We start from the raw sequence: 44,333 nt of genomic DNA on the forward strand, positions 1-44,333 counted from the left end.
GAGACAGGGCCCCCACCGGCCCGTCCCCCGTGCCACTCCGCGGTGGACGGGCCGGCGGCACTTCGGCCCGTTCGTCGGGCCTGTTCCCGGCACATGATCAGCCGGTGGGTTCGCGGAGCGTATGGGTCGGGCGGGCCCGCCGCCGGCGCCCGGGGCCGGGGCTCACCGCAGCACATAGAAGTCGGGAGAGTCGGGGTCCCCGTACTCGTAGTTCAGCTTCGGCCGCTCCCTGGTGCCGGACACCGCCCACTCGCCGAGCCGGCACCCGCTGATGGCCAGGCGCACCCGTTGCCCCCAGGGCCCTTCCCCCTCCAGATTCCAGGTCCCGTACCCGGTGCACCGCTCCTCGCCGAAATCCCGGTCGGAGTCCTCAGCCCCCAGGTTCTCGGCGACGGCCCCGCCGTCCGAGGTCAGGAACAGCGAACCGCCCTCGCCGTCGGTCCAGGTGCGGGGCAGGCTGAGGCTGGTGAACCGCGGCGGGCGGTACTCGTCGACCAGGCCGGTCGCGAACGCCGCGCTCCCCAGGCCGAAGACACAGCACACCGCCAGGGCCCCGTACGCCCACACCCTGCCGATCAGGGCGGGGCGCCGGCCCTCGGCGACACGCCGCCGGGCGACACCGGCCAGCACGGCCGCCAGGACGAGGGCGGCCCACGGGACCGCCCACACCAGGGCGATGTCCACGCCGCCGATGTCGAGGACCCGGGCGAACACCGCGGCGGGAAGCACCGCCGCGACCGCCGCGACGAGGGGTGTCCACCACCCTCTGCGCTCCAGTCGCCGCGTCACCGTCCAGGGAATCCGCTGGATCCCCCGCAGCACCCCCGTGGCGACCAGCATCACCGGCAGCACGAGGAAGATCCCCAAGAGGGGCGCCACCAGCAGGAACAGGCCGGGCTCTGTCCTGAGGGGCCAGTCCTGGGTCCTGGCGACGAATTCGTGGACCTCCCCCGCCAGCAGGCACCCGATGAAGTACACCGTGAGTGCGAGCCGTGTCGTCTTCGGCTTGACGCGCCCGGTTCTGCCCCAGGCGTTCACGGGCCGGTGCCCGGTCCGCTGCCGCGTCGTCATCCAGCAGCACCCCCCTCGTCACACCGGATCATCCTCCGTACCGCGCTCCGCGGCGCCATCGGGGTCGCGACGCTCCTGTCCGGGCCGAGAAGCGGTCCGGCGCGTGATCAACCGGTGGGTTCGCGGAGCGAATGGGGCGGGCGGGCCCAGGGCTGCGGTGCTCGTTGCGCCATCTGAGAGCATGGGAGGGTGATGGAGAATCCGCGCGGCACGCTTCCCGAGCAGTCGTTCTACGAGCAGGTGGGTGGCGAGGACACCTTCCGACGCCTGGTGCACCGCTTCTACCAGGGAGTAGCCCAGGATCCGCTGCTGCGGCCGATGTACCCCGAAGAGGACCTGGGACCGGCCGAGGAGCGGCTCGTCCTGTTCCTGATGCAGTACTGGGGCGGCCCGCGTACCTACAGCGACCTGCGCGGCCACCCTCGGCTGCGCATGCGCCACACGCCCTTCGCGGTGGACCAGGCCGCACACGATGCCTGGTTGCGGCACATGCGGGACGCGGTGGACGAGCTCGAGCTGGCCCCGGAGCACGAGAAGGAGCTCTGGGACTACCTCACCTACGCCGCCGCGGCCATGGTCAACAGGCCCGGCTGAGCACGCCCGGGCCCCGTACCGCGGCCGCCTTCCGGCGGTGCGGTGCGGGGCCACATCACTTCACCGCGGCACACGTCACCACGGCGCCCGGGCCGTTGAGGCCGAGTGCGGTCAGTGGCAGTGCGCGGTGGCTGCTCAGACGGGGCTGACGTTCAGGCCGACCGGCCCGCCGGTACGGACCGCGATGGAGCCGTACGGGGTGCGCAGCCGCAGCCAGCCGCCCGCCGCGAACAGCACCAGCCGCTCCTCGGCGACGGCCGGATCCGCGAGCGCGGTGGCGCTCGCCCGACGCCCCGGCGCGGCGGCCGAGGCCGGTTCCGCGCCCCGATGCGCCGGCGCCGGGGCCGGGGCCGGCCGCAGGAAGCCCAGCGACTGCGCCGCGTGCACCGCGCGCAGCGGGAGCCCGGTGTCGCCCAGGGTGCGCGACCAGATCTGGCGCCCGATCCGGTCCCGCTCGGTGCGGTTGCGGCGCTCCTCGGGCAGTGCCGCGTCCCGCTGCCGGAACTCGGCGACCGCGGCGCCGACCGCCATGACCAGCTCCCGCTCGCCGGGGAGGCCGGTCACCCGCCGCCAACCGCCGCGCGGCGGCAGCACCCCGGCCCAGGGCGGCCCGGTGACACTGTCCGGAAGCCGGACCGCCAGGGGGTCCGGGACGCGGGCGGAGGGTGCGGCGGGCACCGGGCGGGAGGCCCGGGCCGCGTCCAACGCGTCCGCGAGCTGCCCCGCGGACACCGTGACATCCAGCTCCAGGCCGGCATCGGCCAGCGGGGCGGTACGGATGCCGAGCACCTCGAACGACGGCGGGCGGCCGAACACCGCCAGCACGCCGCCGCCCGCCTGCAGCCGCACCACGGCGGCCCGGTCGTAGTGGATCAGCCGGGCCAGGAACGCGGCGAGGTCCGCCGCGTCCCGGTGGTCGGCGAAGGGGAGCCGCGGGGCCGTCATCCGACGACGGCCTCCTCGGGCTCCCGGTCCTGCCGGGCCACGGTGGCGCCGTTCCCGGCGGCCTTGGCCTCGGACGGGCCGGTCTCCAGGTACTGCTCGAGGAAGGCCTCCTCCTCGCGCGTCACCCGCCGCGGGCGGCCCAGGGCCAGGTCGTACGGGACCAGGACGGTGGAGGCGCGCGCGTACACGGCCTCCTCGTCCTTGATCTCGTACGACAGGGTCAGGTAGGCGGCACTGATCTTCGTCACCCAGGTCTCGATGGTCACCGGCGCGTGCCGGTGGACCAGCGGCTTGAGGTAGTCGATCTCGTGCCGGGCCACCACGACGGCGCCGGTGAATGCCTCCGAGCCGTCACCGGGCGCCAGCCGCCAGATGAAGTCGACCCGCGCCTCCTCCAGGTAGCGGAGGTACTCCACGTTGTTCACATGGCCGAAGGCGTCCATGTCGCCCCAACGCAGGGGGCACTGGTAGATGTGGCGGGCCATGCTCAGCCCCGGGTGAGCTTCTTGTAGGTGGCACGGTGCGGGCGGGCCGCGTCCGCACCGAGACGCTCGATCTTGTTCTTCTCGTAGGACTCGAAGTTGCCCTCGAACCAGAACCACTTGGAGTCACCCTCGTAGGCGAGGATGTGGGTGGCCACGCGGTCCAGGAACCAGCGGTCGTGGGAGACGACCACGGCGCAGCCGGGGAACTCCAGCAGCGCGTTCTCCAGCGAGGACAGGGTCTCCACGTCGAGGTCGTTGGTCGGCTCGTCGAGGAGGAGCAGGTTGCCGCCCTGCTTGAGGGTGAGCGCCAGGTTGAGGCGGTTGCGCTCACCACCGGAGAGCACCCCGGCCGGCTTCTGCTGGTCCGGGCCCTTGAAGCCGAACGCCGACACATAGGCGCGGGAGGGCATCTCGACCTGGCCGACGTTGATGTAGTCCAGCTCGTCGGAGACGACGGCCCACAGCGTCTTCTTCGGGTCGATGTTGGAGCGGGTCTGGTCGACGTAGGAGATCTTGACCGTGTCGCCGACCTTGATGGTGCCGGAGTCCGGCTGCTCCATGCCCTGGATCATCTTGAACAGGGTGGTCTTGCCGGCGCCGTTCGGGCCGATCACACCGACGATGCCGTTCCGCGGCAGGGTGAAGGACAGGTCGTCGATCAGGACCTTCTCACCGAACGCCTTGTGGAGGTTGTTCACCTCGACCACGACGTTGCCCAGACGCGGGCCCGGCGGGATCTGGATCTCCTCGAAGTCCAGCTTCCGGGTCTTCTCGGCCTCGGCGGCCATCTCCTCGTAGCGGGCCAGACGGGCCTTGGACTTGGCCTGCCGCCCCTTGGCGTTGGAGCGGACCCACTCCAGCTCCTCCTTGAGGCGCTTGGCGCGCTTGGCGTCCTTCTGCCCCTCGACCTTCAGGCGGGCCTGCTTGGTCTCCAGGTAGGTGGAGTAGTTGCCCTCGTAGCCGATGGCGCGGCCGCGGTCCAGCTCCAGGATCCAGCCGGCGACGTTGTCCAGGAAGTACCGGTCGTGGGTGATCGCCACCACGGTGCCGGCGTACTTGGCCAGGTGCTGCTCCAGCCACTGCACCGACTCGGCGTCCAGGTGGTTGGTGGGCTCGTCGAGCAGCAGCAGGTCGGGGGCCTCCAGCAGCAGCTTGCAGAGCGCGACCCGGCGCTTCTCACCACCGGAGAGGTTGGTCACCGGCCAGTCGCCGGGCGGGCAGCCCAGGGCGTCCATGGCCTGCTCGAGCTGGGCGTCCAGGTCCCAGGCGTTGGCGTGGTCCAGCTCCTCCTGGAGCTTGCCCATCTCGGTGAGCAGTTCGTCGGAGTAGTCGGTCGCCATCAGCTCGGCGATCTCGTTGAACCGGTCGAGCTTGCCCTTGACCTCCGCGACACCGTCCTGGACGTTCTCCAGGACCGTCTTGGACTCGTCCAGCGGCGGCTCCTGGAGCAGGATGCCCACGCTGTAGCCGGGCGACAGGAAGGCGTCACCGTTGGAAGGCTGCTCAAGACCGGCCATGATCTTCAGCACCGTGGACTTACCGGCGCCGTTGGGGCCCACGACACCGATCTTGGCGCCGGGCAGGAAGCTCAGCGTCACGTCGTCGAGGATCACCTTGTCACCGTGCGCCTTGCGCGTCTTGCGCATGGTGTAGATGTACTCAGCCAAGAGAAACCGTCCGGCATCTAGAGGTGTCGATACGCGGCCGAGCCGCGCCTGGGCAGATACACCCCATCTTGCCGTACGACAACCCCACGGCGAAAACCCGTCCCACGGCGGTCCTCGGACGCCGCCCTGACGGGGGGCCGACTCGCGGCTGCGGGTAGCTCCCCGTCGCTCTCCGTAGCCGACATTCGGCATCGACCGTCCCCGAGGGAATCCGCACCAAGGGACGGCCCACGCACGAGGCGATCCCTCGCCGCACCCCCCGGGGATCCAGGGGGCGGCCCGAGTCGTTGGTGGGGCCGGCGCTCACTCGCCGTCCGAGAGCCTCTTCCTGCGAAGGAAGAAGACCGCTCCACCGCCGACGACGACCAACGCGATCGCGACCCCGGCGATGAGAGGAGTGTCACCACCACTCCCCGTCTCGGCGAGGTCCTCGCCGCCGGGGGTCTCGGCGGTGGCCCCGGCGGCCGTGCCGGCGGTGGTGCCGCCGGCCGAGGCCGGGACCGGCTGGTTGGCCGAGGTCCTGCTGCCGGTGTCGGTGGCGCTGCCGATGCCGGTGGTCCCGTCGGTACCGGCGGCCCTGCAGTCCAGCCGGCCCGCGAAGGTCTTCTCGTAACCGTCCGGGCCGGTGAGGGTGAACCGGTACTCCTGGTCCTCCGAGACCGGGACGGTGACAGTCTTGGACTCCCCGGCCGGCACCGTGTGCTCGGCCTCGGCGAGCTCGAAGGCATACGCCCCGTCCCCCTGGTTGGCGACGGTCACGTTCACACCGCCCTTGGCGCAGTCCTCCTCGGTGGAGAGGGCGGGTATGGGTCCCTGCTTCGCCCAGTTCACGGTGGCGGTGGCGGACACGGTGCTCTCGCTGGAGCCGGCCAGGATCTGGGTCTGGCTCCTGGTCGTGCCGACGAAGGCACGACCGACCGGAACCTTGGTGGCGGCCTGGACGGTGATCGAACCCGCGCTGTCCGGCGCGTCGGCCGGAACGTCGAAGTAGAGCCGGGTGCCGTCGGCGGCGGTGGTGACCGGCTTGCCGTCCTTGCCGACGATCCGCACACCGGGGGAGGCGGCGCCCCCGGCCGGGGTCACGGTCACACTCTCCGCGTTGGTGTGCACGGTGATCGGGCCGAGGCGACCGCCGGGCCTGCCGGCGATCGCGGGCGGATCCAGGGTCAGCGAAGCCTTGGGTTCCCCGAGGCGGCGCGCGCTCTTCTCCAGGTAGTCGGCGAGCTTCTCGGCGGCCGGATCGACGGCCTCCACCTTGTCCTTGTCGGAGAAGCGCCAGATCGCGACCTGGGTGCCGGCCGCCGCGGTCTTCTCCGTGAGGGCGCCCGAACGGGCCTTGGCGGCGAGCGCCGGCAGGTCGTTGATCTGCGGGTAGGAGTGCTGCAGGATCCAGCGGATCCGGCCGGCCTCGGCATTGTCGTGCAGGGGGGTCTGGTTCCAGGGCGTCTCCTGGTACTGGGCCCGTTCCTGCGTGGGATTGTGGATGTCGATGCCGTAGGTCTGGATGGTGCCGCCGTTCTCGACCGCCATCTCGAAGAGGCCGGCACCGACCTTCTGGTTCCCGCCTTCGCCGTGCACCACCGCCTGGTCGTAGACCGTGAGTCCGCGGAGGGTGGCCGTCGCACCGCCCTGCTGCGAGGTGGCGCCGACCGCCGCGGCGGGCCCCGCCACCATCGTGGCGCCGACCGCTGCCATCGCGGCGGCGGCAAGGCGGGCAGCGCCCGGCCTCCTTGCAGAGATCATGTTTTCCCCTTCGGGCGGGCACATGGTCAGCGGCGTGCGCCTCGCCGGCGAACTCCAAGATCGGAAACCCCCGTTGGCACCCAGGATCCTAAGGAGGAGGTCGCCGGCGGTGCCCATGAATTCGATCTTCTAACCGATCCGAATCGGAATCGTTATCGCCGATATCGATCTGCAACCGGCCTTTTTCGGTAAATCTCTGGTCGTCATGGAGCCAGTGCCCCCGTCAGCTGCGGTTTGGCCAGCGACACCCTGCGGAACGCCGCGGTGCCCCGGGACAGGTCGTGCCCCACCGCCACCGCCTCGATCTCCGTCGACACCCAGCGGACGCCGCCGTCACCGCCTCTGCCGACGACCGCGGTGTCACCGCCTCCGACGCCACCCGCCCCTTCACCGCCACCAGGCTCCGGCGCCCCGGGCGGTTGGAGCGCCTCACCTGGCTGCGGCGGCCCGGTCCGTACATCGCGCCGCTCCTCCCGCACTCGCAACCGTCCGTGCACGACCAGGGGTTCACCCACCGCCACCGAAGCCGCCACGTTCTCCGCCAGGGAGCGCCATGCCCACACCGTGTAGAAACTGGTGTGCGCGTCCACCCACGCCTCGCGTGCCCGGTCCCAGCGGCGCGCGGTCGCCGCCAGCCGGAAGCGGACCACCGCCACCCCGCCGCCGGCCGTCAGCCGGAAGTCCGGCCGCGTCGCCACATTCCCCACCACGGTCACCAAGGTCTCGCTCATCGGACCGTCCTCCCCACTGTCTGTGCGGTCTGTCCGCGCTGTCCGTCTGTGCTGTCTGTCTGCTTGTCTGCCTGCGCTGTTCTGTGCGCTGCTCGCGTGCGCTGTCTGCGTGCTCTCTGCATGCGGTGCGCGTGCGGTGCGCGTGCGCTGTCTGTGCTGTTCGGCCGCTGCCGCCGGTCGGCCGCTGTGTGCCGGCTGCCGTGCACCGTGCCGCCGTCCACTCAGCGGCCCTCCGGCTCCCTGAGGTCTGCCGCCTGCCGCTCTGCGCAGTTGACGTACGTCATCCGCGAGTTGGCGTTGACGGCTTTGGCCGCAGCGTCATCTCGCACCTGCTCGCCACGGCCGGTTGGGGTGGCGGCGTGGTTCCATGCTGGCCGCTCGCGCCATATCCCGCTGCGGGCTGTGGACGGGCGGGGGCTTGTGGATAACTCGGCCACCCTGACGGGTGGTTCAGAGCACGGTCGCTCGGTGTGCGGCGGCGCCCTCCGTACGGGCGCGCGGGGCCACCGCCCGCCCGCCGCCGCCCTACCGGGCCTCAGCGCTCCCGCAGGTCAGACGGGTCACGCCCCGGCCGCCACCGCGTACTTCTCGCGTACCTCGCGGTAGCGCATGAGCTCGGCCGCCACCGGCTCCAGCACCCATGCCCTTCCGCACCCGGACGCCGCGTCCCGCAGCCGCCACTCCACCGCGTCCCCGTACGCCCGGGCCGGTCCACGGGCCGCCAGCGAACAGCCCCAGCTCAGCAACGGGCCGCCCAGCGCGCCCGCCGCCAGCAGCAGGGCGGGCAGCAACCATGCCCCACCGAACCCGCCGGTCACCACGGACAGCAGCCAGCCGATGGCCACCAACTGCATGATGAGCAGTCCCACTTGCATCGTCGCCGCGACCGACCACCAGGTCGGCCGGGCCGGTCGGCCGCGCGGTACCGCGGCGGCCACCGCCTCGTCCATCGCCTCCGGCAACCCCTTGGCGCCGCGCCGGGCGGCCTCGCGTACCGCCAGGGCCCAGGGCGCGGGCAGCCCGTGGGCCGCGTCCTCGGCCAGGATCCGCACGGCCTCGTCCACCGCGGGCCTGGCCGTCACCGGGGCAGCGGTCAGGGCGCCACCGGACTCCCTGGTGGCCGCGCCCCGCAGCCGCCCCCAGGGCAAGCCGCAGGCCCGTCCCGCCTCGCGCAGCCAGGCCCGTTCGGCCGCCTGCCCCACCGCCGCCGCCCCGGCCGCGTCCGCCAGCCGGTCCTCGAAGCCGTGGCGCGCGCCTTCGGTGAGGCCGGCCGAGCCGCCCGTCGTATAGGCAGGGCGCAACCGCTCGGTGACCCGGTCCACGTCGGCGCCCAAGCGTCGCTCGGCGGCGCCGCACTCCCCCACGAACCGACCCAGGGTTTCGCGGAGTTCGCCGATGCCCCGGCCGGTCAGCGCGGACACCGACAGCACGGCCGCGCCGGGTTCCCCGTGTTCGCCCAGGGCCAGCCCGTCCTCGTCCAACAGCCGCCGCAGATCGTCCAGCACCTGGTCGGCCGCCTCGCCGGGCAGCCGGTCGACCTGGTTGAGCACCACAAAGGTGACCTCCGCGTATCCGGCCAGTGGCCGCAGATAGCGCTCGTGCAGCACCGCGTCGGCGTACTTCTCCGGGTCCACCACCCACACCACCGCGTCGACCAGCCCCAGCAGCCGATCCACCCGCTCCCGGTGCCCGGCCGCCGCCGAGTCGTGGTCGGGCAGATCAAGCAGCACCAGTCCGCGCAGCGACGGGTCGTAGGGGTCGGCCGGCCGGCAACGGGCGTGCGGGGCGATGCCCAGCCGGTCCAGCAGCCCGTCGGCGTGGTCGGTCCAGGCGCAGGCCAGCGGCTCGGCGGTGGTCGGCCGCCGTACCCCGGCCGGCGAGAGCCGTGCCCCGGCGATGGCGTTGAACAGCGTCGACTTGCCGCCGCCGGTGGCTCCGGCGAGCGCGACCACGGTGTGCCCGAGGGAGTGGCGGCTGCGGGCGGCGGCCTCGTCCAGCACCTGTCCGGCCACCGCGAGTTCTCGCCGGTCCACCCGGCTCCGGGAGAGTCCGACCAACTCGCGCAGCGCGTCCAGGCGCGACCTGAGCAGCCGCCCGCCGCTCGCCCTGGGCTGCGGTTCGTAGCGGCCGAACGCGCCCTCCCCGGCGCCGCCCCAATCGCCGTGCTCGGCTGAGCCCCGCTCGTACGGGAGGGAGACGTCGGAGGCGTCCGCGCCGCCGGCGTACGGCTCGGGAACGCCACCGCCCGAGTACCCCTGGTGGGACTCCCCGCCGCTCATGCCCCGCGGCCCCGACCCCGCTCCGGTCAGCCGGGCGTCCCGCTCCCAGACAGCGAGCGGATCGGTGGGCTCCGCGGCTCCCCCGGCTCGCGCGTTCTCCGTGCCCCTCCCGGCCGCCGCGGTCTCCGTCGTTTCGGTGGGTTCCATGATCCCCATGACTTCCTTGGGCTTCGTGGTCTTGGCGGGCGTCGCGGTCGCTGCCGAAAGGGCGCGTACGGGAGGCCGGGGGCCGGCTTCCGACCTCGGTCTCGGCCCGACGGGGTCATCCGGACCGCTCCGCCCGGTGAGTCCCCTCACCTCCGCGTACGCCGCCCGGTCCGCGGGATCCGCCCAACCGTCGGCCTGGTCCGTCCGAGCGGCGGGCTCCGTCTCGCCGCCGGGTGCGCTCCGCTCCTCCGGGGAGGCCGCCGGCAGGGCGAGCGGGTCCGTACCGTGCTCGGCGAGGGCGGGCGGTGGCTGGGCCCGGCGCGCGATCAGCCCGTCGTCCCACACCTGCGCGCGGGGCCGGTCCCATACCTGTGCGCGGCGGCCGCCCTCCCAGGCCCGCACCGGGTCTCCCGTACCGTCGGCCCCCGGGCTCGGGTCCGTCCGCGACGGCTCACCGAACGGCCGGGGTTCGCCGGGCAGCGGCTCGCCGGAGTGGGGGCCGGTGGGCGTCACCGCGGCCACCTCTCCTTCTCCAGTACGGACAGCGCGGCGATCAACCGGACCTGGTGGTCCGGGGTGATGTCGAGCACGTCGAGCGGGGCGAGCCGGCGATCCCGCTCCGCGTCCAGGGCCTGTTCCAGCAGCTCGTCGAGCAAGCGCGCGCCCCGGTCGCGCAACCGGAGCGCGCCGTGGGCGCCGAGCGCCTCCGCCAGGCTCTCGCCCGCCGAACGCGCTCGGCGCCCACCCAGCAGCGCGGCGACCAGCAGGGCCGCGGTGTCCTCCGGGTCGGGCGCGCCGCGATCGGCCGACCGGGCCTGGCCTGCCTCCTCCTCCGCCAGGTCCTCCACACAGCGGCGCCAGCGGCGGGCGGCCACCCCCAGCCGTTCCGCGGCCCCGACCGGATCGCGCGGGGCCAGCCCGGCGCGGGTGGCCGGATCCTTGCCCCCGGTGGTCGCGATCTGCTCGTCGGCGGTCGCGGCGGCGGTACGGAGCAGGGTGGCGAGGGAGTCGGTCAACGCGGCGAGGAGTTCGTCGGGGGCGCTGTCCTTGGGGTAGCCGTGCCAGTGGGTGAGCGCTCCGCCGGCCAGCGCCGCCCCCGAACCGATCTCCCGCCGCACCCGCTCGGCGGCGGCACGGTATGCGTGATCCACTCGCTGCGCCAGCCGCACCGCCGCCGCGTGCTGCGCCGCCACGGCCGCCGCCAGGGCCGGGACCCGGGAGCGCAGCGAGGCGACCACTCCGGCCGCGGTGCGTTCCGCGGCGGCGGCTCGGGCCCCTGGGTCACGGGCGCAGTGGGCGAGCCAGTCGCGCAGCGCGGCCACCGCGGTGGTGGGCAGCAGGCCGCTCCCGCCGCCCGCGGACTCGGGCAGCTCGGGGATGGTGAAGCGGGGTACGTCGCCCAGCCCGGCGGCGCTGAGCAGCGCGGCGTACTGGCGTGAGACATCGGCCGCGACCTGGTGCGGCACCCGGTCGAGGATGGTGACCAGGGTGGCGTCGTACTCCTTGGCGGTGCGCAGCAGGTGCCAGGGCACGGCGTCGGCGTACCGGGTGGCGGTGGTGACCAGGATCCAGACATCGGCCGCGCAGATCAGCTCCGCCGCCAGCTCGCGGTTGCGCGCCACCAGCGAGTCGATGTCCGGGGCGTCCAGCAGTGCGAGCCCTCGTGGCAGGGCCTCGTCGCTCTCGATCCGGATCTGCGCGGGTCCGTCGCCCGCCGCGGCGTCCTCCTCGGCGTACGTCTCCCCTCCGGTGTCGCCCTGGGCGGGCACCCAGACCCGGGCGAACTGGGGGAGCACCCGCTGCTCGGAGAACCACTGGCGATCGTCGGGGTGGCAGACCAGCACCGGGGTACGGGTGGTCGGCCGGAGCACCCCGGCCTCGGTGACCCGGCGTCCGACCAGCGAGTTCACCAAAGTGGACTTGCCTGCTCCGGTGGACCCGCCCACCACAGCCAGCAGCGGCGCCTCGGGCGCGCGGAGCCGCGGCACCAGGTAGTCGTCCAGTTGGGCGAGGAGGTCGGCCCTGTTCCGGCGCGCCCGGGCGGCCCCCGGTAGCGGCAGCGGAAACCGCGCCGCGTCCACGCTGTCACGCAGCGTGGACAGCGTGTCGAGCAGCCGGGGCCGTACATCCAAGATCGCCACATGTGCAGAATGCACAATTTTGGTGGCTTTTTGAAGCGTTTGGGCGTTCACACGCGGGGATGAGACCCACCCGGATCACCACAGATAGGACAGGCCACGGTGGGACAAGCGGCGGGTCGGGCATAACGAGTACACAACACCCGCATCTGGAGGGGTGAAAAACGATGCATGATTCGCACCTGCCTGCGATTATCAGGACCGCTTCACCGAACCTCCACAACGTGCCACGGAGGTGAAGCAACCGGGACGAGGTGTATGCACCTCTATCCTTGTCCCCGGCAAGGTCACGGATCCGCCGAGCCCGGCTGTCGGTACCACGGTCGGCACGACCAGGAACCGCAGGCACCCGGGGGCACCAGTTCGCGACCAACAACCGGCCCCCGTAGCTCAGTGGATAGAGCAGGCGCCTTCTAAGCGCTTGGCCGCAGGTTCGAGTCCTGCCGGGGGCGCCGCCATCCAGAGCCCTCCCCATGTGGGGGGCTTTTTTGCTGGTCAACGGGACATTAGCGGGCCGCACGTAGCGAGAACGTAAGTGCGGGTGGGCCTGCGGCGCGGCCGGTAGCGACGGCCGGGGCACACCGGCACGGCAGGGCCACTACGCTGACGGGCGCACTTCGCCCCGCTCCTTCGCGGTCGGCCCACCGCGCGGGGAGGGGGCCAGAGGGCGAGGCGACGGGAGGCGCGAACGCGATGAGGGCGCGATCGAGGCTTTTGCCTGCTATCACCTTTTGGTCCGACTCTTGGGAAGTAAGCAAAAATCGGCTGCGCCCGCGGTAAAGGCGCAGGTCGGCTCCTGTGGTCCCCGCGCATGCGGGGGTGGTCCCGCGTTGCCTTCTGAGGGAGGTCCGTGAATGCCGTGGTCCCCGCGCATGCGGGGGTGGTCCCGCCTCCCCAAGCGCCACCGTCTGGTGCCGGTCGTGGTCCCCGCGCATGCGGGGGTGGTCCCAGCGGACTCGCCCCCCGCCTGGCCATGCTCGCGTGGTCCCCGCGCATGCGGGGGTGGTCCCCGGGCTCCTCTCTTCGTCTTCGGGGGTGCGACGTGGTCCCCGCGCATGCGGGGGTGGTCCCGGCCGCCCCGCCCGGCGGAAGCTGTTCGACCCGTGGTCCCCGCGCATGCGGGGGTGGTCCCGGTCCTCAAGTGGTCCACTGCCCTCTGAACCGGTGGTCCCCGCGCATGCGGGGGTGGCCCCTCACCATCGCCCAGCTTGCCGACCACCTGGTCGTGGTCCCCGCGCATGCGGGGGTGGTCCCTCGGCCAGGACGCCAAGACCGCCCGGAAGAACGTGGTCCCCGCGCATGCGGGGGTGGTCCCAGCGCGGTGCCCGGGGAGCCGACCTCTACGGTGTGGTCCCCGCGAATGCGGGGGTGGTCGCCTGAGCCCGCTAAGGTTCGAATAACACTTTGAGTAGTCCCCGCGAATGCGGGGGTGGTCCCCGGGTTCATTCGCTCTCACGGATCCAGGATCCTTGCTCCCCGCGCACGCGGGGCTATGAAGAGCCAACAGAAAGCTGCAGTAAGGCCATACCTCCTCCTTCCGAGAGTTAGGCGCTCGAGGACTCACTGAACGACCCTGACTGGCGGCAACCGCCACGGCACGCAGTTGCTATCCCTGCTCGACGTGATCCCCTCACGCCCGAGGGAGGAGCGGCCGCCCACGTGACCGCCCCGACAGCTACTCGCCAACCAGGGCCACAACTACGACGTACCGCCGATCGCTAGAGGAAGATGCCCGCGACGTGCAGCCCGGCCAAGTAGATGGCCGCTGTCTTCTCGTAGCGGGAGGCGATCCCGCGCCACTGCTTCAAGCGGTTGATGCAGCGTTCGACAGCGTTGCGCTGCTTGTATGCCTCGCGGTCGAAGGCGGGTGGTCTGCAGCCCCGGGTGCCGCGGCGCGGATGGCGAGCGCGTTGATCGGCCGGCACGGGGATGACCGCCCGAATGCCGCGCCGCCCGAGGTGTTCACGGGTGGCCTGTGACGAGTACGCCTTGCCTGGAGGACCTCTGACAGGGGCCGGAGCCGTCCACGCCTTCGGGAAACACGCAGGCGGGCCATCACATCAGCGAAGGCAGGCGCGTCACCGTCCTGTCCGGAGGTGAGATGGAAGGCCAGGGGTCGGCAGTTACCGTCGGCCGCGGGATAGATCTTCATGGCCAGCCCGCCGTGAGACCGGCCGATGACGTGGTCGTCCGGCTCGCCGGCCGGGCCCCTATTGGCGGGCTCCGGCCGCGTGCTGATGGGCTCGCACTATCGTGGAGTCCACCGAGACAACCCAGTTCAGCTCGTCGTCGGCTTCCACCTGGGCCAGAAGCGCGGCGCACACCCGCGCCACGTGCCATCGGCGGACCACATCCGCTGAGAACGACACACCGACCCCACCAGCGACCACTCGAACTGTCCTGACATCTCACATATCTCCGCCACATGCACATCTCTACCTGAGCAATCTGTAATGGCCCGCTACTTTGAATCTCACTTCAACCGGGTACCTTCGCTTAGGCGATCACCATCGAACCGGGTGTCAGAGACCGGGTCCATTGACTTTCAACTCACCCGCATTTATCGCAAGTTGCTCGCCAAGTCTCGTGTCTTGGTAGGCTGCGCAGGCAGATCGGTTCCGTAAATAGCGCGGGCCGGACTCGATGATGCCCACTTCGTTGCCGCGAAGCGGGCCGAGCCCGGCCCATCCCTGTCAGCCCAAGCAACCACAGGAACAAGGTGAGTCTAGCAATGCGCCCGTTAATCGATCCTGGTCAGCCGCTTGAGTCTCCCATCTGGGCGCCGATCATCGCCATGATCGGCGCCTCGGGCTACCGCCCCTGGTTGTGGGCAGCCCTCATTGCGGCAGGGGTGATATTCACCATGAAGCGCTGAAACCAGGGCTGTAGGGCCAGGGCGGACCAGTCCCATCAACCGGGTGACCACTCCGCCCTCGCCCCTACCACATCCCCATTCCCAAGCGGACGCTTTCAGCGCAATCGCCACAAGGAGGGGCTTGAACATGTTCCCTACCTCCATGAACTCGGCAGCTCAAGGTCTGGAGCTTCGGGAGAAGTTTGATCCTGCAATGCCTCTCACGGCCGCCGCCCGCTCCGCCTGGGCCAAGCACGATCGGAAGACCGGCGGCTGGTTGCCAGCCTGGAGGCACTTCGCCGACGCGTCCTCCGTTGCCGGCACGTTGTGGGAGGACTGGCTTCCTGCCTCCGTCAGGCGTCTCGTAGCGGAGCCCCTTCCGGGAGGCCAGGAGGATGCAGCCAGGCTCATACGTTTCCTGGCGGCGTCCCATGACATCGGCAAGTGCACTCCGGCCTTCGCCTGCCAGGTCGAGGAGTTGGCCGGGCGGATGCGGGATCAGGGGCTGGAGATGCCCACGGCCCGGGAGTACGGGCAGGACCGCAGACTGGCGCCCCACGGACTTGCGGGGCAGCTGCTGCTCCAGGAGTGGCTGGGAGAGCGGTTCGGGCTGGGCGCCCGGGTGGCGGGGCAGTTCGCGGTGGTGGCGGGAGGACATCACGGAGTGCCTCCGGAGAGCCAGCAGATCCATGATCTGCAACTGCGCCCGCACCTCATTCGGCATCCGGGTCCCAGCGAAGCGGTGTGGCGTCAGACCCAGTACGAGCTGCTGGACTGGTGTGCCGAACTGACCGGCGTCACAGACCTGCTCCCGTCCCTGCGCATCGTCAAGCTGCCGCAGCCGGTGCAGGTGCTCCTGACGGCCGTGGTGATCCTGGCCGACTGGATCGCCAGCGCGCCCGAGCTGTTCCCGTACGCGCCCGAGTCCTGGCATCCGCTGGGGCAGGTCGGTGAGCGGCGCAGGTTGCGGGCTGCCTGGGAGGGGCTGGACCTCCCGGAGCCATGGCAGCCGGAGCTGCCCATGGACTCGCCGCAGGCGCTGTTCTCCCAGCGCTTCCCGGCGCTGAAGGGCGCCGCGCCGCGGCCGGTCCAGCAGGAGGCCGTCCGGATGGCGACGGCCATGGATCCCGGCGGCCTGCTGATCATCGAAGCGCCGATGGGCGAGGGAAAGACCGAGGCCGCACTGGCCGCGGCGGAGATCCTCGCGGCGCGTTCAGGGGCCGGCGGGCTGCTGCTGGCGCTGCCCACCAGAGCGACCGGGGACGCGATGTTCGGCCGGCTGCTGTCCTGGCTGGAGGCCCTGCCCGCGGACGGCGCGCCGTCGTGGACCGTGGTCCTGGCGCATGCGAAGGCGGCGCTCAACGAGGTCTGGTCCGGCCTGCTGCGGGCGGGCAGCCGGGCCATCGCGGCCGTCGAGCCGGATGAGGTCGAACGGGAGCCGGCGACAGGCGGGGCGGCGAAGGGCGTACCCCGGCATCCTGCCGGGCTCCACGCCCACCAGTGGCTGCGCGGGCGCAAGAAGCAGCTGCTCGCGCCGTTCGCCGTCGGAACCGTGGACCAGGTGCTGTTCGCCGCCCTCAAGAGCCGGCACCTTGCCCTGCGGCACCTGGCGGTGGCGGGCAAGGTGGTGGTGATCGACGAGGTGCACGCGTACGACGCCTATATGAACCGCTATCTGGACCGGACCCTGGAGTGGTTGGCGGCCTACCGGGTGCCGGTGGTGCTGCTCTCCGCCACCCTTCCGGCGGCCCGCAGGCAGGCTCTCGCCGCCGCGTACGCGGGAGCCGAGGGTGCTGCCGCGGTCGAGACCGCCTCGGACGCCTATCCCTTGCTCACCGCCGTGTCACCGGGCCGCACCGCGCTGACCGCACGGCCGCCCGCGGCCGGTGACCGTGGCACGGCCGTCGCGCTGGAGCGCATGGACGACGATCTGTCCGCACTGGCCGACCGGTTGGCGGTGGAGCTGGCCGACGGCGGTTGCGCCCTGGTCGTACGGAACACCGTGGGCCGGGTACTGGAGGCGGCCGACGTGCTGCGCAGCCGATTCGGGGATGGCGAGGTGACGGTCACCCACTCGCGGTTCCTGGCGGCCGACCGGGCCGCCAACGACGCCGATCTGATCCGGCGGTTCGGCCGGGGCGGCGATCGGCCGGCACGGAGTGTGGTCATCGCCAGCCAGGTGGTGGAGCAGTCCCTGGACGTGAGCTTCGACCTGCTGGTGACCGATCTCGCCCCCGTCGACCTCGTGCTGCAGCGCATGGGGCGGCTGCATCGGCATCCCTCACCGAGGCCGTCCCGTCTGTCCACCCCGCGCTGTCTGGTCACCGGAGTGGACTGGGGTGCGTCGCCGCCGGCCCCCGTCGCCGGTTCGCGGGCCGTGTACCCGGGGGAATGGACCCTGCTTCGTGCGCTCGCCGCTCTCGCACCGCACCTGGACGGTGTCCCCGTGCGTCTGCCGCAGGACATCAGCACGCTGGTGCAGAGTGCGTACGGCGAGGAGCCGCTCGGGCCTGCCGCCTGGGCCGAGGCCGTCACGACCGCCGAGGAACGGCATCGCGCCCTGCTCGCCGAGAAGCGGCGCAAGGCGGACGGCTTCCTGCTGGGGCCGGTACGGCGCCCCGGGCGGCCCGTGTACGGGTGGCTGGAGGCCCATGCTGGGGACGCGGACGACGGCCCGACCGGGCGGGCACAGGTGCGCGACGGCGAGGAGACGCTGGAGGTTCTGGTCGTCCAGCGCCGGGCCGACGGCCGGCTGACCACCGTGCCGTGGTTGGACGGCGGACGGGGTGGTCTGGAGCTGCCCACCGACTTCCCCCCGAGCCGGCGGGCCGCCGAGGCGGTGGCCGCCAGCGCGCTCACTCTCCCCGGGCGGTTCAGCAAGCCCTGGCTGATCGACCGCACCATCGAGGAGCTGGAGAAGTTCCTGGTCCCCGCCTGGCAGGTGAAGGAATGCCCTTGGCTGGCAGGTGAGTTGCTGCTCGTTCTGGACGAGCGTTGTCAGACCCGGCTGGCAGGATTCGCACTGAGCTACAGCCGCGCCGAGGGGCTGCGGATGGCTGACCCGGTCATGTCCGGGAGCGGTCCGCACGCTCATGGCGGCGCCACGGTCGAAAGGAGCGGAGACGATGTACGGCAGCGGGGAGCGCGCAGCGCGGTCCCGGGCGCGTCGGCGGAGTCGGGCCCGCTTACGGGCGGTGCGAGTCGGGATCCTGCCCCGATGAGCCGGACCACCTCCCTTGCCGGTCGGGCCGACCCGGAGGAGGCATCCCCCGCGGCGTTCAACCTCGTGCGGGAGCCGTGGCTGCCCGTCCAGCATCGCGACGGCACGGTCACCGAGCTGTCCCTGCGGGAGGTCTTCGCGCGCGCCGACACCCTGCGCGGGATCGTCGGCGACCTCCCCACCCAGGAGCCGGTCCTGCTCAGGCTGCTGCTGGCGATCCTCCACGACGCCCTGGAGGGTCCGGCGGACCTGGAGGACTGGGAGGAGCTGTGGGAGAGTCCCGCCCCCTTCACCGCCGCCCTCGACTACCTGGAGCGCCACGCCGAGCGCTTCGAGCTCTTCGACGACCACCGTCCGTTCTTCCAGGTGGCCGGTCTGCGGACGGCGAAGAACGAGGTGGCTCCGCTCAGCCGGATCGTCGCCGACGTACCGACCGGCTCCGCCCTGTTCTCCATGCGGCGCCCGGGAGTGGACCGGCTGTCCTTCGCGGAGGCCGCGCGGTGGCTGCTGCACGCCCACGCCTTCGACACCTCGGGCATCAAGTCCGCGATGAAGGGCGATGAGGAGCGCGGCAAGGCGGGCAAGGTCTACCCCCTGGGCGTCGGATCGATGGGGCAGCTGGGCGGCGTCTTCGCCGAGGGAGACACCCTGCGCGAGACGCTGCTGCTGAATCTGATCGCGTTCGAGGAGGCGTACGGCGGAAACGAGTTCGCCAAGCGGATCGACGAGGACCGGCCGGTCTGGCGCCAGGAGGAACCGTACGGTCCCGGCCCCCGCGGTGAGCGGGCGGGCGGCCCCGAGCCTCTTGGGCTGAGGGACCTGTACACCTGGCAGTCCCGCCGGATCCGCCTGTGCGCGGAAGGCGGCGCGGTGACGGGCGTCGTCCTGGGCTACGGCGACCCGCTCGCCATGGCCTCGCCATGGCTGCTGGAGCCGATGAGCGGCTGGCGTCGCAGTCCCGCCCAGGAGAAGAAGCAGGGGCGGCCACTCGTCTACACCTCCTCCCGCCACGACCCGGACAAGTCGGCGTGGCGCGGGCTCGGCGCCCTGCTCCCGGCTCGCGCCCAGGCGGTGGAGGCGGGAGGAGGCGGGGAGCCGGCCAAGGCGCTCCGCGCGGGCGTCACCCGCTGGTACACCCAGATCATCACCGAGAGCGAGATCGACCCGGGAAAGCTGGTGCGGCTCCGCCTGGTCGGCGCGGTGTACGGCACGCAGCAGTCGGTGATCGACGAGGTCTTCGCCGACTCCGTGGTGCTCCCGGTCGTCACCCTGCACGAGGCCAACCCCGTGTACGGTGCCGCGGCCGTGGACGCCATCAGCGACGCCGAAGGCGCGGTCGAGGCCCTGGGGTACCTTGCCGGCAATCTCGCCCGCGCGGCGGGTCGCGATCAACCCGACGCGGCGGACGGGGCGGCCCGGGAGCTGGGGTACGGAGCCCTGGACGGCCCGTACCGGGCGTGGCTGCGGGACCTGGCCAAGCAGATGGATCTCAGGGCCGCACGGCAGTCCTGGCGGGACACGGTCCGGCGCCACATGCTCCGGCTGGCCCGGCAGGAGATCAGGTCCGCCGGACCGGCGGCCGGCGAGGGAAGAATGATCGATCTTCCCGGTCGGAGCGCGATTCTGATGGACGCCGGCCGCGCCGAACTCTGGTTCCGCTCACGGCTGCACCAGGTTCTGGGTCCCCCGGCCGCGTCCTGAGCCACCGAGACCACGGCAGCCCCTGTCGCACTATCCCCGTCAGGAGAACATCCATGACACCGAACGTTCCGGTAAGCGAGAGCAGCACGGACTCGGGTGGACGCGCCCTTCGTCTCTCCGGCACGGCCGTGGCTCAGGTCATCGGGCCCCTGCAGTCCGGTTACCAGCGGGACGACGCCTGGGCGGTCGCGGCCGTCGCCCGGTTGCGCCGGGAAGCCGGTCGGGACGCGTACGGCTCCCCCACCGCTTGGGGGCTGCACCATCTGGAGGTCCTGGCCGAACTCCGCGAGCGGCAGCGGACGACTGAACCGGAGGGCCCCGGCGCCGGGAAGGCCGCTGCCGCCTACTTCCGCTCCGGTCCGTACGTCCACCAGAAGGATCAGGAGCTCCGCGAGGACACCGCCGTCCATCTCGCCGTGACGCTGTGGGCTCTGCATCAGCAGTCCCTGCGGGATGAGCCGATGCACCTGGCCGGATGGCCGCTCGGCCGCTCCGTGCGCCGGCTCGCCCATGGGAAGTCCGGCACCCATGACGGCCGTCCGGCTGCCGCCGGGGACGCGGACACCGCCGCCGACACCCGCGGTTCGGCCCCGGAGCGGGTCGAGGACGTGAGTGAGGCCGTACGCAAACGCTTCGTACGGATCGGGAGCGCGTCGGACACGGAGGTCCTGGCAACGCGGCTGCGCGAGATGGTGCAGCTGCTGCGTCGTGCGCGCATCCCCCTCGACTACGCCCGCCTCGCCGATCAGCTCGTGCGGTGGCAGGACGAGAACACGCGGGACGACGTCCGCCGCCAGTGGGGCCGCGACTTCCACCGGCGCCACGGAGACTCCGCCTCGGCCCGCACAGGTGACGAGGGCACGGAGACCGGAGTGGACGAGGTGCCCGCGGGGGACTTCGAAGCGGACGACGCCGACTCCTGATCCCGGCCGCGCACTCTCCTCAGCCGTCTGTTCGGCTCCTTGCATTCCACCGGTGAACGAAAGAAGAGGAAGACCCGTGACCCGCACGATCCTCGATATCCACATCCTCCAGAACGTGCCCCCCAGCAACATGAACCGGGACGATACCGGAACACCCAAATCCGCTTTCTACGGCGGCGTGCGTCGGGCGCGGGTGTCGAGCCAGGCGTGGAAGCGCGCCACCCGCAGCCGGTTCAACGAGCTGCTGCCGCCGGAGGAGCTCGGCGTACGGACGAAGAAGGTGGTCGAGGCACTGGCGGAGCGCATCACCGCCCATGACCCCTCACTTGCCGAGACCGCCGCCGCACTCGCGGAGGAGGCCCTGCGGACGGCCACCGGCTCGTCCTTCGAGCCCTCGAAGCGGAAGAGCAAGGACGGCGAGGAGCCGGGGGTCTCCGAGTCCAAGTACCTGATGTTCCTCAGCCGTCGGCAGCTGGACGCACTGGCCGAGGTGGCGGTGGAGGCCAGTGGCGGCGGGGACGTCGCGACGCTCAAGAAGGCGTTCAAGGACAAGGAGCAGAAGGCCCGGGCGCGCAACGCGGTGGACACCCGGCACTCGGTGGACATCGCGCTCTTCGGGCGGATGGTCGCGGACTCCGCCGACCTCAACGTGGAGGCCGCCACGCAGGTGGCGCACGCGCTGAGCGTGCACCGGACGGACATCGAGTCGGACTACTACACGGCGGTGGACGACCGCAGCGGCGATTCCGAGTCGGGTGCCGGCATGATCGGTACGGTCGACTTCAACTCGGCGACGCTGTACCGGTACGCGGCGGTCGACGTCGACGAGCTCCAGCGCAATCTCGGTGTCGGCCTCAAGGAGAACGAGCCTCCGACCACGCCCGTCTCGAAGGCCGTCACCGCCTTCCTGGAGGCGTTCATCACCTCGCTGCCGACCGGGAAGATCAACTCGTTCGGCAACCACACCCTGCCCTCCGCCGTCATCGTCACGATGCGCGACCGGTGGCCGATCAGCTTCGTCGGCGCCTTCGAGGAGCCGGTACCGAAGTCCGCGTCGGGCGGATACCTGCGGGAGAGCTGCCGCAGGCTCGCCGCATACGTGCCCGACCTGGAGCGGCAGTACGGCCTCCAGGATCAGCGCAGCTGGGTGATGCGCGTGGGCGAGGAGACGCGGGCTCTGGCGGAGCTGGGCACCGCGGTGACCCTGTCCGCTCTGCTGGACGAGGTGGGAAGCGCGGTGGCCGAACGCCTGGAGTCCGGGGCATGACGGTGCTGCTGCTGCGTCTGGCCGGACCGCTGCAGGCGTGGGGTTCGGCGGCCCGGTTCGCACGCCGCACCACGGAGAACGCGCCGACCAAGAGCGGCGTGCTGGGTCTGCTGGCCGCCGCCGAAGGGCGCCCGCGCGGCGCGGACCTGTCCGACCTCGCGGCGCTGCGCTTCGGCGTTCGCATCGACCAACCCGGCATGCGGGTGCGGGACTTCCACAAGGCCCAGCACGCCGACTCCGGGCGTGTGATGCCGCTGTCGGACCGCTACTACCTGGCCGACGCGGTCTTCGTCGCCGGGGTCGAGGGTGATCCGGAGCTGATCCGGCGTCTGCACGCGGCCGCGGACGCCCCCCACTTCCTCCCGTACCTGGGACGGCGTTCCTGCCCGCCCTCCCTGCCTCTGCTGTTCCAGGGCTCACTCACCGACCAACCCCTGGAATCCGCGCTGCGTGATGCGCCCTGGCAGGCGTCGCGATGGTACGTCGGACAACTCGGCCATGGCGCAGCCGCCGCTCAGGCACCGGCCGCCCCGGAAGAGCTGGACGTCCTCGTGGACTGCCCCGCCGGCGAGACGCCCGACTTCTCGCTACGCGACACGCCCGTCTCCTTCGACCCCCGTCACCGGCAGTACGCCATGCGGGGCGTCCGGACCACGCATGTGGACGCCCCTCCGCACGATCCGACCGCGCACCTCCGCCGGGCCGCGCCGCCCGGCCACCCAGGCCTCGCCCCGGACGTCTCCTAGGACCACCGATGTACCTGACCCGATTCCGTTTCAACACCGCCAGATCCGAGGCGCGCCGGCTCCTCGGCTCACCGCACCGCCTGCACGGTGCCGTGAACATGGCGTTCCCCGAGCCCCCGGCACGTGATGGTGACGGCCCTCGAGTCCTGTGGCGGCTCGACCACACGTCAGCCGGTCGTGTCGACCTCTTCGTCTCCAGCCCCTCCCGGCCCGACCTCACCCACCTCGTCGAGCAGGCCGGTTGGCCCAGCCTGGGCCCGGAGGGGTGGACCACCTTCGCGTACGCCGAGTTCCTGGACGCCCTCCGGCAGGGCGACACCTGGGCGTTCCGCCTCACCGCCAACCCGGTGCACCACATCCGCCGGGAGTCCGATCCCCCGGGGGCGCCGACCAAGCGCGCCGCCCATGTCTCGACCCGCCACCAGATCGGCTGGCTGCTGAAGCACCAGGAGCGTGCGGGGTTCGCCGTGGTCCGCAGGCAGGCCGAGGACGGCTCCGACATGCCCGGTGAGGAGCACGAGGTCTACGAACTGATCGTGCACGACCGGACGCCCGTCCGCTTCGGCAAGCCCTCGGGCACGGGTCCTGCCGAGGTTCGAACCGGTGGAGTCCGCAACGGGCGTGCTCCAGCCGCCCCTGATGTGCGCTTCACCCGCGCCACCTATGACGGCAGGCTTCGGATCACCGACCTCACGGCATTCCGCCACACCCTGACCCACGGGCTGGGCAAGGCCAAGGCATACGGCTGCGGCCTGATGACACTGGCCCCGGTGCGGTGAAGCCGTGACCGCGGTCAGCAAGCGCGGTGCCTCCTCGCCCCGTGAACTCACCCGGGTCGGCGACCGGACCTCGTTCCTCTACCTGGAACGCTGCGCCGTCCACCGCGAGGACAACGCCATCACCGCCACCGACACGGACGGCGTCACCCACATCCCCTCGGCAACGATCGGCACCCTGCTGCTCGGCCCCGGGACACGCGTGACCCACCAGGCGATGGCGCTACTGGGTGACAGCGGCGCCGCGGTGGTCTGGGTGGGCGAACACGGCGTGCGGTACTACGCGGGCGGGCGCGCCCTGACCCGTTCCTCGGGGCTGGTCGAGGCGCAGGCCACGGCGTGGGCGAACCGCCGCACCCGGCTTGAGGTGGCGCGGGACATGTACCGATTGCGCTTCCCCGACGATGACCCTTCAGGCCGCACTCGCCAAGAGCTACTGCAGATGGAGGGCCGCCGGCTGAAGGAGTGCTACCGCCGGGAGTCCGCTCGCACCGGCGTACGGTGGGTGCGCCGCGAATACCACCAGGACGACTTCTCCGCCGCCGACGCCCCCAACCAGGGGGTGACGGCGGCGGCCCAGTGCATGTACGGCGTGGCCCACGCCGTGGTCGCCGCGCTGGGCTGCTCCCCTGGGCTCGGCTTCGTCCACTCCGGGCACGAGCGGTCCTTCGTGCTGGACATCGCCGACCTGTACAAGACGGAGATCGCGATCCCGGCCGCCTTCGACGCCGCGGCAGCGGGCGAGGACGACGTCCCGACCCGTACGCGACGAGCCCTGCGGGACCGTATCAACAGGGCTCGGCTCCTCGACCGCTGCGCGAACGACATCAAGAAGCTGCTTCGTTATGAGGCATCCGAGGCGGCCCTCGATGCGGACCACGTAGGGCTCGAGTCCGACGGCGGCCGGCTGCTGACCAGCGGACGCAACTACGGGGACGAGCCGCTCTGGTGACCGTGATCGTCCTCACCAACTGCCCGGCGGGCCTGCGCGGGTTCCTGACCCGATGGCTCCTGGAGATCTCTCCGGGCGTCTTCCTCGGCTCACCGTCGGCCCGCGTGCGCGATGTCCTCTGGAACGAAGTCCTCACGTACTCCGGCCAGGGCCGGGCGCTGCTCGCGTACACCACCGACAACGAGCAGGGCTTCACCTTTCGCACCCACGATCACTCCTGGCACCCCACGGACCACGAGGGCCTCACCCTCCTCCACCGCCCCGCGGCCCCGTCCCCAACCCGTCCCATTACCGAGCCACCACGCCAGGGGTGGAGCAAGGCGGCAAAGCGGCGAAGGTTCGGACGATGAGACGGAGGAAGGCTGGATCGGTATCCGTTATGACCCTTTGGCCCGAGTCTCGGGAAGTGAGTGAAACGGCCTGCGCGCGAGATGAACACGCAGGTCAGCTCCTGTGGTCCCCGCGCATGCGGGGGTGGTCCCTCGTAGTCCCCGCCCTTCAGCAGCCGGAGTGCGTGCTCCCCGCGCATGCGGGGGTGGTCCCCACCGCAGTCCGCCGGCGGGCCGAGAAGCTGAGTGCTCCCCGCGCATGCGGGGGTGGTCCCATGATCCGGACCGGCGCACTGGAAAAGCTGCTGTGCTCCCCGCGCACGCGGGGGTGGTCCCGCGGGCCGGGTGGTCTCGACCGGGAAGAACAGCTGGTCCCCGCTCATGCGGGGGTGGTCCCCAGACCGTGAACCTGGACCAGATTGGCGGCGAGTGGTCCCCGCGCATGCAGGGGTGGTCCCGTGGAGTTCCTCGCGGTGTGGTGTTCGACTTCGTGGTCCCCGCGCATGCGGGGGTAGTCCCTGCGGGTGCTCGCTGACACGGGCCAGGATGACGTGGTCCCCGCGCACGCCGGGGTGGCCCCGGCCCAGCGCGCCCCCGCGGCATGGCCATGGCCCCGAATGCGGGCTGGTGGTGAGCGCATATGCTGGTCAGAGACGTCTCGGCGCCGGTGCGCGGAGCATCGGGTGCGGCCGGGAACGGGGCCGGGGCGCCCGTGGTGCGCTGGTGCCGGGTAGGCCCGTCGGGCGGGAGTCTCCCCTTCCACGCGGCTGGGCACGGCCACGTCGACACCATCGGACGGCGCCGCCGAGGGCGTCCTCTTCGCCATGCCAGGGAGTGTGCAGTGAGTGTGACCGAGCCCCCGTCGTCCGGCGCCCCGGACGCCGCCGCCCCCGGTGAGCTGCGTGCCGCGATGCTGGAGCGGGTGGAGGCCCGGCTGGCCGGTTTCCTCGCCGGGGAGCGGCGGGAGTGGGCGGAGCTGAACCCGGACGCGGTGGAGCTGGTGGACTGCGTGGCCCACATGGTGGCCAGCGGCGGCAAGCGGCTGCGCCCCTCGTTCTGCATCGCCGCCTATCTGGCCGCCGGGGGCGATCCGGCCTCCGATCAGGCGGTGGACGCCGCCGCCGCGCTGGAGCTGCTGCACACCTCCGCGCTGCTGCACGATGACGTGTTCGACGCCTCCGAGCTGCGTCGGAACGAGCCGACCGCCCATATGCGGCACGCCACCCTGCACACCGATCGCGGCTGGCACGGGGAGGCCCGGCGGTACGGCGAGAGTGTCGCGATCCTGGCGGGCAACCTGGGCCTGGTCTACGCGCAGCGGCTGATGGACGGCTCCTCGCCGCATGCCCGGCGGGTCTGGGGCGAGCTGTGCACCGAGCTGATGGTGGGCCAGTTCCTGGACGTGCGGGCCGCGGCCCGGTTCCAGCCGGATGTGCCGCTGGCCCGTTGGATCGCCCTGTTCAAGTCCGGCCGCTACACGGTCTCCCGGCCGCTCGCCCTCGGTGCGGCGCTGGCCGGCGGGTCGCCGCGGCTGCTGGCGGCCTTCGAGGAGTACGGGCTGGCGGTCGGCGAGGCGTTCCAGCTCCGTGACGACCTGCTGGACGCCTTCGGCAGCGCCGAGGTCACCGGCAAGCCGGCCCGGCTGGACTTCAAGCAGCACAAGATGACCCTGCTGATGTCCTTCGCGCTGAGTGACGAGCCGGAGGTACGCGCGCTGGTCGGCGACGACCTGCCGGGCACCGACCCCGACGAGCTGCACGCGCTGCTGATCCGCACGGGGATCCGTGACCGGGTCGAGGCGGTCATCGCCGAGCGGCTCAAGGTCGCCGACGAGGCGGTCTCGACGGCACTGCCCCCTGCGTGGGCGGCCCAGCTGCACGCGATGGCACAGGCGGCGGTCTACCGCGAGAAGTAAGTAGCGCGGGTGGGGTGGGGAAGGCCGCACCGCCGGCTCCCCACGCCCGGCCGCACCGCCGCGCCGCCGGCGCCGGCCACCCGCGGCCTCAGGTACGGGCTCCCTCGGCCCAGCCGGGCGCGCCACCCGACACCCCGGGTCAGTCGGGGGTCGGCAGGTGTTCCAGGAGGACCCGGCGCAGTTCGCGGGCGGCGCGGGTGGGGGCGACGTCCTTGCGGTGGGCGAGGGCGATGGTGCGGCGCATGCCCTCCTTGGGGGCGAACGGGGTGATCCGCAGTCCGGAGCGGGCGGCCACCATGCCGGGTACCACGGCGAGGCCGAGATCGGCGCGTACGAAGCCCAGTACGGCGTCCATCTCGCCGCCGGCCACCGTGAAGGTGGGTTCGAAGCCGGCCGCCTGGCAGGCGGCGGTGGTGAACTCCCGCAGGTCGTAGCCGCGGCGGAACATCACCATGGGCAGCCCGCGCAGGTCGGCGACCCGGATTCGGCGGTGCCGCACCGGGGGCGGTGCGGTCGGCGCGGAGACCACCACCAGGTCCTCGCGGAGCAGCTCGGTGGTGGCCAGGGCGGGGGCGCCGCCGGCCAGCGGGGTGATGATCAGCGCCAGGTCCAGTCCGCCCGCGGCCAGGCTGCGGACCAGGTCCTGGGAGCCGCCCTCGTCGATGAGCAGTTCGATGCCCGGGTAGCGCTCGTGGTAGGTGCGCAGCACGTCGGGGACCAGGCTGGCGCAGAGGCTGGGGGGCGCGCCGAGCCGGACCCGGCCGCGGCGCAGCTGGGCGACCTCCTGCACCTCGCGGTGGGCGGTTTCGGTGTCAGCCAGGATCTGCCGGGCGAGCGGCAGCAGCGCCTCACCCGCGTCGGTGAGCGTGATGTTGCCGCGGGCGCGGTGGAAGAGTTCGGCGCCCAGTTCGCGTTCGAGGGCGCGGATCTGCTGCGAGAGCGAGGGCTGGGCGACGTGCAGCAGCTCCGCGGCGCGGGTGAAGTGACGGGTGTCCGCGACGGCGGCGAAGTAGCGGAGCTGTTGCAGTTGCATCCATGGATGATAGGCCCCGCCTATGGAATCCAGCTGCTTCATGTCTTGGACTTATCGCGGTCGGGTTTCTTAACGTCGTGTCCATGGCATTGGCGACGCGGCCGGATCGAAGGCCGTCCCTTCCCCGTTCCGTGTGGCGGTCGACCGTGGGCAAGAAGGCGGTCATGGCCGCCACCGGTCTGATCATGTTGGCGTACCTCCTCGCCCATCTGCTGGGCAACCTGAAGATCTTCTTCGGGGCCGGGGAGTTCAACGCGTACGCCCACTGGCTGCACGTCATCGGCGAACCGTTCATGCACCGGGACTGGGTCCTGTGGATCGTCCGGGTGGGGCTGGCCGCCTCGGTGGTGCTGCACGGCGTGGCGGCCTACCAGCTGAGCCGGCGCGACCTGGCCGCCCGGCCCCAGGGCTACCAACACCAGCGGCGGCGGGCCAGCTACGCCACCCGCACCATGCGCTGGGGCGGGGTGATCCTGGGCCTGTTCGTCGTGTGGCACCTGCTGGACCTGACCACGCTGACCGTCAACGAGAACGCCGAGCCGGGGCATCCGTACGAGAACGTGGTGGCCACCTTCTCCACCTGGTACGGCAACACCATCTACATCACCGCGATGCTCGCCCTCGGATTCCACATCCGGCACGGGTTCTGGAGCGCCGCGCAGACCCTCGGCGCCGGCAGCCCGCGCCGCGACCGTGCCCTGAAGACCGCGGCCAATGCGCTGGCAGCCGTGTTGACCTGCGGCTTCATCTCCATTCCCATCGGCGTGATGACCGGAGTCGTGAGCTGAGATGAGCACCGCCGAAGCATCCCTGGCAGTCGAGGACGGCCCGGGCGGCTACACCGAGTACACCGTCGGCGAGCCGCTGGTGGACACCAAGGCGCCCCCGGGGCCGGTCGAGGAGCGCTGGGACCGCCGCCGCTTCGAGGCCAAGCTGGTGAACCCGGCCAACCGCCGCGGGTACACGGTGATCGTGGTCGGCACCGGTCTGGCGGGCGGCGCGGCCGGCGCCACCCTGGCCGAACAGGGCTACCACGTGGTGCAGTTCTGCTACCAGGACTCACCGCGCCGGGCGCACTCCATCGCCGCGCAGGGCGGTATCAACGCGGCCAAGAACTACCGCAACGACGGTGACTCGGTCCGCCGGCTCTTCTACGACACCGTCAAGGGCGGCGACTTCCGCGCCCGCGAGTCCAATGTGCACCGGCTGGCCCAGGTCTCGGTGGAGATCATCGACCAGTGCGTGGCCCAGGGGGTGCCGTTCGCCCGCGAGTACGGGGGGCTGCTGGACACCCGTTCGTTCGGCGGGGTGCAGGTCTCCCGTACCTTCTACGCCCGCGGCCAGACCGGCCAGCAGCTGCTGCTCGGCGCCTACCAGGCGCTGTCCCGGCAGATCGCCGCCGGGAACGTGGAGATGCACCCGCGCACCGAGATGCTGGACCTGATCGTCATCGACGGGCGGGCCCGCGGCATCGTCGCCCGCGACCTGGTCACCGGCGAGATATCCAGCCACTTCGCGGACGCGGTGGTGCTGGCCTCGGGCGGCTACGGCAATGTCTTCCACCTCTCCACCAACGCCAAGAACTCCAACGCCACCGCCGTCTGGCGGGCGCATCGGCGCGGCGCCCACTTCGCCAACCCGTGCTTCACCCAGATCCACCCGACCTGCATACCGCGCTCCGGCGACCACCAGTCGAAGCTGACGCTGATGAGCGAGTCGCTGCGCAACGACGGCCGGATCTGGGTGCCCAAGGCCAAGGGCGACACCCGGCCGCCGAACGAGATCCCGGAGCAGGAGCGGGACTACTACCTGGAGCGGATCTACCCCTCTTTCGGCAATCTGGTGCCGCGCGACATCGCCTCCCGGGCCGCGAAGAACGTGTGCGACGAGGGCCGCGGTGTGGGCCCCGGCGGGCAGGGCGTCTACCTGGACTTCGCGGACGCCATCGCCCGGCTGGGGCGGGACGCGGTGGAGGCCAGGTACGGCAACCTCTTCGAGATGTACCAGCGGATCACCGCCGAGGACCCGTACCGGGTGCCGATGCGCATCTATCCGGCGATCCACTACACGATGGGCGGGCTGTGGGTGGACTACGACCTGCAGACCACGGTGCCCGGGCTGTTCGCGATCGGTGAGGCCAACTTCTCCGACCACGGCGCCAACCGGCTCGGCGCCTCCGCCCTGATGCAGGGGCTGGCCGACGGCTACTTCGTGCTGCCGGCCACCCTCGGCGACTACCTGGCCCGCCATCCGCACAGCGAGGTCGACCCGCGGCACCCGGCCGCCCTCGCCGCCGAGCAGGAGGTCACCGACCGGCTGAACCGGCTGCTGGCCAGCGACGGCGACCGCACCCCGGAGTCCTTCCACCGGGAGCTGGGCGAGCTGCTGTGGGACGAGTGCGGGATGGCCCGCACCGAGAGCGGGCTGCGCAAGGCGCTGGACCGGATCCCGGCGCTGCGCGAGGAGTTCTGGCGGCGGATCAAGGTGCCGGGCAGCGGCCAGGAGCTCAACCAGTCCCTGGAGAAGGCCAACCGCGTCGTCGACTACCTGGAGCTGGCAGAGCTGATGTGCCTCGACGCGCTGCACCGCACCGAGTCCTGCGGCGGGCACTTCCGCGAGGAGAGCCAGACGCCGGAGGGCGAGGCGGCGCGCCGGGACGAGGAGTTCTGCTACGCCGCCGCCTGGGAGTTCCGCGGTGTCGGCCGCCCGCCGGTGCTCCACCGTGAAGAGCTGGTCTTCGAGTACGTCCACCCCACCCAGCGGAGTTACGCATGAGGCTCACCCTGCGGATCTGGCGCCAGCGCGGCCCCGAGGAGCCGGGCGCCATGACCGAGTACCAGGTCGACGGCATCGTCCCGGAGATGTCCTTCCTGGAGATGCTCGACCAGCTCAACGAGCACCTGATCCTCTCCGGCGAGGAGCCGGTGGCCTTCGACCACGACTGCCGCGAGGGTATCTGCGGCGCCTGCGGCATGGTCATCAACGGGCAGGCGCACGGACCCGAGCGGACCACCACCTGCCAGCTGCACATGCGGCACTTCTCGGACGGCGACACCATCGATGTGGAGCCCTGGCGGGCCGCCGCCTTCCCGGTGGTCAAGGATTTGGTGGTGGACCGGTCGGCGTTCGACCGGATCATCGGCTCCGGCGGCTATGTGACGGTGCCCACCGGCTCCGCGCCGGAGGCGCACGCCACCCCGGTGCCCAAGCCGGTCGCCGACACCGCCTTCGAGCATGCCGAGTGCATCGGCTGCGGGGCCTGTGTGGCGGCCTGCCCCAACGGTTCGGCGATGCTGTTCACCTCGGCCAAGGTGGTGCACCTCAACGTGCTGCCGCAGGGTGCGCCGGAGCGGGAGTCGCGGGTGCTGGACATGGTGGAGACGATGGACTCCGAGGGCTTCGGCGGCTGCACCAACACCGGTGAGTGCGCGGTCGCCTGCCCCAAGGGGATTCCACTCACGGCGATCTCGACGATGAACCGCGAGTTCCTGCGGGCGCAGTTGCGTGGCGGACGTAAGGGCTGACCCGGCGTTCCGCTGCGGGCCGGCTGCGGCCATCGCGCAGTTCCTCCCCCAGACTCCGTCCGGGGTGACCCCCGCGCCCCAAAGGGGCGCGGGGAACTGCGCGATCAGCCACCCACAACCGGCAGCCGACAGCGCACCCGTACGCGCCTCAGCGCTCCCCACCCGGGGGCAACGCCGCCGCCACATCCGACAACGCTTCGGTGAGAAGTTCCGCCCCGCGCAGTGCCACCCCCGGCTCCTCCCCCGCCTCCCGCTGCCAGCGCTCCAGGGCCGCCTCCACCGCCGCCCAGTCCAACGGCTCGCTGAGCCGTACCGCCCGGGTCGCCGCCGGCAGGCACTCCCGCAGGGCCTCGGTGAACTCCTCGGCCCCCGGGTCGGGCGGCACGTCCCGCGCCGGCAGGTGCGCCGCCAGCAGTACGGCGACCCGGGCCATGGCGTCCACCGCGGAGCCCGCCTCATGGGCCGATTCGCGGGTGAGGTCCGGGTGGGGTACGGGCTCCCGCTCGGCGCGGGACAGGCTGTCCTCCCAGGTCGCACGGGCCGCCCGGGAGGTCAGCTGGGCCTCCCTCACCTGGCGGGGGCGGCGTTCGGCGGGGCGGGCGTAGGCGTCCAGGACCGCGGTGGTGAACCGGCCGGTGGCGGCCAGCCGCTCGGCGAGCCGGTCCCGGAGCAGCGGGGTCTCCCAGGCGGGGAAGAGGGCGTAGGCGGCCATCGCCAGCAGGCCGCCCAGCAGGGTGAGCGCCACCCTGGCCAGCACCGTCTGCGACCAGCCCTCCCCCGCGATGCCCAGCAGGAAGACCACATAGCCGCTGACGCAGGCGGAGGTGACCACGAACCCGGTGCGGATCAGCAGGTAGAAGGCCCCCGCGCAGGCCACCGCGAGCACCGCGCTGGGGTGCGGGCCGGGGTGGGCCAGCGCCATGATCAGGCCGCTGACCAGCACCCCGATCACGGTGCCGGCGAAGCGGCCGACCCCGCGGGAGTAGGTGCGGGCGAAGTCGGGGCGCATCACCATCACCGAGGTCAGCGGCGCCCAGTAGCCGTGGCCCCAGGGCAGCGCGGCGCCCAGCACATAGCCGCAGCAGGTCACCGCGGACAGCCGCACCGCGTGCCGGAAGATCGGTGAGGACGGGCGGGCCTGGTGGAGGAGCCGGTTCAGCGCCGCGGTGACCGTGCCGGGGCCGGTGGGTCTGGGCAGATGGCGGTACCGGCCGTCCGCGCCGACCGCCTCCACCGGGCCCTGGGTGGCCTCGACCACCTCGCCGACCAGGGCCATCAGCCGGAGCGCGGCGCGGCGGGCGGCGCCGTCCAGCATCGGCCCGCCGGCCGGCATCTCCAGGGCGGCCATGGCCTGCGGCGGCAGCCGTACCGTCTCGCCGCGCCGTACCGCGTGCGCCACCGCGTCCAGCACCGCGCCGGTGGCGGCCAGCAGGTCGCGCACCCGGTCCCGTTGCGGGCCGAAGGGCGGGGCGCCGACCACCGGATCGGCCAGCGAGGCGAGCAGCGGGCGGATGCGTTCGGCCAGGCCGCGGAAGCCGGCCAGCTGGCTGGGGCGGGTGCGGGCCTGGCGCGGGGTGAGCGCGGCGGCGCGGCGGGCCTCCATCAGGGGTTGCGGGTCGAAGGGGGCCTGGGGGTCGTGCCGCAGTCGGCGGGCGTAGTCGGCGACGGCGGCCAGCGCGTCGGCGAGCGCGTCGCGCTGCCTGCCCCAGGGCCGTACCGGGAAGAGGACGATCAACGCGGCCTGGACGACGCCGCCGAGGGCGATCAGCGCGGCGTGGTCCAGTGCGCCGCGCACCGAGGTGGGCAGGGTGACGGTGACCAGCATCACCGCGACCATCTGGGTGGCCACCAGGCCGGAGACCGGGCCGATGGCCCAGGCCATGCCGGTGAGGAGGGTCCACACGGCCAGCATGGCCACGAAGACCGCGGTGTGCGCCCCGGCCAGGTAGCCGAGGAAGGTGCTGATCCCCAGGCCCGCGGCGACGGCCAGGGCGAGGGCGGGGCGGGGCCGCCAGCTGCGCTGGAAGGTGACGGCCCCGGAGGCGAAGGCGCCGAAGGCCGAGGCGACCGCCAGCTGCGGGGAGCCCAGCCACAGGGTGAATCCGATGACCAGGGCCACCCCGCAGGCGCAGCGCAGGGCGACCAGTGGCTCGAGCCGGCCCCGCTCGATGCCCAGCCCGGTCTGCGCGGCTTCCCTCAGCGCCCGTGCCCAGCCCATACGCCGCAGCGTACGGCCCGTACGCCGCGGCGGCCGGGCGGCGCGGGCTCAGTGGTTGCGCGGGAAGCCCAGGTTGATGCCGCCGTCGCTGGGGTCGGGCCAGCGGGTGGTGACGACCTTGCCGCGGGTGTAGAAGTGCACGCCGTCGTTGCCGTAGATGTGGTGGTCGCCGAAGAGCGAGTCCTTCCAGCCACCGAAGGAGTGGTAGCCGACCGGGACCGGGATCGGCACGTTGACGCCGACCATGCCGGCCTCCACCTCCAGCTGGAAGCGGCGGGCGGCGCCGCCGTCCCGGGTGAAGATCGCGGTGCCGTTGCCCCACCTGGAGGAGTTGATCAGCTCGATGGCCTCCTCGTAGGTCTCGGCGCGGACCACGCAGAGCACCGGGCCGAAGATCTCGTCCTGGTAGGCGTCGGCGGTGGTGGGCACCTTGTCCAGCAGCGAGACGCCGATGAAGAAGCCGTTCTCGTGGCCCTCGACGGTGTGGCCGGTGCCGTCCACCACGACCTCGGCACCCTGGGCGGCGGCGCCGTGCACGTAGGAGGCGACCTTGTCCCGGTGCTCGCGGGTGATCAGCGGGCCCATCTCGGAGGTCGGGTCGGTGCCGGGGCCGATCTTCAGCCGGGTGGCCCGGTCGGCGATCCGCTTGACCAGTTCGTCGCCGATGGAGCCGACCGCGACGACCACCGAGACGGCCATGCAGCGCTCGCCGGCCGAGCCGTAGGCGGCGTTGATGGCGTTGTCGGCGGCCACGTCCAGGTCCGCGTCGGGCAGCACCAGCATGTGGTTCTTGGCGCCACCGAGCGCCTGCACCCGCTTGCCGTGCTCGACGGCCTTGGCCTGGATGTACTTGGCGATCGGGGTGGAGCCGACGAAGCTGACCGCGGCCACGTCCGGGTGCTCCAGCAGCCGGTCCACGGCGATCTTGTCACCGTGGACGACGTTGAGCACGCCCTCCGGTACGCCCGCCTCGGCGGCCAGCTCGGCCAGCAGGACGGAGGCCGAGGGGTCCTTCTCGCTGGGCTTGAGGACGAAGGTGTTGCCGCAGGCGATGGCCACCGGGAACATCCACAGCGGCACCATGGCCGGGAAGTTGAACGGGGTGATGCCGGCCACCACGCCCAGCGGCTGGCGGATCGAGGCCACGTCCACGCCGCCCGAGACCTGGGTGGACAGCTCGCCCTTGAGCTTGTGGCTGATGGCGCAGGCCAGTTCGACGATCTCCAGGCCGCGGGCCACCTCGCCGAGCGCGTCGGAGTGCACCTTGCCGTGCTCGGCGGTGATCAGCGCGGCGATGTCGTCCTTGCGGGCTTCCAGCAGCTCGCGGTAGCGGAACAGGATGGCGGTCCGCTTGGCCAGCGAGGTGGTGCCCCAGGAGCGGTACGCCTCCTTGGCGGCGGCCACGGCGGCGTCCACCTCGGCCACGGAGGCCAGCGCCACCTGGGTGTCCTGGGCGCCGGTGGCCGGGTTGTAGACGGGCCCGAAGTTCCCGGACGCGCCCTCGACGGACGTACCACCGATCCAGTGGTTGACGGTCTTCATGGCTGAGCCCTTTCTGTCGGTCACAGGTGGCGGCGGCGGGCGGCGACCTGGCGGTCATAGGCCGCGCGGGCTTCGACCGCGGCCTGCCGGGTCGCGGTCCGGGCGACGGGCACATCCCACCACGCCTGGGCAGCGGGCGCGCCCGGCACTGTGTCGGCTGTTCGGGTCTCCACATAGACACATGCGGGGTGCTGTGCGGCGCGTGCGGTGGAGAGTGCCTGGCGCAGTTCGTCGACGGTGCCGGCGCGCAGGACGTCCATGCCGAGCGAGGCGGCGTTGGCGGCCAGGTCGACCGGCAGCGGGTCGCCGGTGAAGCGGCCCTCGGCGTCCCGGAAGCGGTAGGCGGTGCCGAAGCGTTCGCCGCCGGTCGCCTCGGAGAGGCCGCCGATGGAGGCGTAGCCGTGGTTCTGCAGCAGCACGATCTTGATGGGCAGGCCCTCCTGTACGGCGGTGACGATCTCGGTGGGCATCATCAGATACGTACCGTCGCCGACCAGGGCCCACACCGGGCGGTCCGGGGCGGCGAGTTGCACCCCGATGGCGGCCGGGATCTCGTAGCCCATGCAGGAGTAGCCGTACTCCAGGTGGTACTGCCGCCGGGACCGGGCGCGCCAGAGCTTGTGCAGGTCGCCGGGGAGCGAGCCGGCCGCGTTGATGATCACGTCCCGCTCGTCGACCACCGCGTCCAGGGCGCCCAGCACCTGGCTCTGGGACGGCCGCACCGAGGGGTCGGGGGCGGCGTAGGCGGCGTCCACCCGGGCCTCCCAGCGCTCCTTGGCGGCCTGGTGCTCGGCGGTGTAGCCGGGGTCGACCCGATGGCCGGCCAGCTCCCGGGCCAGGGCCCGCAGACCGGCGCGGGCGTCGGCCACCAGGGCGGTGGCGGCGAGCTTGTGGGCGTCGAAGGCGGCGGTGTTCAGGTTGACGAAGCGCACGCCGGGGTGGGCGAAGAGGGTGGCGGAGGCGGTGGTGAAGTCGGTGTAGCGGGTGCCGACGCCGATCACCAGGTCGGCGGTGCGCGCCAGGTCGTCGGCGACCGCGGTGCCGGTGTGCCCGATGCCGCCGACGTCGGCGGGGTGGTCGTGGCGCAGTGCGCCCTTGCCGGCCTGGGTGGAGGCCACCGGGATGCCGGTGGCCTCGGCCAGCTCCCGCAGCGCCTCCTCGGCCTCGCTGTGGTGCACCCCGCCGCCGGCGACGATCAGCGGCCGGCGGGCGGCGCGCACCGCGCGGACCGCCTCGGCGAGCGCGGCCGGGTCCGGTTCGGGGCGGTGCACCCGCCAGACGCGGTCGGCAAAGAACTCCTCGGGCCAGTCGAACGCCTCGGCCTGCACGTCCTGCGGCAGGGCCAGGGTGACGGCCCCGGTGTCGACCGGGTCGGTCAGCACCCGCATGGCCTGGAGGGCGGCGGGGATCAGCGCCTCGGGGCGGTGGATCCGGTCGAAGTAGCGGGAGACCGGCCGCAGGCAGTCGTTGACCGAGACATCTCCCGCGTACGGGACCTCCAGCTGCTGGAGCACCGGGTCGGCGGGGCGGGTGGCGAAGGTGTCGCCGGGCAGCAGCAGCACCGGCAGGTGGTTGATGGTGGCCAGGGCGGCGCCGGTGACCAGGTTGGTGGCGCCGGGGCCGATGGAGGTGGTGACCGCCTGGGCGGAGAGCCGGTCGGACTGCCGGGCGAAGCCCACCGCGGCGTGCACCATGGCCTGTTCGTTGCGGCCCTGGAGGTAGGGCAGGGTGTCCGGTCCCGACTCCAGCAGGGCCTGGCCGATGCCGGCGACGTTGCCATGGCCGAAGATGCCCCAGCAGGCGGCGATCAGCCGGCGGCGGTGTCCGTCCCGCTCGGTGTACTGGTGGCCCAGGAACTCCACCAGGGCCTGGGCGACGGTCAGCCGCCGGGTGCCCCGGGCGGCGGAAGGCGCGGCGGGGGACGTGGGGGAGGTCATCGGGCGTCTCCGGTGGGTGCGGTGTAGCGGGGCAGCCGGGGGTCGACCGGCTGGTCGGGCCAGGTGCCGCGGATCCAGGCGTGCTCCGGGTGGTCGCAGATCAGCCAGGCCCGCTCGGGTCCAGGGCCGGCCATCACGTTGAGGTAGTACATGTCGTGCCCGGGGGCGGCGATGGACGGGCCGTGCCAGCCGTCCGGGATCAGCACGGTGTCCCCGTCACGCACCTCGGCGAGCAGTTCGCTGCCGCGGCCCCGGCCGGAGGAGGAGACCCGCTGGTAGCCGAGGCCGGGCCCGCCGTGCGGCGCGGGGGCGATCTCGAAGTAGTAGATCTCCTCCAACTCGGATTCCTCGCCGGGGCGGCGCTCGTCGTGCTTGTGCGGCGGGTAGGAGGACCAGTTGCCGCCGGGGGTGAGCACCTCCACGGCGATCAGCCGGTCGCAGTCGAAGACGTCCGCCGCGGCGAAGTTGTTGACCTGCCGGGAGCAGCCGCCGCTGCCGCGCAGCTCCACCGGGACCGCGGAGGCGGGCTGGTAGCGGGCGGGCAGCACCCGCTCGCAGCGGGCGCCGGCCAGGGCGAACCGCCCACCGGCGGCGCTGTCGATCCGGGCCTCGGCATCGCGCGGCAGATAGGCGAAGTCGGTGACCCCGCTGAACACATCGGCCCGGCCGTGCAGTTCGAATTCCTGCTGACCGGTGCGGACGGTGCAGCCGCCGCGCAGCGGCAGCACGATCCACTCGCTGTCACCGGTGCGGAAGGAGTGGCCGCCGCCGGGCGGCAGCCCCAGCACCCGCAGGGCCGAATAGCCCCAGCCGGCCCGTTCCGGGTCCACCCGCACGGCGTACGGGCCGTCCGCGGCCCGGCCGGCGGCCAGATGAAGCTCGCCGGGTCCGGCGGTCCTGTCGGTGCTGTTGGTCTTGGTGGTGCGGTCGGTCTTGTCGGTGCTGTTGGTCTCGGTGGTGCGGTCGGTCTTGGCGGTGCTGTCGGTCTTGGCGGTGCTGTCGGTGCTGTCGGTGCCGGCTGTCATGGCGAAAGCCTCCCCAAGGGTCGGTACGGGCCGTACGGCCGGATGTGCCGGTCACGGGGCGTACGGGGTGGTCGGTGGGCGCTCGGGGCGTACGAGGCGTACGGGGGGTGAAGCGAGGGGTGTCCGTCTGCGCGGGGATCCGTACTCGCGGGGTGTACTGACGGGGTGTGCCCGTACGCGTGGGGTGTGCCCGTACTCCTGGGGTTTCCATGCCGCTCCCCTCAGAGCAGGCCGACCGCGGTGTCCACGGCGTCCTCCACCGTGCCGTCCGCCGGATAGAGCAGCGAACGCCCCACCACCAGGCCCTGCACCGTCGGCAGCCGCAGCGCGGTGCGCCACCGCTCGTAGGCCTCCTGCTGTTCCCGGGCGGTGCCGCCCACGTCGCCGCCGAGCAGCACCGCGGGCAGGGTGGAGGTCTCCATCACCGCGGCCATCTCCGCCGCGTCCCGGGTGACCGGCACCTTCAGCCAGGTGTAGGCGGAGGTGCCGGCGAGGCCCGAGGCGATGGCGATGGAGCGGGTGACGGCCTCGGCGGTCAGCTCGTTGACCACCCGGCCGCCGGTGCGCCGGCAGATGAACGGCTCCACGAAGACGGGCAGCCGGTGTTCCGCCATGGCGTCGATGGCGCGGGCCGCGGTCGCCATGGTGGTGAGCGAGCCGGGGTCGGTGTAGTCGATGCGCAGCAGCAGTTTGCCCGCGTCGAAGCGGAGCCGGGTGAGGTCTTCCGGCCGGTGGCCGGTGAAGCGGTCGTCCAGTTCGAAGGCGGCGCCGGCCAGTCCGCCGCGGTTCATCGAGCCCATCACCACCTTGCCCTCCAGGGCGCCGAGCAGCAGCAGGTCCTCCAGGATGTCGGCGGTGGCCAGCACCCCGTCCACCCCGGGGCGGGCCAGTGACCGGCACAGCCGCTCCAGCAGATCCCGCCGGTTGGCCATGGCCAGCCGGCGGTTGCCGACGGACAGCGCGCCGCGCCCCGGATGGTCGGCGGCGATGATCATCAGCCGACCGCTCTCGCCGATCAGCGGCCGGCGCACCCGGCGGGCGGCCGCCTCCGCGATGGCCTCCGGGTGCCGGGCGCGCACGGTGACCAGGTCGGGGATGCTGATGCTCAAGTGGGGGCTCCTTGGCTGGGGGATGCGGGGCGCCGGCACGTGGGGCAGGTGTGGCGGTCAGTCGCCGAGCACGGCGTGCACCTCGGCGTCGGTGGGCATCGCGGAGGAGCAGGCCAGGCGGGAGGCGACGATGGCGCCGGCCGCGTTGGCGTACCGCACCGCGCGCTCCAGGTCCCAGTCGGCGAGCAGGCCGTGGCAGAGCGCGCCGCCGAACGCGTCGCCCGCGCCGAGCCCGTTGACCACCTCGACCGGCACCGGCGGGACCTCGGCGACGGCCCCGTCCCGATGCACGGCGAGGACCCCCTTGGGCCCCTGTTTGACGACGGCGAGTTCCACCCCCGCGTCCAGCAGGGCCTGGGCGCAGGCGGCCGGTTCGCGCAGGCCGGTGGCGATCTCGCACTCGTCCACATTGCCCACCGCGACGGTGGCGTACCGCAGCGCCTGGGCGTAGTGGCGGCGGGCCTGCTCCGGGTCGGCCCAGAACATGGGGCGCCAGTCCAGGTCGAACACGGTGGTGCCGGCGCGGTCCCGGGCGGCCAGCGCGGCCAGGGTGCTGGTGCGGCTGGGTTCCTCGCACAGCCCGGTGCCGGTGACCCAGAAGACCCGTGCGGCGCCGATCGCCTCCAGGTCCAGCTCCTCGGGGTGGATCTCCAGGTCGGGGGCCTTGGGCCGGCGGTAGAAGTAGAGCGGGAAGTCGTCCGGCGGGAAGATCTCGCAGAAGGTGACCGGCGTGGGGTAGGCGGCGACCGGGGTGACCCAGCGGTCGTCCACGCCGAACTCGCGCAGCGCCTGGTGGAGGTAGTCGCCGAAGGGGTCGGCCCCGGTCCGCGTGATCACCGCGCTGCGCCGGCCGAGGCGGGCCGCGGCCACCGCGACATTGGTGGCCGATCCGCCGAGGAACTTGCCGAAGGTCTCCACCCGGGCCAGCGGCACCCCGATCTGCAGCGGGTAGATGTCCACCCCGATCCGTCCCATGGTGATCAGGTCGTACGGGTCGTGCGGCGCGCTCATACTGCCCCTTCCGGTCCCTGGGATGCGCTCCGGGCGGCGTACCGCGCCGCCGCTGGTCGCGGCGGCGGCACCTCAGGTCTAGAGGCCGCCCGCCGAGCCTGTCAAGGATTTGTCCTTACATACGGACGTCCATACGGCAATCCCCCGATGCCGAAACCTCGACGGCCCGGCGGATCGAAGCGCGCCCGGCGCCGGGCCACCTGACCTTACGTCCGTATGTCCTGACCTACCCTTGACGCCCGCCCACCCGGCCGGTGAAGCTGCCGACACGACCGGCGAGAGGAGCCCGTGGCGATGACTGCCGCTTCCCTGGACCGCATCAGGATCGGCTCGGCCCCCGACTCCTGGGGTGTGTGGTTCCCCGACGATCCCCAGCAGGTCCCCTGGCCACGCTTCCTGGACGAGGTCGCCGAGGCGGGCTACGCCTGGATCGAACTGGGCCCGTACGGCTATCTGCCGACCGACCCCGCCCGACTCGCCGAGGAGACCGCCCGGCGCGGGCTGAGCGTCTCGGCCGGCACCGTCTTCACCGCCCTGCACCGGGGCCCCGCGGTCTGGGACGCCACCTGGGCCCATGTCTCCGAGGTCGCCGCGCTCACCCGGGCCATGGGCGCCCGGCACCTGGTCGTCATCCCGTCCTTCTGGCGGGACGACAAGACCGCCGAGCTGATCGAGGCCCCGGAGCTGACCGCCGAGCAGTGGCGGCTGCTGGCCACCGGCACGGAGCGGCTGGGACGCGAGGTGAAGGAGCGCTACGGCCTGGACATCGTGGTGCACCCGCACGCCGACACCCATATCGACACCGAGGAGAACGTCGCCCGCTTCCTGGACGCCACCGACCCGGAGCTGGTGCGCCTGTGCCTGGACACCGGGCACTACGCCTACTGCGGGGGCGACAGCGTCAAGCTGATCGAGACCTACGGGGAGCGGATCGGCTACCTCCACCTCAAGCAGGTCGATCCGGCGGTCCTGGCCGAGGTGGTCCGGGACGGGGTGCCGTTCGGGCCCGCCGTGCGGCGCGGGGTGATGTGCGAGCCGCCCGCCGGGATCCCGGCCCTGGAACCGGTGCTGACCGCGGCCCAGGGGCTGGACGCCGATCTGTTCGCCATCGTGGAACAGGACATGTACCCCTGCCCGCCCGACCAGCCGCTGCCCATCGCCCGGCGCACCCGGCGCTATCTGCGCGGCTGCGGGGCCTGACCGCGCCCCGCCGCCGGGAACGGCCCGGGTCGGACCCGGCCGCGGGGCGTACGCACCACCGCGAGAGCACAAGGAGAGAACGTCCATGACCCAGCAGGGCACGCTCGGCGTCGCCGTCATCGGCACCGGCCGGATGGGCGCCGACCACGTACGCCGGATCGACGAGGTGATCAGCGGGGCGCGGGTGGCCGCGGTGGTCGACATCGACGCGGAGCGGGTCAAGTCCGTCGCGGACCGGATCGAGGGCTGCGCGGCGTACACCGACCCGGCCGCCGCGATGGCCGCCGCCGAGGTGGACGCGGTGCTGGTGGCCAGCCCCGGACCGGCCCACGAGGCCGCGCTGCTGGAGGCCTTTCGGCACGATCTGCCGGTGCTGTGCGAGAAGCCGCTCACCCCGGACGCCGCCTCCGCGCTGCGGGTGCTGGAGGCCGAGCAGCGCCTGGGGCACCGGCGGGTGCAGGTGGGTTTCATGCGCCGGTACGACCCGGAGTTCGCCCGGCTCAAGGAGCTGCTGGACAGCGGGGAGCTGGGCCGCCCGCTGCTGCTGCACTGCCGGCACCGCAACGCCTCGGTGCCCTCCTTCTTCACCGAGCCCATGCTCGTCAACGACTCGGTGGTGCACGAGATGGACCAGTCCCGCTGGCTGCTGGGGCAGGAGATCACCGCGGTACGGGTGCTGCGGCCCCGGCCCAGCGCGCACGCCCCGGCGGGGATCGGCGATCCGCAGCTGGTGATCTTCGAGACCGACGGCGGGGTGCTGGTGGACGTGGAGATCTTCGCCAACTGCGGCTTCGGCTACCAGGTGCAGGCCGAGGCGGTCTGCGAGCGGGGCACCGCCCGGATCGGCGAGTCGCACCAGATGCTGGTCAACCGTGCCGGAGGCTGGGGAGGCGAGATCGCGCAGGACTTCGTGGCCCGCTTCCGGGAGGCGTACGACCGGCAGGTGCAGGCCTGGGTGGACGCCACCCGGCGCGGCGAGGTCCAGGGCCCCAGCGCCTGGGACGGCTATGCGGCGGCCGCGGTCTGCGAGGCCGGGGTGCGCGCGCAGGCCACCGGGGAGCGGGTCACCGTGGAGTTGGCCGAGCGGCCCGCCCTCTACCGCTGACGCCGGCGGTGGCGCCGGTGGACCCTTCGTCGGACGGGAGCTGAGATGCGGGTGGGACTGCTGGGAGCGGGCCGGATCGGCTCCTTCCACGCGGCCGCGCTGGCGGCGGTGCCGGGCGTGGAGGCGCTGCTGATCGGCGACGCGGAGCCGGAGCGGGCCCTCCGGCTGGCCGCCCACCTCGGCCCTCCCGCCACGCCCACGGGCGGCGCGCAAGTGGCTCCCGCGGCGGGCGCGGCCGCGGTACTCGCGGGGAGCGTGGACGCGGTCTTCGCGGCGGGTGTGGACGCGGTGGTGATCACCGCCGCCACCGCCGCGCACGCCGAACTCATCGTGCGGGCCGCCCGCGCCGGGCTGCCCGTGTACTGCGAGAAGCCCATCGCCCCGGACCTGGCCGGCACCGAGTGGGCGCTGCGGGAGGTGGCGGCGGCCGGCACCTGGCTCCAGGTGGGTTTCCAGCGGCGCTTCGACGCCGGGTACCTGGCGGCGCGGCAGGCCTACCGCTCCGGGCGGCTGGGGCGGGTGCACACCGTCCGCACCGTCACCTCGGACGCCGCGCCCCCGCCACCCGGCTTCCTGCCGCACTCCGGCGGTCTGATCCGGGACTGCCTGGTGCACGACTTCGACGCGGTGCGCTGGCTGACCGGGCGCGAGGTGGTGGAGGTCTACGCGGTGGGCAGCGACACCGGTGGGGCGGACGCCTTCCGGGCGGCCGGCGATGTGCACACCGCGGCGGTCCTGCTCACCCTGGACGACGGCACCCTGGTCAGCTCCACCGCGACCCGCTACAACGGCGCCGGGTACGACGTGCGGATGGAGTTGTCCGGGGAGCGCGACCAGTGGGTGGTCGGGCTGGACGCCCGTACGCCCTTCACCTCCGCCGAGCCAGGTGGCCCCGCCGCCCCCGCACACCCGTGGCCCGGCTTCCTTGAGCGCTTCGCGGACGCCTACCGGGCCGAACTCGCCGCCTTCCTGGCAGCGGTACGCGGCCAGGGCCCCAACCCCTGCCCCGGGCAGCAGGCGCTGGCCGCCCTGCTGGTGGCCGAGGCGGGCGAGCTGTCCCGGCGGGAGCGCCGCCCGGTGTCCCCGGCCGAGATCGCGCGGCGCATGGCGGATCCGGCAGAGCAGGGCGGGGTCCCCGACCAGGTGGATTGACACACTTGTCCGGACTGTTACATATCCATGGCTGATGTCACGGTTATGCGGAACTTCCGTTACAGGCGCTTAACAGCACCCTTCTTCCCGTCACGATTCGCCGCCCTTCGGGCACAGGCTGTGGGGTCGACAGCGATCACGCCGCGACGCCCACCGGCCTCCGGCCGAGTCCGCGGCGCCGGCAGGAAGGCACGGGAGATGACCGACCGCAAGCTCTGGTCGTACAAGGAGATCGCCGCACACATCGGCGTACAGACCGACACGGTGCGGTCCTATCGCAAGCACGGCCATCTGCCGCCTCCCGACCACGTGGAGGGCGGCAAGCCCTACTGGTACGCGGACACGGTGCGGAGCTGGGTGGCACGCCGCCCCGGCAACCGGTCCCGACGGGAGTGAAGCCGGCCCTCGCGGGATCCGGCCACACCCCCACACGGGCCCGACCCGCCGCGCCGCCACGAACCGGCGAGGGGAGATGACTTCATACCCCCTAGGGGTATAGAGTTCCTCATGTCGGAGCCGAGGGGGCAACCCCCAGGACTCCCGACACACCCATGCGTATCCACTCTCACAGGAGACAGCCATGAGCACCGAGGCCAACACCGGTTCCTGCTGCACCACCGACGGTTCCTGCGGCGGCTCCGGGACGGCGGCCGGCACCGAGTCCGGCACCGTCACCACCGTCTACCAGGTGACCGGCATGACCTGCGGCCACTGCGAGGGCGCGATCTCCCAGGAGATCTCCGCCATCGAGGGCGTCAGCTCGGTGCAGGCGGTCGCGGCGACCGGGAAGGTGACCGTCGTCTCCGCGTCGGCCCTGGACGACGAGGCGATCCGCGCCGCCGTGGACGAGGCCGGCTACGAGCTCGCCGGCCGCGCCTCCTGACGACCGCCACCGCATCGCGACGGGCACCCCGGTACCCCACCGGGCCGTACCGCCACCGGCGGTACGGCCCGGCGCCGTTTCACCGACCCCCGGCCACCCCCGCACCGACCC

At 72.5% G+C, this 44,333-nt stretch carries 32 protein-coding genes, 1 tRNA gene, 1 pseudogene and 2 CRISPR repeat arrays; of the genes and pseudogenes, 18 read left to right on the plus strand and 16 right to left on the minus strand.

Annotated elements, in window-relative coordinates; genetic code table 11:
* Positions 1-162 precede the first annotated feature (162 nt).
* Positions 163-1,071, minus strand: a complete 909-nt coding sequence (locus E4099_RS02840) for a hypothetical protein (RefSeq protein ID WP_135337294.1) — start codon at positions 1,069-1,071, stop codon at positions 163-165.
* 189 nt (positions 1,072-1,260) lie between these two features.
* Here E4099_RS02840 and E4099_RS02845 point away from each other — a divergent pair, with 189 nt between their 5' ends.
* Complete coding sequence (locus E4099_RS02845; RefSeq protein WP_135337295.1) at positions 1,261-1,665, plus strand: globin; 405 nt, start codon at positions 1,261-1,263, stop codon at positions 1,663-1,665.
* 135 nt (positions 1,666-1,800) lie between these two features.
* Here E4099_RS02845 and E4099_RS02850 read toward each other — a convergent pair whose 3' ends face one another.
* From E4099_RS02850 to E4099_RS02880, 7 genes are all read right to left on the minus strand, one after another.
* Positions 1,801-2,610: a DUF8010 domain-containing protein gene (locus E4099_RS02850; protein ID WP_135337296.1), complete on the minus strand. Its 810-nt coding sequence runs from the start codon at positions 2,608-2,610 to the stop codon at positions 1,801-1,803.
* Complete coding sequence (locus E4099_RS02855; RefSeq protein WP_135337297.1) at positions 2,607-3,095, minus strand: acyl-CoA thioesterase; 489 nt, start codon at positions 3,093-3,095, stop codon at positions 2,607-2,609. The genes E4099_RS02850 and E4099_RS02855 overlap by 4 nt, the downstream gene beginning before the upstream one ends.
* A 2-nt stretch (positions 3,096-3,097) precedes the next feature.
* Complete coding sequence (gene ettA / locus E4099_RS02860; protein WP_135337298.1) at positions 3,098-4,762, minus strand: energy-dependent translational throttle protein EttA; 1,665 nt, start codon at positions 4,760-4,762, stop codon at positions 3,098-3,100.
* A 303-nt stretch (positions 4,763-5,065) separates the two neighbouring features.
* Complete coding sequence (locus E4099_RS02865) at positions 5,066-6,505, minus strand: LAETG motif-containing sortase-dependent surface protein (protein WP_135337299.1); 1,440 nt, start codon at positions 6,503-6,505, stop codon at positions 5,066-5,068.
* A 203-nt stretch (positions 6,506-6,708) separates the two neighbouring features.
* Entirely contained in the window at positions 6,709-7,236 is a 528-nt protein-coding gene (locus E4099_RS02870; RefSeq protein ID WP_135337300.1) for a single-stranded DNA-binding protein, read from the minus strand.
* 560 nt (positions 7,237-7,796) lie between these two features.
* Positions 7,797-9,671: a GTPase gene (locus E4099_RS02875; protein WP_135337324.1), complete on the minus strand. Its 1,875-nt coding sequence runs from the start codon at positions 9,669-9,671 to the stop codon at positions 7,797-7,799.
* Positions 9,672-10,171: 500 nt separating this feature from the next.
* Positions 10,172-11,794, minus strand: coding sequence for a dynamin family protein (locus E4099_RS02880; protein WP_135337325.1), 1,623 nt, complete (start codon positions 11,792-11,794; stop codon positions 10,172-10,174).
* A gap of 385 nt (positions 11,795-12,179) precedes the next feature.
* Here E4099_RS02880 and E4099_RS02885 point away from each other — a divergent pair.
* Positions 12,180-12,252 (plus strand) — tRNA-Arg (locus E4099_RS02885).
* 345 nt (positions 12,253-12,597) lie between these two features.
* A CRISPR array of direct repeats spans positions 12,598-13,237; the repeat unit is 30 nt; unit sequence CGTGGTCCCCGCGCATGCGGGGGTGGTCCC.
* 281 nt (positions 13,238-13,518) lie between these two features.
* Here the strand turns inward: E4099_RS02885 and E4099_RS33935 are convergent.
* A pseudogene (locus E4099_RS33935) lies at positions 13,519-14,150 on the minus strand (IS5 family transposase); the annotation flags it as partial.
* A 718-nt stretch (positions 14,151-14,868) separates the two neighbouring features.
* On the opposite strand from E4099_RS33935, the gene casA reads away from it, so the two are divergent.
* The 8 genes from casA to E4099_RS02930 all read left to right on the plus strand — a co-directional run bounded on the left by casA (position 14,869) and on the right by E4099_RS02930 (position 26,483).
* Positions 14,869-19,575: a type I-E CRISPR-associated protein Cse1/CasA gene (gene casA, locus E4099_RS02895; protein ID WP_135337302.1), complete on the plus strand. Its 4,707-nt coding sequence runs from the start codon at positions 14,869-14,871 to the stop codon at positions 19,573-19,575.
* A gap of 53 nt (positions 19,576-19,628) precedes the next feature.
* Positions 19,629-20,498 (plus strand): type I-E CRISPR-associated protein Cse2/CasB, encoded by an 870-nt coding sequence (gene casB, locus E4099_RS02900; protein WP_135337303.1) that lies wholly within the window; start codon positions 19,629-19,631, stop codon positions 20,496-20,498.
* A 76-nt stretch (positions 20,499-20,574) separates the two neighbouring features.
* Entirely contained in the window at positions 20,575-21,765 is a 1,191-nt protein-coding gene (gene cas7e / locus E4099_RS02905) for a type I-E CRISPR-associated protein Cas7/Cse4/CasC (protein ID WP_135337304.1), read from the plus strand.
* Complete coding sequence (cas5e, locus tag E4099_RS02910; RefSeq protein ID WP_135337305.1) at positions 21,762-22,511, plus strand: type I-E CRISPR-associated protein Cas5/CasD; 750 nt, start codon at positions 21,762-21,764, stop codon at positions 22,509-22,511. Before cas7e ends, cas5e begins: the two co-directional genes overlap by 4 nt.
* An 8-nt stretch (positions 22,512-22,519) precedes the next feature.
* Positions 22,520-23,290, plus strand: coding sequence for a type I-E CRISPR-associated protein Cas6/Cse3/CasE (cas6e, locus tag E4099_RS02915; RefSeq protein WP_135337306.1), 771 nt, complete (start codon positions 22,520-22,522; stop codon positions 23,288-23,290).
* A 4-nt stretch (positions 23,291-23,294) separates the two neighbouring features.
* Entirely contained in the window at positions 23,295-24,239 is a 945-nt protein-coding gene (cas1e, locus tag E4099_RS02920; protein WP_135337307.1) for a type I-E CRISPR-associated endonuclease Cas1e, read from the plus strand.
* Positions 24,236-24,589, plus strand: a complete 354-nt coding sequence (gene cas2e, locus E4099_RS02925; protein ID WP_135337308.1) for a type I-E CRISPR-associated endoribonuclease Cas2e — start codon at positions 24,236-24,238, stop codon at positions 24,587-24,589. Before cas1e ends, cas2e begins: the two co-directional genes overlap by 4 nt.
* A 107-nt stretch (positions 24,590-24,696) precedes the next feature.
* Positions 24,697-25,148: direct repeats of the CRISPR family, unit length 25 nt; unit sequence TCCCCGCGCATGCGGGGGTGGTCCC.
* Between the two features lie 261 nt (positions 25,149-25,409).
* Positions 25,410-26,483, plus strand: a complete 1,074-nt coding sequence (locus tag E4099_RS02930) for a polyprenyl synthetase family protein (protein WP_245244548.1) — start codon at positions 25,410-25,412, stop codon at positions 26,481-26,483.
* 139 nt (positions 26,484-26,622) lie between these two features.
* On the opposite strand, the gene E4099_RS02935 is transcribed toward E4099_RS02930, so the two are convergent.
* Entirely contained in the window at positions 26,623-27,516 is an 894-nt protein-coding gene (locus E4099_RS02935) for a LysR family transcriptional regulator (RefSeq protein WP_135337309.1), read from the minus strand.
* A gap of 83 nt (positions 27,517-27,599) precedes the next feature.
* On the opposite strand from E4099_RS02935, the gene E4099_RS02940 reads away from it, so the two are divergent.
* Genes E4099_RS02940 through E4099_RS02950 form a run of 3 tightly spaced genes read left to right on the plus strand, consistent with a single transcriptional unit; the run spans position 27,600 to position 31,040 of the window.
* Complete coding sequence (locus E4099_RS02940) at positions 27,600-28,304, plus strand: succinate dehydrogenase cytochrome b subunit (RefSeq protein WP_135337310.1); 705 nt, start codon at positions 27,600-27,602, stop codon at positions 28,302-28,304.
* A gap of 1 nt (position 28,305) precedes the next feature.
* The gene (locus E4099_RS02945; RefSeq protein ID WP_135337311.1) at positions 28,306-30,291 is read left to right on the plus strand and encodes a fumarate reductase/succinate dehydrogenase flavoprotein subunit; all 1,986 of its coding nucleotides are present in this window, start codon (positions 28,306-28,308) and stop codon (positions 30,289-30,291) included.
* On the plus strand, positions 30,288-31,040 hold the full coding sequence (locus E4099_RS02950; protein WP_135337312.1) for a succinate dehydrogenase/fumarate reductase iron-sulfur subunit: 753 nt from the start codon (positions 30,288-30,290) through the stop codon (positions 31,038-31,040). The genes E4099_RS02945 and E4099_RS02950 overlap by 4 nt, the downstream gene beginning before the upstream one ends.
* Positions 31,041-31,188: 148 nt before the next feature.
* On the opposite strand, the gene E4099_RS02955 is transcribed toward E4099_RS02950, so the two are convergent.
* The 6 genes from E4099_RS02955 to iolC form a co-directional block, all read right to left on the minus strand.
* On the minus strand, positions 31,189-33,258 hold the full coding sequence (locus tag E4099_RS02955) for an FUSC family protein (RefSeq protein WP_135337313.1): 2,070 nt from the start codon (positions 33,256-33,258) through the stop codon (positions 31,189-31,191).
* 48 nt (positions 33,259-33,306) lie between these two features.
* On the minus strand, positions 33,307-34,800 hold the full coding sequence (locus tag E4099_RS02960; RefSeq protein ID WP_135337314.1) for a CoA-acylating methylmalonate-semialdehyde dehydrogenase: 1,494 nt from the start codon (positions 34,798-34,800) through the stop codon (positions 33,307-33,309).
* A 20-nt stretch (positions 34,801-34,820) separates the two neighbouring features.
* Complete coding sequence (gene iolD, locus E4099_RS02965; RefSeq protein WP_135337315.1) at positions 34,821-36,737, minus strand: 3D-(3,5/4)-trihydroxycyclohexane-1,2-dione acylhydrolase (decyclizing); 1,917 nt, start codon at positions 36,735-36,737, stop codon at positions 34,821-34,823.
* A complete protein-coding gene (gene iolB / locus E4099_RS02970; protein ID WP_135337316.1) occupies positions 36,734-37,762 on the minus strand; it encodes a 5-deoxy-glucuronate isomerase in 1,029 nt (342 codons plus the stop codon). The genes iolD and iolB overlap by 4 nt, the downstream gene beginning before the upstream one ends.
* 221 nt (positions 37,763-37,983) lie before the next feature.
* Entirely contained in the window at positions 37,984-38,871 is an 888-nt protein-coding gene (locus tag E4099_RS02975; RefSeq protein WP_135337317.1) for a Cgl0159 family (beta/alpha)8-fold protein, read from the minus strand.
* A 57-nt stretch (positions 38,872-38,928) separates the two neighbouring features.
* The gene (gene iolC / locus E4099_RS02980; RefSeq protein ID WP_135337318.1) at positions 38,929-39,882 is read right to left on the minus strand and encodes a 5-dehydro-2-deoxygluconokinase; all 954 of its coding nucleotides are present in this window, start codon (positions 39,880-39,882) and stop codon (positions 38,929-38,931) included.
* 294 nt (positions 39,883-40,176) lie between these two features.
* On the opposite strand from iolC, the gene E4099_RS02985 reads away from it, so the two are divergent.
* The 5 genes from E4099_RS02985 to E4099_RS03005 all read left to right on the plus strand — a co-directional run bounded on the left by E4099_RS02985 (position 40,177) and on the right by E4099_RS03005 (position 44,222).
* Positions 40,177-41,082 (plus strand): sugar phosphate isomerase/epimerase family protein, encoded by a 906-nt coding sequence (locus E4099_RS02985; protein WP_135337319.1) that lies wholly within the window; start codon positions 40,177-40,179, stop codon positions 41,080-41,082.
* 85 nt (positions 41,083-41,167) lie between these two features.
* On the plus strand, positions 41,168-42,187 hold the full coding sequence (locus E4099_RS02990) for a Gfo/Idh/MocA family protein (protein WP_135337320.1): 1,020 nt from the start codon (positions 41,168-41,170) through the stop codon (positions 42,185-42,187).
* Between the two features lie 45 nt (positions 42,188-42,232).
* The gene (locus tag E4099_RS02995) at positions 42,233-43,339 is read left to right on the plus strand and encodes a Gfo/Idh/MocA family protein (protein ID WP_135337321.1); all 1,107 of its coding nucleotides are present in this window, start codon (positions 42,233-42,235) and stop codon (positions 43,337-43,339) included.
* A 198-nt stretch (positions 43,340-43,537) separates the two neighbouring features.
* The gene (locus tag E4099_RS03000; RefSeq protein ID WP_135337322.1) at positions 43,538-43,735 is read left to right on the plus strand and encodes a helix-turn-helix transcriptional regulator; all 198 of its coding nucleotides are present in this window, start codon (positions 43,538-43,540) and stop codon (positions 43,733-43,735) included.
* Between the two features lie 184 nt (positions 43,736-43,919).
* Positions 43,920-44,222, plus strand: a complete 303-nt coding sequence (locus tag E4099_RS03005) for a heavy-metal-associated domain-containing protein (protein WP_135337323.1) — start codon at positions 43,920-43,922, stop codon at positions 44,220-44,222.
* The last annotated feature ends 111 nt before the right edge of the window (positions 44,223-44,333 follow it).

This window comes from Streptomyces palmae, from assembly GCF_004684805.1.
In the GTDB taxonomy this organism is placed as follows: Bacteria; Actinomycetota; Actinomycetes; order Streptomycetales; family Streptomycetaceae; genus Streptomyces; species Streptomyces palmae.

Bases quoted from the DNA above. Each gene is read 5' to 3' on its own strand.
- E4099_RS02840 (WP_135337294.1), bottom strand. From the start codon at position 1,071: ATGACGACGCGGCAGCGGACCGGGCACCGGCCCGTGAACGCCTGGGGC.
- E4099_RS02850 (WP_135337296.1), bottom strand. From the start codon at position 2,610: ATGACGGCCCCGCGGCTCCCCTTCGCCGACCACCGGGACGCGGCGGAC.
- E4099_RS02855 (WP_135337297.1), bottom strand. From the start codon at position 3,095: ATGGCCCGCCACATCTACCAGTGCCCCCTGCGTTGGGGCGACATGGAC.
- E4099_RS02865 (WP_135337299.1), bottom strand. From the start codon at position 6,505: ATGATCTCTGCAAGGAGGCCGGGCGCTGCCCGCCTTGCCGCCGCCGCG.
- E4099_RS02870 (WP_135337300.1), bottom strand. From the start codon at position 7,236: ATGAGCGAGACCTTGGTGACCGTGGTGGGGAATGTGGCGACGCGGCCG.
- E4099_RS02875 (WP_135337324.1), bottom strand. From the start codon at position 9,671: ATGGGGATCATGGAACCCACCGAAACGACGGAGACCGCGGCGGCCGGG.
- casA (WP_135337302.1), top strand. From the start codon at position 14,869: ATGCCTCTCACGGCCGCCGCCCGCTCCGCCTGGGCCAAGCACGATCGG.
- casB (WP_135337303.1), top strand. From the start codon at position 19,629: ATGACACCGAACGTTCCGGTAAGCGAGAGCAGCACGGACTCGGGTGGA.
- cas5e (WP_135337305.1), top strand. From the start codon at position 21,762: ATGACGGTGCTGCTGCTGCGTCTGGCCGGACCGCTGCAGGCGTGGGGT.
- cas6e (WP_135337306.1), top strand. From the start codon at position 22,520: ATGTACCTGACCCGATTCCGTTTCAACACCGCCAGATCCGAGGCGCGC.
- E4099_RS02935 (WP_135337309.1), bottom strand. From the start codon at position 27,516: ATGCAACTGCAACAGCTCCGCTACTTCGCCGCCGTCGCGGACACCCGT.
- E4099_RS02940 (WP_135337310.1), top strand. From the start codon at position 27,600: ATGGCATTGGCGACGCGGCCGGATCGAAGGCCGTCCCTTCCCCGTTCC.
- E4099_RS02945 (WP_135337311.1), top strand. From the start codon at position 28,306: ATGAGCACCGCCGAAGCATCCCTGGCAGTCGAGGACGGCCCGGGCGGC.
- E4099_RS02950 (WP_135337312.1), top strand. From the start codon at position 30,288: ATGAGGCTCACCCTGCGGATCTGGCGCCAGCGCGGCCCCGAGGAGCCG.
- E4099_RS02955 (WP_135337313.1), bottom strand. From the start codon at position 33,258: ATGGGCTGGGCACGGGCGCTGAGGGAAGCCGCGCAGACCGGGCTGGGC.
- E4099_RS02960 (WP_135337314.1), bottom strand. From the start codon at position 34,800: ATGAAGACCGTCAACCACTGGATCGGTGGTACGTCCGTCGAGGGCGCG.
- iolD (WP_135337315.1), bottom strand. From the start codon at position 36,737: ATGACCTCCCCCACGTCCCCCGCCGCGCCTTCCGCCGCCCGGGGCACC.
- iolB (WP_135337316.1), bottom strand. From the start codon at position 37,762: ATGACAGCCGGCACCGACAGCACCGACAGCACCGCCAAGACCGACAGC.
- iolC (WP_135337318.1), bottom strand. From the start codon at position 39,882: ATGAGCGCGCCGCACGACCCGTACGACCTGATCACCATGGGACGGATC.
- E4099_RS02985 (WP_135337319.1), top strand. From the start codon at position 40,177: ATGACTGCCGCTTCCCTGGACCGCATCAGGATCGGCTCGGCCCCCGAC.
- E4099_RS02990 (WP_135337320.1), top strand. From the start codon at position 41,168: ATGACCCAGCAGGGCACGCTCGGCGTCGCCGTCATCGGCACCGGCCGG.
- E4099_RS02995 (WP_135337321.1), top strand. From the start codon at position 42,233: ATGCGGGTGGGACTGCTGGGAGCGGGCCGGATCGGCTCCTTCCACGCG.
- E4099_RS03000 (WP_135337322.1), top strand. From the start codon at position 43,538: ATGACCGACCGCAAGCTCTGGTCGTACAAGGAGATCGCCGCACACATC.
- E4099_RS03005 (WP_135337323.1), top strand. From the start codon at position 43,920: ATGAGCACCGAGGCCAACACCGGTTCCTGCTGCACCACCGACGGTTCC.